Origin of the sequence: Neobacillus thermocopriae (genome assembly GCF_010975035.1) — a bacterium.
GTDB classification, from domain to species: domain Bacteria; phylum Bacillota; class Bacilli; order Bacillales; family Cytobacillaceae; genus Neobacillus; species Neobacillus thermocopriae.
In genome coordinates, this window is sequence record NZ_JAAIUV010000019.1 from 1 (window position 1) to 57,671 (window position 57,671).

Annotated in this window: 55 protein-coding genes, 1 other RNA gene and 1 other annotated feature (1 of these 57 running past the window's edge); of the genes, 49 read left to right on the forward strand and 7 right to left on the reverse strand. The window is 37.4% G+C overall.

Annotated features, from left to right (window positions below; genetic code table 11):
* Positions 1-478, reverse strand: a 478-nt coding sequence (locus G4Z05_RS11870; RefSeq protein ID WP_205597402.1) for a transposase, incomplete at its 3' end; no start/stop codon positions are given.
* A gap of 114 nt (positions 479-592) precedes the next feature.
* Positions 593-2,146 carry a stage V sporulation protein B gene (gene spoVB, locus G4Z05_RS11875; protein ID WP_163252082.1) on the reverse strand — a complete coding sequence of 518 codons (1,554 nt, stop codon included), beginning with the start codon at positions 2,144-2,146 and terminating at the stop codon, positions 593-595.
* 116 nt (positions 2,147-2,262) lie between these two features.
* On the opposite strand from spoVB, the gene G4Z05_RS11880 reads away from it, so the two are divergent.
* The 6 genes from G4Z05_RS11880 to dtd all read left to right on the forward strand — a co-directional run bounded on the left by G4Z05_RS11880 (position 2,263) and on the right by dtd (position 11,032).
* Positions 2,263-2,562: a post-transcriptional regulator gene (locus G4Z05_RS11880; RefSeq protein WP_163252083.1), complete on the forward strand. Its 300-nt coding sequence runs from the start codon at positions 2,263-2,265 to the stop codon at positions 2,560-2,562.
* 155 nt (positions 2,563-2,717) lie between these two features.
* Positions 2,718-4,979: a protein translocase subunit SecDF gene (gene secDF / locus G4Z05_RS11885; RefSeq protein ID WP_163252084.1), complete on the forward strand. Its 2,262-nt coding sequence runs from the start codon at positions 2,718-2,720 to the stop codon at positions 4,977-4,979.
* A gap of 261 nt (positions 4,980-5,240) precedes the next feature.
* Positions 5,241-7,592, forward strand: a complete 2,352-nt coding sequence (recJ, locus tag G4Z05_RS11890; RefSeq protein ID WP_163252085.1) for a single-stranded-DNA-specific exonuclease RecJ — start codon at positions 5,241-5,243, stop codon at positions 7,590-7,592.
* A gap of 2 nt (positions 7,593-7,594) precedes the next feature.
* Positions 7,595-8,107 (forward strand): adenine phosphoribosyltransferase, encoded by a 513-nt coding sequence (locus G4Z05_RS11895; protein ID WP_038536434.1) that lies wholly within the window; start codon positions 7,595-7,597, stop codon positions 8,105-8,107.
* Between the two features lie 270 nt (positions 8,108-8,377).
* Entirely contained in the window at positions 8,378-10,573 is a 2,196-nt protein-coding gene (locus tag G4Z05_RS11900; protein WP_163252086.1) for a RelA/SpoT family protein, read from the forward strand.
* Positions 10,574-10,585: 12 nt separating this feature from the next.
* Positions 10,586-11,032, forward strand: a complete 447-nt coding sequence (dtd, locus tag G4Z05_RS11905; protein WP_163252087.1) for a D-aminoacyl-tRNA deacylase — start codon at positions 10,586-10,588, stop codon at positions 11,030-11,032.
* 67 nt (positions 11,033-11,099) lie between these two features.
* Here the strand turns inward: dtd and G4Z05_RS11910 are convergent, their stop codons facing one another.
* The gene (locus G4Z05_RS11910) at positions 11,100-12,893 is read right to left on the reverse strand and encodes an N-acetylmuramoyl-L-alanine amidase family protein (protein ID WP_163252088.1); all 1,794 of its coding nucleotides are present in this window, start codon (positions 12,891-12,893) and stop codon (positions 11,100-11,102) included.
* Between the two features lie 153 nt (positions 12,894-13,046).
* Between G4Z05_RS11910 and G4Z05_RS11915 the strand changes: the two genes are divergently transcribed.
* The 13 genes from G4Z05_RS11915 (at position 13,047) to G4Z05_RS11975 (ending at position 24,880) form a co-directional block, all read left to right on the forward strand.
* Positions 13,047-13,226, forward strand: coding sequence for a hypothetical protein (locus G4Z05_RS11915; RefSeq protein ID WP_163252089.1), 180 nt, complete (start codon positions 13,047-13,049; stop codon positions 13,224-13,226).
* Between the two features lie 60 nt (positions 13,227-13,286).
* Positions 13,287-13,532, forward strand: a binding site (T-box leader).
* A gap of 72 nt (positions 13,533-13,604) precedes the next feature.
* Complete coding sequence (hisS, locus tag G4Z05_RS11920; RefSeq protein ID WP_163252090.1) at positions 13,605-14,876, forward strand: histidine--tRNA ligase; 1,272 nt, start codon at positions 13,605-13,607, stop codon at positions 14,874-14,876.
* 12 nt (positions 14,877-14,888) lie between these two features.
* Positions 14,889-16,658 (forward strand): aspartate--tRNA ligase, encoded by a 1,770-nt coding sequence (aspS, locus tag G4Z05_RS11925; protein ID WP_163252091.1) that lies wholly within the window; start codon positions 14,889-14,891, stop codon positions 16,656-16,658.
* A gap of 67 nt (positions 16,659-16,725) precedes the next feature.
* A non-coding RNA gene (gene ssrS / locus G4Z05_RS11930) (6S RNA) lies at positions 16,726-16,923 on the forward strand.
* A 278-nt stretch (positions 16,924-17,201) separates the two neighbouring features.
* A complete protein-coding gene (locus G4Z05_RS11935; RefSeq protein ID WP_163252092.1) occupies positions 17,202-17,969 on the forward strand; it encodes a tRNA threonylcarbamoyladenosine dehydratase in 768 nt (255 codons plus the stop codon).
* 145 nt (positions 17,970-18,114) lie between these two features.
* The gene (locus G4Z05_RS11940) at positions 18,115-19,101 is read left to right on the forward strand and encodes a LacI family DNA-binding transcriptional regulator (protein WP_163252093.1); all 987 of its coding nucleotides are present in this window, start codon (positions 18,115-18,117) and stop codon (positions 19,099-19,101) included.
* A complete protein-coding gene (gene rbsK / locus G4Z05_RS11945; RefSeq protein ID WP_163252094.1) occupies positions 19,094-19,972 on the forward strand; it encodes a ribokinase in 879 nt (292 codons plus the stop codon). Before G4Z05_RS11940 ends, rbsK begins: the two co-directional genes overlap by 8 nt.
* Before the next feature lie 3 nt (positions 19,973-19,975).
* Positions 19,976-20,371 carry a D-ribose pyranase gene (gene rbsD / locus G4Z05_RS11950; RefSeq protein WP_163252095.1) on the forward strand — a complete coding sequence of 132 codons (396 nt, stop codon included), beginning with the start codon at positions 19,976-19,978 and terminating at the stop codon, positions 20,369-20,371.
* 18 nt (positions 20,372-20,389) lie between these two features.
* On the forward strand, positions 20,390-21,871 hold the full coding sequence (locus tag G4Z05_RS11955) for a sugar ABC transporter ATP-binding protein (RefSeq protein ID WP_163252096.1): 1,482 nt from the start codon (positions 20,390-20,392) through the stop codon (positions 21,869-21,871).
* Position 21,872: 1 nt separating this feature from the next.
* Positions 21,873-22,844 (forward strand): ribose ABC transporter permease RbsC, encoded by a 972-nt coding sequence (gene rbsC / locus G4Z05_RS11960; RefSeq protein ID WP_163252097.1) that lies wholly within the window; start codon positions 21,873-21,875, stop codon positions 22,842-22,844.
* 12 nt (positions 22,845-22,856) lie between these two features.
* Positions 22,857-23,774, forward strand: coding sequence for a ribose ABC transporter substrate-binding protein RbsB (gene rbsB, locus G4Z05_RS11965; RefSeq protein ID WP_163252098.1), 918 nt, complete (start codon positions 22,857-22,859; stop codon positions 23,772-23,774).
* Positions 23,775-24,064: 290 nt separating this feature from the next.
* Positions 24,065-24,358 carry a HesB/YadR/YfhF family protein gene (locus G4Z05_RS11970; protein ID WP_163252099.1) on the forward strand — a complete coding sequence of 98 codons (294 nt, stop codon included), beginning with the start codon at positions 24,065-24,067 and terminating at the stop codon, positions 24,356-24,358.
* A 36-nt stretch (positions 24,359-24,394) separates the two neighbouring features.
* Complete coding sequence (locus G4Z05_RS11975) at positions 24,395-24,880, forward strand: DUF1189 family protein (RefSeq protein WP_163252100.1); 486 nt, start codon at positions 24,395-24,397, stop codon at positions 24,878-24,880.
* A 153-nt stretch (positions 24,881-25,033) separates the two neighbouring features.
* Here the strand turns inward: G4Z05_RS11975 and G4Z05_RS11980 are convergent, their stop codons facing one another.
* The gene (locus G4Z05_RS11980) at positions 25,034-26,305 is read right to left on the reverse strand and encodes a replication-associated recombination protein A (protein ID WP_327990008.1); all 1,272 of its coding nucleotides are present in this window, start codon (positions 26,303-26,305) and stop codon (positions 25,034-25,036) included.
* Positions 26,306-26,451: 146 nt separating this feature from the next.
* Here G4Z05_RS11980 and cymR point away from each other — a divergent pair, with 146 nt between their 5' ends.
* The 26 genes from cymR (at position 26,452) to G4Z05_RS12110 (ending at position 52,311) form a co-directional block, all read left to right on the forward strand.
* The gene (cymR, locus tag G4Z05_RS11985; protein WP_163252102.1) at positions 26,452-26,871 is read left to right on the forward strand and encodes a cysteine metabolism transcriptional regulator CymR; all 420 of its coding nucleotides are present in this window, start codon (positions 26,452-26,454) and stop codon (positions 26,869-26,871) included.
* A 45-nt stretch (positions 26,872-26,916) separates the two neighbouring features.
* Positions 26,917-28,059 carry a cysteine desulfurase family protein gene (locus tag G4Z05_RS11990; RefSeq protein WP_163252103.1) on the forward strand — a complete coding sequence of 381 codons (1,143 nt, stop codon included), beginning with the start codon at positions 26,917-26,919 and terminating at the stop codon, positions 28,057-28,059.
* A gap of 37 nt (positions 28,060-28,096) precedes the next feature.
* Complete coding sequence (mnmA, locus tag G4Z05_RS11995) at positions 28,097-29,215, forward strand: tRNA 2-thiouridine(34) synthase MnmA (protein WP_163252104.1); 1,119 nt, start codon at positions 28,097-28,099, stop codon at positions 29,213-29,215.
* A 218-nt stretch (positions 29,216-29,433) separates the two neighbouring features.
* The gene (locus tag G4Z05_RS12000; RefSeq protein WP_163252105.1) at positions 29,434-30,087 is read left to right on the forward strand and encodes a tetratricopeptide repeat protein; all 654 of its coding nucleotides are present in this window, start codon (positions 29,434-29,436) and stop codon (positions 30,085-30,087) included.
* A 35-nt stretch (positions 30,088-30,122) separates the two neighbouring features.
* On the forward strand, positions 30,123-32,537 hold the full coding sequence (gene recD2, locus G4Z05_RS12005) for an SF1B family DNA helicase RecD2 (RefSeq protein ID WP_163252106.1): 2,415 nt from the start codon (positions 30,123-30,125) through the stop codon (positions 32,535-32,537).
* A gap of 32 nt (positions 32,538-32,569) precedes the next feature.
* Positions 32,570-33,046: a PRC-barrel domain-containing protein gene (locus tag G4Z05_RS12010; RefSeq protein WP_163252107.1), complete on the forward strand. Its 477-nt coding sequence runs from the start codon at positions 32,570-32,572 to the stop codon at positions 33,044-33,046.
* Positions 33,047-33,055: 9 nt separating this feature from the next.
* On the forward strand, positions 33,056-33,247 hold the full coding sequence (locus G4Z05_RS12015; protein WP_038536372.1) for a hypothetical protein: 192 nt from the start codon (positions 33,056-33,058) through the stop codon (positions 33,245-33,247).
* 24 nt (positions 33,248-33,271) lie between these two features.
* Positions 33,272-33,406, forward strand: a complete 135-nt coding sequence (locus G4Z05_RS12020) for a YrzQ family protein (RefSeq protein ID WP_163252108.1) — start codon at positions 33,272-33,274, stop codon at positions 33,404-33,406.
* Between the two features lie 133 nt (positions 33,407-33,539).
* On the forward strand, positions 33,540-34,619 hold the full coding sequence (locus tag G4Z05_RS12025) for an AI-2E family transporter (RefSeq protein ID WP_163252109.1): 1,080 nt from the start codon (positions 33,540-33,542) through the stop codon (positions 34,617-34,619).
* A 336-nt stretch (positions 34,620-34,955) separates the two neighbouring features.
* Positions 34,956-37,595, forward strand: a complete 2,640-nt coding sequence (gene alaS / locus G4Z05_RS12030; protein ID WP_163252110.1) for an alanine--tRNA ligase — start codon at positions 34,956-34,958, stop codon at positions 37,593-37,595.
* Between the two features lie 55 nt (positions 37,596-37,650).
* Positions 37,651-37,917 (forward strand): IreB family regulatory phosphoprotein, encoded by a 267-nt coding sequence (locus tag G4Z05_RS12035; RefSeq protein WP_163252111.1) that lies wholly within the window; start codon positions 37,651-37,653, stop codon positions 37,915-37,917.
* A 3-nt stretch (positions 37,918-37,920) separates the two neighbouring features.
* Positions 37,921-38,337 carry a Holliday junction resolvase RuvX gene (gene ruvX / locus G4Z05_RS12040; protein ID WP_163252112.1) on the forward strand — a complete coding sequence of 139 codons (417 nt, stop codon included), beginning with the start codon at positions 37,921-37,923 and terminating at the stop codon, positions 38,335-38,337.
* A 12-nt stretch (positions 38,338-38,349) separates the two neighbouring features.
* The gene (locus tag G4Z05_RS12045; protein ID WP_038536359.1) at positions 38,350-38,652 is read left to right on the forward strand and encodes a DUF1292 domain-containing protein; all 303 of its coding nucleotides are present in this window, start codon (positions 38,350-38,352) and stop codon (positions 38,650-38,652) included.
* A 276-nt stretch (positions 38,653-38,928) separates the two neighbouring features.
* A complete protein-coding gene (mltG, locus tag G4Z05_RS12050) occupies positions 38,929-40,053 on the forward strand; it encodes an endolytic transglycosylase MltG (protein WP_163252113.1) in 1,125 nt (374 codons plus the stop codon).
* Positions 40,054-40,277: 224 nt separating this feature from the next.
* The gene (locus G4Z05_RS12055) at positions 40,278-40,928 is read left to right on the forward strand and encodes an O-methyltransferase (RefSeq protein WP_163252114.1); all 651 of its coding nucleotides are present in this window, start codon (positions 40,278-40,280) and stop codon (positions 40,926-40,928) included.
* Complete coding sequence (locus G4Z05_RS12060) at positions 40,925-41,854, forward strand: peptidase U32 family protein (protein WP_163252115.1); 930 nt, start codon at positions 40,925-40,927, stop codon at positions 41,852-41,854. The genes G4Z05_RS12055 and G4Z05_RS12060 overlap by 4 nt, the downstream gene beginning before the upstream one ends.
* A gap of 27 nt (positions 41,855-41,881) precedes the next feature.
* Positions 41,882-43,153, forward strand: a complete 1,272-nt coding sequence (locus G4Z05_RS12065; protein WP_163252116.1) for a peptidase U32 family protein — start codon at positions 41,882-41,884, stop codon at positions 43,151-43,153.
* 4 nt (positions 43,154-43,157) lie between these two features.
* The gene (gene udk / locus G4Z05_RS12070; RefSeq protein ID WP_038536348.1) at positions 43,158-43,790 is read left to right on the forward strand and encodes a uridine kinase; all 633 of its coding nucleotides are present in this window, start codon (positions 43,158-43,160) and stop codon (positions 43,788-43,790) included.
* Positions 43,791-43,932: 142 nt separating this feature from the next.
* On the forward strand, positions 43,933-44,409 hold the full coding sequence (gene greA, locus G4Z05_RS12075; RefSeq protein WP_163252117.1) for a transcription elongation factor GreA: 477 nt from the start codon (positions 43,933-43,935) through the stop codon (positions 44,407-44,409).
* 67 nt (positions 44,410-44,476) lie between these two features.
* On the forward strand, positions 44,477-46,225 hold the full coding sequence (locus G4Z05_RS12080; RefSeq protein ID WP_163252118.1) for a peptidoglycan D,D-transpeptidase FtsI family protein: 1,749 nt from the start codon (positions 44,477-44,479) through the stop codon (positions 46,223-46,225).
* Positions 46,226-46,311: 86 nt separating this feature from the next.
* On the forward strand, positions 46,312-46,992 hold the full coding sequence (locus tag G4Z05_RS12085; RefSeq protein WP_163252119.1) for a YrrS family protein: 681 nt from the start codon (positions 46,312-46,314) through the stop codon (positions 46,990-46,992).
* A gap of 241 nt (positions 46,993-47,233) precedes the next feature.
* Positions 47,234-47,941: a 5'-methylthioadenosine/S-adenosylhomocysteine nucleosidase gene (gene mtnN, locus G4Z05_RS12090; protein ID WP_163252120.1), complete on the forward strand. Its 708-nt coding sequence runs from the start codon at positions 47,234-47,236 to the stop codon at positions 47,939-47,941.
* Between the two features lie 64 nt (positions 47,942-48,005).
* Complete coding sequence (locus tag G4Z05_RS12095; protein WP_163252121.1) at positions 48,006-48,929, forward strand: PLP-dependent cysteine synthase family protein; 924 nt, start codon at positions 48,006-48,008, stop codon at positions 48,927-48,929.
* Positions 48,930-50,063, forward strand: coding sequence for a bifunctional cystathionine gamma-lyase/homocysteine desulfhydrase (locus tag G4Z05_RS12100; protein WP_163252122.1), 1,134 nt, complete (start codon positions 48,930-48,932; stop codon positions 50,061-50,063).
* A gap of 506 nt (positions 50,064-50,569) precedes the next feature.
* Positions 50,570-50,710, forward strand: coding sequence for a YrzI family small protein (locus G4Z05_RS12105; RefSeq protein ID WP_163252123.1), 141 nt, complete (start codon positions 50,570-50,572; stop codon positions 50,708-50,710).
* Positions 50,711-51,342: 632 nt separating this feature from the next.
* A complete protein-coding gene (locus G4Z05_RS12110) occupies positions 51,343-52,311 on the forward strand; it encodes a F510_1955 family glycosylhydrolase (RefSeq protein ID WP_163252124.1) in 969 nt (322 codons plus the stop codon).
* Between the two features lie 550 nt (positions 52,312-52,861).
* Here G4Z05_RS12110 and sigK read toward each other — a convergent pair.
* Together sigK and pssA are read right to left on the reverse strand one after the other, a co-directional pair.
* Positions 52,862-53,578 carry an RNA polymerase sporulation sigma factor SigK gene (gene sigK, locus G4Z05_RS12115; protein ID WP_163252125.1) on the reverse strand — a complete coding sequence of 239 codons (717 nt, stop codon included), beginning with the start codon at positions 53,576-53,578 and terminating at the stop codon, positions 52,862-52,864.
* 186 nt (positions 53,579-53,764) lie between these two features.
* On the reverse strand, positions 53,765-54,304 hold the full coding sequence (gene pssA, locus G4Z05_RS12120) for a CDP-diacylglycerol--serine O-phosphatidyltransferase (RefSeq protein WP_163252126.1): 540 nt from the start codon (positions 54,302-54,304) through the stop codon (positions 53,765-53,767).
* A gap of 133 nt (positions 54,305-54,437) precedes the next feature.
* On the opposite strand from pssA, the gene G4Z05_RS12125 reads away from it, so the two are divergent.
* The gene (locus G4Z05_RS12125; protein ID WP_163252127.1) at positions 54,438-55,220 is read left to right on the forward strand and encodes a phosphatidylserine decarboxylase; all 783 of its coding nucleotides are present in this window, start codon (positions 54,438-54,440) and stop codon (positions 55,218-55,220) included.
* A 75-nt stretch (positions 55,221-55,295) separates the two neighbouring features.
* Here G4Z05_RS12125 and sda read toward each other — a convergent pair whose 3' ends face one another.
* Entirely contained in the window at positions 55,296-55,436 is a 141-nt protein-coding gene (gene sda / locus G4Z05_RS12130) for a sporulation histidine kinase inhibitor Sda (RefSeq protein WP_038536326.1), read from the reverse strand.
* Between the two features lie 460 nt (positions 55,437-55,896).
* On the opposite strand from sda, the gene G4Z05_RS12135 reads away from it, so the two are divergent.
* The 3 genes in view from G4Z05_RS12135 to aroE are tightly spaced (at most 28 nt apart) and all read left to right on the forward strand, a layout consistent with a single transcriptional unit that may run on beyond the window.
* Positions 55,897-56,412, forward strand: coding sequence for a YqeG family HAD IIIA-type phosphatase (locus tag G4Z05_RS12135; RefSeq protein WP_163252128.1), 516 nt, complete (start codon positions 55,897-55,899; stop codon positions 56,410-56,412).
* A gap of 4 nt (positions 56,413-56,416) precedes the next feature.
* The gene (gene yqeH / locus G4Z05_RS12140) at positions 56,417-57,532 is read left to right on the forward strand and encodes a ribosome biogenesis GTPase YqeH (RefSeq protein ID WP_163252129.1); all 1,116 of its coding nucleotides are present in this window, start codon (positions 56,417-56,419) and stop codon (positions 57,530-57,532) included.
* A gap of 28 nt (positions 57,533-57,560) precedes the next feature.
* A protein-coding gene (gene aroE, locus G4Z05_RS12145; RefSeq protein WP_163252130.1) for a shikimate dehydrogenase crosses the window boundary here: on the forward strand, positions 57,561-57,671 show its start. It continues 729 nt past the right edge of the window; only the first 111 of its 840 coding nucleotides appear in the window; it begins with the start codon at positions 57,561-57,563; its stop codon lies off the right edge, out of view.

The following is a 57,671-nucleotide window of genomic DNA, read 5'->3' on the forward strand; positions in this document are numbered from 1 at the left end:
ATTTACGTTTATTTGCACTTGCTTTAACATGCGTAGAATCAATAAATACATGTTCAGCACTAATCAACTTTTTATCAGAAGCTTCTTTTAGAATGCGGTAGAAGATTTTTTGAAATAGATCTGTATCCTTGAAACGTCTTTCATAGTTTTTTCCGAAGGTTGAGAAGTGGGGGACTTTATCATGAAACCCAAAACCTAAGAACCAACGATAAGCAAGGTTTGTTTCAATTTCTTCAATAGTTTTGCGCATAGAGCGAATACCGAAGGTATATTGAATAAAAGCCATCTTAATTAATACAACAGGGTCAATACTTGGACGACCACGTTCAGATGAATACATATTCTCAACTAATTTATATATAAATGAAAAATCAATAGCAGCTTCTATCTTACGAACCAAGTGATTTTCAGGAACCAGCTGGTCTAAAGTAATCATTTCTAATTGATCTCGATTTACTTGTGTATTTTTAGTAAGCATTTCAATATCACCTCGATATTCTATGACATAATTATACAAAAAATGTCGACAAAATCCTTTAAAAAAGGATTTTGTCGACAGTCTGAGACACGCCTTAATTAATAAGCGTGTCTTTCATCTGATTGTAAAAAATTTTCCTAGCCAAGGAATTCGTTGCAGCTCTTCATGCTTGATTAATTTAAGTAAAAGTAGCAGCACTAAATAAGATAACACCATTCCAGCGGTAGCTATTACAACCCTAATGACTAAACGTTCATGCAGGAGGAATTGATCAAATATCCAAAGGCCCAATCCGCCTGAGGCAGCCATAACTAAAAAGCCCTTTGCATAATCACGAATTTGAAATGGGAAGGTAATTTTTTTTAAGACTGTTGCAAAATGAAGAATGGTTACTAAAACAAATCCAACAATAATACCTAAGGCGGCACCAGTAATCCCAAAAGATGGCTGGGAGGCAAGTAGAAAGATTACGGCTGTTTTAACCACTGCTCCAATTAAACTATTAATCATGGCAGCTCTAGCAAGATTTAAAGCTTGGAGGACAGCTTGAAGCGGGCCTTGATAATAATAAAACAAGAAGAATGGAGCCATTAATCGAATAAAATAGGCACCCTTTGTTGACCCATACATTAACTGCATCAGTGGATCAGCCAAAACATACAGTACGATAACAGCTAGCCCTCCTGTTAAAAACGTCCACCTCAGTGCCTGCTGTAGCCGATATTCGATCAGTTTATGATGATTCATGGAATTGGCTTCACTAATAGCAGGAACGAGGGAAGTAGCTAGCGAGAAGGTTACAAAAGATGGGAGCATTAATAGCGGCAATGCATAGCCTGTTAACGCTCCATATTGTTTGGTTGCATCAACTGCAAGCACACCGGCTAGAGCCAAACTATTTACGACCACAATTGGTTCAAAAAACCAGGCAATACTGCCGATTAGTCTACTTCCAGTTGTAGGTAAAGCAATTTCCATTAAATCTTTAAATGTTTGCTTCCCTTTATGGATAAATTGAAAAAAGTTGCTTCTCAATTTAAAGCGTTTTTTTAATTTAAACGTGGTCAATAGATATATAAGTGCCACGAGTTCTCCGACAACGGAAGCTCCCATTGCTGCTGCTGCTGCATATTCTACCCCATATGGAAGAAAAGCGGCTGTGACAGAGGCAATTAAGGTAATACGAACGATCTGCTCTAAAATTTGCGAGATCGCTGAAGGCCTCATATTTTGTTTTCCTTGAAAATAGCCTCTTAACACGGAAGAAATAGCAATGATTGGAATGGCAGGAGCACAAGCTAATAAAGGAAAAAGAGTTCTCCCATCTGTAAACAGTTTGGTTACAAATAAAGGGGCAAGCAGAATCAATGCTGGTGTAATAATAATAGACAATGAAATGGTGGTAGCCAGGGAAACAACAAGAATTTTTTTGATCTCAGCATAATCACCTCTTGCCTCAGCCTCAGCTACATTTTTGGATATGGCTACAGGAAGGCCTAACTGAATGATCGTAACCACGAGAATAAAGGTAGGATAAGCCATCATATATAACCCAACGCCTTCTTCACCAATGCTACGAGCGAGGACAATTCGATAAATAAACCCAAGGACTCTTGTAATTAAACCGGCCAGTAAAAGGATAAAAGTCCCTTTTAAAAACTTCGACATTCCACTTCCCACCTTCTCAAAATAGGCGATATCATATACAATTAACTATATGCTAGATGGTGGACAAAGCATGACAAGCATTTAAATTTTGAGCACTTTTTCAGGGAGGGATTAGAATGGGGATCATCCACACTGCCGAACAATATCGTTCTCAAGTTCAACCTGCTATATTAAGTAAGCTTGAGGAATTTAGGTTATTAGGGACTGATTCAGTAACAGAAGATGATCTTTGGGAATTTTTAATGAAGAAAAAGTGGAGAAAAGAGAAAAAAGATGAACTCAAACTCTTTGAAATGATCCAAGATATTCTCTCTGTTAAGGTTAGTGACTATATTAGCTTTGCAACCATTGAGTCTTTTAAAAAGAATGAATTTTCCCTTGATGATAAAAATGAATGGGAAGATCTGTTAAAATAAGGAAATGTTGATATGATTACTGAAGCTGAGTCCTCCTGATAAAAATTGACAGCTTTTTTTTTATATACCATAATGTAGGAAGTGAGATTGTTTATCATTTCAGATAGAAACGGTTGTAACTGTGTCTGGCTTAGGTTAAGGAGGATATATACATAATGGTAAAACGCAGTAGAATTGTGGCTTTCTTTTTAATTTTAATATTATTAGGAAGCATGATGGGGATAACGATACAAGGAATTTTAAACAATATAAAGCTTGGGCTTGACCTTCAAGGAGGATTTGAAGTTCTCTATGAAGTTCAACCTGCGAAAAAAGGGCAAAAAATTGATAAAGAAGTTTTGGCCAGTACAGCAGAGGCATTGGATAAGCGGATAAATGTCCTTGGGGTTAGTGAGCCGAGTATCCAAATTGAAGGGGAAAATCGGATTCGTGTACAGCTTGCCGGTGTCGAAGACCAAAACGAAGCACGTGAAATTTTATCCACTCAGGCAAATTTAACTTTTCGTGATGCTAATGACCGGCTGATGATGGATGGCACGGATTTAAAGGAAGGCGGAGCAAAGCAAACTTTTGATGAAAACGGGAACCCTAGTGTAACTTTGACATTAAAAAGCGCAGACAAGTTTCGGAAAGTTACAGAAGAGATAGTCAATATGAATCCGAATGTCCTCGTGATTTGGATGGATTTTGAAGAAGGAAAGGATTCATTTAAAAACGAAGTAACGAAAGAGAATCCGAAATATTTATCTGCTCCTACTGTAAGAGAAGTTTTTAATCAAAATACTGTATCCATCGTAGGAAGTTTTACAGCAGAGGAAGCGAAAACATTAGCCTCTCTCTTAAATGCCGGAGCACTTCCTGTTAAATTAAAAGAAGTTTATTCAACCTCCGTCGGAGCCAAATTTGGGGAGCAGGCACTGGATAAAACTATTTTAGCAGGAATTATCGGTATTGCTATCGTTTATTTATTTATGCTTGTATACTATCGTTTTCCTGGATTTATAGCTACAGTCACCTTGTCTATTTATATTTATCTCGTTTTATTAATATTTGATTGGATGAACGGTGTGTTAACCCTACCGGGAATTGCCGCCTTGATTCTCGGTGTAGGTATGGCTGTAGATGCTAATATTATTACCTATGAACGGATTAAAGAAGAATTGAAAGTCGGAAAATCCATCAAATCTGCCTTTAAAGCAGGTAGTAAGAATTCCTTTTCTTCGATCCTTGATGCCAATTTAACAACCATATTAGCTGCTGTTGTTCTTTTCTATTATGGAACGAGTTCTGTTAAAGGATTTGCGACAATGCTATTGGTGAGTATTCTCTTAAGCTTTGTTACAGCAGTTTTCCTATCACGTTTACTATTGGCGTTATGGGTTAACAGTGGCTTTTTGAACAAAAAATTTGGTTGGTTCGGTGTGAAAAAATCCGAAATTAAGGATATTGCTGAGAACTATGATACTTTAGATCTTCCAACTAGATGGGATAAATTAGATTTTGTTAAGACAAGAAAATGGTTCTTTATCATTTCCGGTACAATGATTGCCCTTGGTGTAGTATTGATTACCGTGTTCCGATTAAATCTTTCCATTGATTTTTCAAGTGGTACTCGAATTGAAGTGTTGTCTGATAAACCATTAACTACCGAAAAGGTAGATAGTGCCTTTGATTATCTAAATATAGAAACGGATGATATCGTTATCTCTGGTGAAAACAAAGAAATGGCATCAGCCCGCTTAAAAGGGGTACTATCGAAAGAACAGATTGCTGAATTAAAATCAGCATTTAAATCGGAATTTGGCCATGAACCAAATGTTAGTACTGTTTCTCCGACTGTAGGGAAAGAGTTGGCGAAAAATGCGTTCATAGCTCTTCTTATTGCTTCTATCGGCATCATTCTTTATACAACTATTCGTTTTGAATGGGCCATGGCGATTGCTGCTATTTTATCTTTATTACATGATGCATTTTTCATGGTGGCATTTTTCAGTATGACGAGACTGGAAGTTGACTTAACATTTATCGCTGCAGTTTTAACTATTGTTGGATATTCTATTAATGATACAATCGTCACTTTTGACCGAATGCGCGAAAATCTTCATAAGAAAAGGCGACTTAAAACAAATGAGGATATTGCTGAAGTATTGAATGTAAGTATTCGTCAAACATTGGGGCGTTCCGTAAATACAGTATTAACCGTATTAATAACAGTTGTTGCGCTCATTTTCTTCGGAAGCGAATCCATTCGCAATTTCTCAATTGCCTTGTTTGTCGGATTAGTAGCAGGTGTTTATTCTTCTATTTGTATCGCCGGTCCTCTTTGGTACGTATTCAAGACACGAGAGCTTAAAAAGAAAGGTGTTATCAAAACAGTAAAAGAGAAAAGAAGATACTCTGATCAGCCGCAGGTATAATAAAAAAAACGAAACCACAGGGTAGCCTGTGGTTTCGTTTTTATTAGATAAGAATCTGTCTTTTTGGCTTTGCAACACCTTTGCCACCTTCTCGTCCCTCCATTTGATGAGTCAACATTGAATCACCTTCTGTTTATCTTGTTTCCATAATGGAGATCTCTAGCTAGACACCATTAAATAGAGAGCTTCCGCTTTTCTGATTTATTCATTGAAAGGTCATTCTCGCTCCTGTATAATAAGAAAGTCTGAGGGGTGAAACTAATGTTAAAGTCAAGAACAAGATGGATTGTTCGTAAATCAGAGCCGGATTTAGTAAAACAATTCGAAAAAGAATTGAAAATTACTCCTCTAGTTGCATCACTCCTTGTCAATCGTGGATTTGATACCGTTGATTCTGCACGGTTTTTTTTATTTGGTAAGGATGAATTTCACGATCCATTTTTGTTAAAAGGCATGGATATTGCGGTTAATAGAATCCGTGAAGCGATCGAAAGGCAGGAACCAATCCTTATTTTCGGTGATTACGATGCTGATGGTGTTAGTAGTACATCGGTATTAATGAAGACATTAACAGATTTAGGTGCGGATGTTCAATTTTATGTTCCCAATCGATTTACAGAAGGCTATGGCCCAAATGAGCCTGCTTTTCGTCGGGCTGCTGAAAATGGGATCAAATTGATTATTACCGTTGATACAGGAATTTCTGCCATTCATGAAGCAAGTGTGGCGAAAGAGCTTGGCCTTGACTTAATTATAACTGACCACCATGAGCCAGGACCTGTATTGCCAGAGGCACTCGCGATTATTCATCCAAAACTTCCCGATAGTATTTATCCTTTTCGTGATCTAGCAGGGGTTGGAGTAGCGTTCAAATTGGCTCATGCCTTATATGGAAGACTACCAGAGCATTTGTTGGAATTGGCTCTTATTGGTACGATAGCTGATTTAGTCCCATTAAAAGGGGAAAATCGATTAATTGCCAAAAAAGGTCTTGAAAACATTAAAGTAACTAACAACATTGGATTGAAAACAATATTTAAATTAGCTGGTGTTGAACCATTATCCATTAACGAAGAAACCATTGCCTTTACACTAGGTCCGAGGATTAATGCTGTGGGCAGGTTAGAAGATGCTACCATGGCAGTCCAATTGCTTTTGACCAATGATGAAAACGAGGCAAAAGAATTGGCTGAAGAAATGGAGGCTCTTAATCGAGAAAGACAAGCTATTGTCAACTTGATTACGGAAGAAGCGATCAACGAGGTTGAACGAAATTATCCAATAGAAACGAATAAGGTTCTTGTCCTTGGCAAGGAGGGCTGGAATGCAGGTGTTATTGGAATCGTTGCTTCCAGATTGGTCGAAAAATATTATCGGCCAACGATTGTTTTCAGTTTTGATCGTGAAAAAGGGGTGGCAAAAGGTTCGGCAAGAAGCATTCCTGGATTTGACTTGTTTCAAAATTTATCCACTTGTCGTGATATCTTGCCCCACTTCGGCGGACATCCAATGGCTGCAGGGATGACGTTAAGTATCGATGATGTCGATGAACTTAGAGAAAGATTAAACGGTCTGGCAAATGACCAACTTACGGATGAAGATTTTATTCCGGTTACCTATCTAGATGAAGAAGTCCGGCTTAATGATATTGATTTAGAGTCATTGGATGAATTAAATTTGTTATCACCTTTTGGTGTAGAGAATGCTAAACCAATGGTGTTAATCAATGATGTTGATATAACGAGTATTAGAAAAATCGGCAGTGATCAAAATCACTTGAAGATTGTAGTAAACAAGAATGGAAATAGCCTTGATGGTATTGGCTTTGGCTTAGGCTCTTTAGTCGACGAAATTTCACCGGCTGCCCAAATATCATTAATAGGTGAATTGTCCATTAATGAATGGAATAATATACGAAAGCCACAAATATTTGTTCATGATTTATCAGTAGACACTTGGCAGCTGTTTGATTACCGCGGCCAAAAAAGACTAAATAGTATAGAGACCTTAGTACCTAATGAAAACAGGAAAATTATTGTTTTTAATAAAGACAATCTGGATAAAATAAGCGCAACTCTGCATAATGAGGTCTATCTGATTGAAAACAAAGAAGAGGCAAAATCGTTTAACGCCTATATGGCAAATATCGTTTTCGCAGATTTCCCTCCTTCAAAAGAATTGATTATTCATTTACTTAGTGGAAAACATCCATCGAGAATTTATACTTATTTTTATAAGGAATCTAGTGATTTCTTTAGCACAATGCCAACACGGGATCATTTTAAATGGTTTTATGCGTTTCTAATGCAAAAAGGACCGATTGATTTAAATCGTTATGGTGCAGACATTGCAAAGCATCGAGGCTGGTCTCAAGAAACGATTACATTTATGTCGAAAGTGTTTAGTGAACTGGATTTTGTTACAATGAACAATGGTTTTATTACTTTAAAAAGGCAAACACACAAGCGTGATTTGACCGAGTCAAAAACTTATCAAATAAAACAGGCACAAAATGCCTTAGAGAGAGATTTATTGTTTTCGTCCTTTCAAGAATTAAAGGAATGGTTCGATAAAGTTTTATTTGAGTCGGTCGAACTTGAGGAGGCATTTTAGGAATGGATTTAAAACAATATGTAGCAATTGTAGAGGATTATCCAAAACCAGGAATTAAATTTAAAGATATTACTCCATTAATGAATAATGGTGAAGCATATAAGTATGCTACCGATCAAATTGTTGCTTATGCAAAAGATAAAAAAATTGATTTAATTGTTGGACCTGAGGCTCGTGGCTTCATTATCGGTTGTCCTGTTGCTTACTCATTAGGTGTAGGGTTTGCACCTGTCCGTAAAGAAGGAAAGCTTCCAAGGGAAACAATTAAAGTTAGCTATGGATTGGAATATGGTTCTGATGTTTTAACAATTCATAAAGATGCCATTAAACCAGGACAGCGTGTACTAATTACTGATGATTTATTGGCGACAGGCGGAACGATTGAAGCGACTATTAAGTTAGTAGAGCAACTCGGGGGTGTAGTTGCTGGAATTGCTTTTCTTGTAGAATTAACTTATTTGGAAGGCAGAAGCAAGCTTAAAGGATATGATATTTTAACATTAATGGAGTATTAATGATTAATGAGAGGGCACTCAAAAAGGGGTGCTCTCTTTATATAAAGAAGTTGGAAAAAACACATATTTTGTGGAAATTTGTCTTAATCTCTTTACATCTTCGCTTTTTTTTTTGATAATAGTAACAATCATTATAATTTAGTAAATATTTTTCATAGAATAATTCACAAAATTACTAAAACGTGACAAATAGTTTAATAATTGTTTGATAATTGGCCGACTTTGTTCAATATATATTAATAAAATGAGATGGAAAATAAAGGTGATTTCATGGCAAATGATCAAGTGTTAACCGCCGACCAAGTCATCGACAGGACGAGAAAATATTTAAACAGTGAGCATGTGGAATTAGTTAAAAAAGCGTATGAGTTTGCGAAACATGCTCATCGTGATCAATATCGAAAATCCGGAGAGCCTTATATCATTCATCCGATTCAGGTTGCAGGTATATTGGCGGATTTGGAGATGGATCCCGCTACTGTAGCGGCGGGCTTTCTACATGATGTAGTAGAGGATACGGACGTTTCCTTAAAAGATATTGAGGAAGCTTTTAATAGCGAAGTAGCTATGCTTGTCGACGGAGTAACAAAGTTAGGAAAAATTAAATATAAATCACATGAGGAACAACAGGCAGAGAATCATCGCAAAATGTTTGTGGCGATGGCTCAGGACATTCGAGTTATTCTCATTAAACTAGCTGACCGATTGCATAATATGAGGACACTTAAGCACCTTCCTTTAGAAAAACAGCGTCGGATTTCTAATGAGACACTTGAAATTTTTGCACCTTTAGCCCATCGTCTTGGGATTTCAAAGATAAAGTGGGAACTTGAGGATACCGCATTAAGATATTTAAATCCACAGCAGTATTATCGGATTGTAAACTTAATGAAAAAGAAGCGTGCGGAACGGGAGCAATATCTTGATGAAGTTATTGAAGAAGTAAGGGAAAGACTAACGGAAGTCTCCATTAAAGCAGAGATCTCCGGCCGTCCGAAACATATATACAGCATCTATCGAAAAATGGCTCTGCAAAATAAGCAGTTTAGTGAGATTTATGATTTACTAGCTGTTCGCATTGTTGTAAATAGTATAAAGGACTGTTATGCAGTATTAGGAATTATTCATACATGCTGGAAACCGATGCCTGGTCGGTTCAAAGATTATATTGCGATGCCAAAGCCGAATATGTATCAATCTCTTCATACAACTGTTATTGGGCCGAAAGGAGATCCTCTTGAAGTCCAAATACGTACGTTTGAAATGCATCGTATCGCCGAATTCGGGATTGCAGCTCACTGGGCTTACAAAGAGGGGAAATCGGTAAGTGATAGCTCATCCTTTGAACAAAAATTAACTTGGTTTAGAGAAATTTTGGAATTCCAAAATGATACAGCTAATGCCGAAGAGTTTATGGAATCGTTGAAAATTGATCTCTTTTCCGATATGGTTTTTGTTTTTACACCAAAAGGGGATGTCATTGAATTGCCTTCTGGTTCAGTTCCAATCGATTTTGCCTATCGAATACATTCTGAAATCGGAAATAAAACGATTGGGGCAAAAGTGAATGGCAAGATGGTTACACTTGATTATTGCCTAAAAACGGGGGATATCGTTGAAATATTAACCTCCAAGCATTCATATGGACCAAGTCAGGACTGGTTAAAACTTGCGGCAACCTCTCAAGCCAAAAACAAAATTCGTGCTTTCTTTAAAAAACAACGTCGCGAAGAAAACATTGAGAAGGGCAGAGAGTTAGTTGAAAAAGAAATCCGCAACATGGATTTTGATGTTAAAGAAATTTTAACACCTGATAATTTGAAAAAAGTAGCTGAGAAGTTTAATTTCTCCAATGAAGAAGATATGTATGCAGCTGTCGGTTACAATGGCGTAACAGCATTACAGGTGGCCAACCGTTTAACAGAGAAATGGCGCAAAAAACGTGACCAAGAACAGTCAGCTAGTATTGCGAATGCGATTTCGGAATTAAAAGCATTCCCGACTTCTAAAAAGCGGGAATCTGGAGTTCGTGTTCAAGGGATTGATAACCTGTTAATACGTTTATCTAGGTGCTGTAACCCAATTCCTGGTGATGAAATTGTCGGTTATATTACAAAAGGACGTGGAGTTTCAGTTCATCGGGCGGATTGTAATAATATTGACACTAGCGATGCACAACAAAGGTTAATTCCAGTTGAATGGGAATCTGCATTAAATGATCGCAAGGAATATAATGTAGATATTGAGATTAACGGTTATGATCGCAGAGGATTATTAAATGAGGTTCTGCAGGCGGTTAATGAGACGAAAACAAACATTTCTGCTGTTACAGGTAAAACAGATCGAAATAAAATGGCGACAATTATTATGTCGATTGCCATTCACAATGTTAGCCATTTACAAAAGGTTGTTGACCGAATCAAACAAATCCCTGATATTTATTCGGTCCGCCGTATGTTGAATTAAGGAGTTTTTGGCATGAAAGTAGTTGTACAGCGTAGTAAAGCGGCAAAAGTTACGGTCAATGGAGAAGTAAGTGGTCAAATAACTAGCGGATTTGTTCTGCTTGTTGGCGTAACACATGATGACAAGGAAGAAGATTGTGCCTATTTGGCAGATAAAATTGCCAATCTTCGAGTTTTCGAAGACGAAAACGGTAAGATGAATCGTTCATTGCTGGATGTGGGTGGTCAAATTCTCTCCGTTTCTCAATTTACCCTTTATGGTGACTGTCGAAAAGGTAGAAGACCAAGCTTCATCGAGGCTGCTAGACCAGATCATGCGATTCAATTATATGAACGGTTTAACCAGCTCCTTCGTGAGAAAGGGATCCACGTGGAAACTGGTGTATTCGGCGCCATGATGGATGTTGAACTTATAAACGATGGGCCCGTTACTCTAATTATTGAAAGCAAGGATAAATAACAGAATATATAATTTAATAGAATGGAATGACTAAAAAGGCTTGGCACTTTCAATCGTGCCAAGCCTTTTAATTTTCTTTAAAATATTTTGTAAGTCCATCATATATACCGGAAGCAGCATTTTCTTGGAATCTGCTTGATTTTACGGTCATTTCTTCCTCTGGATTACTAATGAATCCAAGTTCAATTAATACAGCCTTTTGTTTATTTTCACGGATAACATGGTAATTTCCGATGGCTACACCGCGGCTATTTAAATTGGTTTTTCTTATCATAGAAGAATAGAGTTGTTGTGCAAGTGCTTTTTGATAGTTATGATAGTAAAATCCTGTTGAACCGCGTACACTTCGGTCTTCATTACTGTCATAATGCAAGCTGATAAAGGCGTCGGCATTATAGGCATGAGCCTTACTTACCCGGGATTGTAGAGAAATATAGCTGTCATTGTTACGGGTAAGATAAACCTTTGCTCCAGCTGCTTTAAGTTTATCGTAAAGGAGCTTTGCCGTCCGAAGTGTAAGATTCTTTTCTAACGTCCCGCTTGCACCAATTGTTCCTCCATCTCCGCCACCATGGCCAGGATCGATTACAATAATTTTATTTTTTATGTAACCTTCTGCACCCGATTTTTCAATACGCGGTATAGACCCAGATGTAGATACTAACCAGCCAGCTACATAAGCTTTTTTTCCATTATTTAGCTTAATTTCATACCAATCATTCTTCACACCAGTTACGGAGAAACGTTCACCTTTATTTGCACGATGTACGACACCTGATTGGGTACTTGGCAATTCACGGATATTCGTTCCGTCTTGGAGGATGGTTATGCTGTCTTTTGCGGCTATCTGGGCTTGTCCAGAAGTTTCTTTGGCTGTTTGGTGATTGGTGATATTTTCCTTGGTATTTGCTGCTGATTTTTCCAAATACCATCCTGCAACCCAACCAAAACTTCCAGTCTTATATTCTATTTTTGCCCAATTGTTTTTTTCCTCGATAATGGTAAAGCTCTGGTTTTTTGATACAGTCCCGATGATTTCTGATTTTGTTGAGGATCTTGCGCGGACACTTAAACTTTCAGCTGTTACGGTTCCTATTATTCCGGTAGTCATTTTATTATTTGTTTCGGAGGTTGTTCTTTGTTGAGTATCAAGATAACTTGCACTGACCCAGCCTATTATATTTAAGTATTTTACTTTGACCCATATATTTTCTTTAGATAAGATGGTAACCTTTGTTCCTTTTGCCAATTTACCAACTAATTTACTAGAGGCTGTCGGCTCTTTTCGAACATTTAATATACTACTCTTGACTGTACCAATTTCTCCAATTTTTGAAATAGAATCTGTTGAATTCTCCAAATTGGATGTTTTTATTTCAAGAAATTCTTTTGAAACCCATCCTTCTCCAAATGGGGAGGATATTTTATACCAATTTTCATTTTGGTCCAGAATAGATACTTCTTGGCCCTTGTTAAGGAACCCAATAATTTGAAAGTTTGATCCAGGACCAGAACGAACTCTTAATTGGCTCGTTTTTGCTTTGGCAGCAGTGTTCCTATTTGTTGATGTAATTTTGGCTGTTTTTGAATCATTTTTTGTTACAAGCCAATTGACGACCCAACCTGTTTTAGCAAAGGATAATTCGATCTCGATCCAATCACCTTTTTCCTTCACGATCGGATAGGTTTCCCCTCGTTTGGCTTGTTTAATTAATGGATAACTTAGGCCAGGACCGCTTCGGACATTAACAGCATCTGTCGAAATGGTAATGGTTTTGTTCGCTGCCATACTATTACTTTGTGGCAGGAAGATTCCTAAAAGAAAAATAAATAGTATGATGAAACTAAATTTTTTATGCATAACTCCCTCCTCTTTGTCCCTATTTTATCGTAAATCTTATTGAAAATCATTGATAAATTGTTAATTATGTCCAAATTCTTATAACTATGAAAAATTTCCTCTTCAATTGGAAACAATATACTTTAGAAATTTGCCTTAAGAGGAGGGGTAATAATGAGAGCTAGTGATAAAGATATGAATGTGCAATCAATAGATGGCCGGATTTTTGGAGTTAATTTTCATGATTTTATTCAAAGAGAACAGCACGCTGAAAATATGTTTGAATTAGCTTCAGAATTTGGATTGACGATAAGGGATGTCAGAAAGTTAAAAAAACATCTAGAAAGGTCATAAACCTTCTTGACAATACTGCTGATGCTCCGTATTATTATTAAATAATCAATTGAAATATGAATAAAACCAATGATGGAGCATAGTAGTTAAGGCCAAATTTATGGACAGAGAGGAAATGCCCTAGGCTGAAAGCATTTCTGCATAAATCTTAACGAATGAACACTCCGAAGGTTTCTCTCCGAAAAAGGAATTCTCTAGTAGGAATAGAACGTAAACAGGCGTTAACTGTAGAAGAGGAAGCAATGAAAGTTTAATGATCGCTTCAACTAGGGTGGCACCGCGGGAATTAAAACTCTCGTCCCTTGTTTTTACACAAGGGATGGGAGTTTTTTTATTTTGAATACATATTTCATACATAAAAAAGAGGAGGACGCTGTTATGACTATCAGTATCCCAAGAGGTACGCAGGACATACTGCCTGGTGAAGTTGAACTGTGGCAGTTAATAGAGCAAAAAGCAAGAGAGCTATGTGAAAAATACCAATACCAAGAAATACGCACTCCTATTTTTGAACATACAGAGCTTTTTTCAAGAGGTGTTGGTGACACAACTGATATCGTTCAAAAGGAAATGTATACATTTGAAGACAGAGGAGGCCGGAGCCTTACACTAAGACCAGAGGGTACGGCTTCTACAGTTCGAGCATTTGTTGAGAAAAAATTATTTGGTTCTGCCAATCAGCCAGTCAAGCTTTATTATATGGGCCCGATGTTTCGATATGAACGACCGCAATCGGGAAGATTTCGTCAATTTGTTCAATTTGGAATTGAAGCATTGGGTAGCAATGATCCGGCAATTGATGCGGAAGTGATTTCGCTTGCCATGAACTTATATAAAGAAATGGGTCTTAAGAAGCTAAAACTGGTTATTAACAGTCTTGGTGACAAAGAAAGTAGAATTGCGCATCGTGAAGCCTTGGTTCAACATTTTAAACCAAGAATTCATGAGTTCTGTTCTGATTGTCAAAACCGACTTGAGAAAAATCCATTACGAATTTTAGATTGTAAGCAGGATCGTGAACATGAATTAATGAGTACTGCTCCTTCCATTCTTGATTATTTAAATGATGATTCAAAAGCCTATTTTGAGAAGGTGCAAAAGTATTTAACCCAATTAGATATTCCTTTCGAAGTGGATGCCAACTTGGTCCGTGGATTGGATTATTATAACCATACTGCCTTTGAAATCATGAGTGATGCAGAAGGATTCGGGGCAATTACTACCCTTGCAGGCGGAGGTCGTTACAACGGATTAGTAGAAGAGATTGGCGGACCAGAAACACCAGGAATAGGCTTTGCCCTAAGTATCGAGCGTTTTATCGCCGCATTGAAGGCTGAAGGGGTAAACATCGAAATGAATCAAGGTATAGACTGTTATCTAGTCACCCTCGGTGAGGAAGCAAAGGATTACTCAGTTGGTTTATTACAGCAGCTTCGTTTGGCTGGAATTTCCGCAGAACGTGATTATTTAAATCGAAAAATAAAAGCTCAGTTTAAAGCAGCCGATCGCCTTAAAGCTAAGTTTGTAGCAATTCTTGGTGATGAGGAATTAAAAAATAACAAAATCAACTTAAAAAATATGGAGACTGGAGATCAAGTTGAGTTAGATCTCGATTCATTCGTATCTACTTTTCTAGAGATGCAACAATAAAGGGGGATTCACATGTTTGGCAGAACGTATTTTTGCGGAGAGGTTCCTGAGTCCGCTGTAGGGGAGAAGGTAATATTAAAAGGATGGGTTCAAAAACGACGTGACCTAGGTGGATTAATTTTTATTGATTTACGTGACCGCTCTGGTATTGTTCAGGTTGTTTTTAACCCGGATGTTTCCAGGGAAGCACTAGAAACTGCAGAAAAAATCCGCAGCGAATATGTATTGGATGTAGAAGGTACAGTCATCGCACGTGAACCAGGTACTGTAAATGAAAATTTAAAAACAGGGAGAATTGAAATTCAAGCGGAAAAAGTAACGATCATTAATGAGGCGAAGACACCGCCATTTACGATTTCTGATAAAACAGATGCATCCGAAGATGTCCGATTAAAATATCGTTATTTAGATTTTCGCCGCCCGGTCATTTTCGAAACACTAAAAATGCGTCATCAGGTAACGAAACATATTAGAAATTTCTTGGATGAAGAAGGATTCTTAGATATAGAGACTCCAATTTTAACGAAGAGTACGCCGGAGGGAGCTCGAGACTATTTAGTTCCAAGCCGTGTTCATCCAGGTGAATTTTATGCCCTGCCTCAATCACCACAGTTGTTTAAGCAACTCTTGATGGTAGGTGGGATTGAACGTTACTACCAAATTGCACGTTGCTTCCGAGATGAGGATTTGCGTGCTGATCGTCAGCCTGAATTTACGCAAATAGATATTGAAACAAGTTTCATGAGTCAGGATGATATCATTCAATTAATGGAGAGAATGATGTCTAAGTTAATGAAGGAAGTAAAGGGGATAGATATACCTACTCCTTTCCCACGTATGAGCTATGATGAGGCAATGAGCCGCTTCGGTTCGGATAAACCTGATACCCGATTTGGCCTAGAATTAGTAGATGTATCAGAAATCGTGAAGGAGTCTGGCTTTAAAGTATTTGCTTCTGCCGTTAGCAATGGTGGACAAGTGAAAGCCATTAATGTAAAGGGATCAGCTGAAAAGTATTCTCGAAAGGATATTGATTCTTTAACAGAGTATGTTTCCCGATATGGTGCAAAAGGACTTGCATGGTTAAAGATGGAAGCAGAAGGCTTAAAGGGTCCAATTGCAAAGTTCTTCTCCGAAGAGGAAGCTAAAGCAATTCAGGAGACCCTTGAAGCAAAAGAGGGCGATTTACTCCTTTTTGTAGCTGATAAAAAGTCAGTTGTGGCAGATGCTTTAGGTGCATTAAGATTAAAACTAGGCAAGGAATTAAATCTGATTGATCAAAACTTATTCCATTTCTTATGGATTACAGACTGGCCACTTTTAGAATATGATGAGGAAGAGGGCCGTTATTATGCAGCTCACCACCCATTCACCATGCCAGTGCGTGAGGATTTGGCCTATTTGGATACAGATCCATCCAAGGTAAGGGCACAAGCCTATGACTTGGTCCTTAATGGATATGAGCTTGGTGGTGGGTCATTGCGGATTTTTGAGCGGGACATTCAAGAAAAAATGTTCAAAGTTCTTGGCTTTACACTTGAAGAGGCACATGAACAATTTGGATTCTTACTCAATGCGTTTGAATATGGAACACCTCCTCATGGGGGAATTGCTCTTGGGCTGGACCGTCTTGTCATGCTGCTTACTGGAAGCACAAATCTTCGTGATACAATTGCTTTTCCAAAGACAGCAAGTGCAAGTGATTTAATGATAGCTGCACCAAGCCCAGTTTCTGAAGCTCAGCTCCAGGAGTTAAATTTGTTAACAAATGTTAATAAATAACATGAATTCGATTTCAAGAAATCTTGAAGACAGCTTTTAGTTATGCTATGATAAATACAAGCAAGGAAGAGTCCTGAGATGTGCGTTGTATTACCTGAAGTTTTGACCGAACACTTTTTTATTCGGGAGTCTGGAGTTTTCTGACGGCGTAAAAGCCTCACTTCTTGGCGAGCAAGAGGACTTACAAACTCAGAAACAGGACACCCACCTGCTACGTGCGGGATCAAAACAAAGGATCAAAAGCGACGGCATTATTGGGACTCTTTTCACTTATGCCAACGACTTCCTGTTGAACAGGAGGTTTTTTTATTGGTTTTGGAAACTTTACGGATATAGATTCTTGTAGATCATAAAAAGTAATAGTATCCCTTTTTGTGAAGACAGTTAGAAAAAGGATTATACCTGTTTCACAAAAGGGATTTTTTTATAGGCTATTAATTACATAATTCCTATAACAATACTTGTTTTTATTGTAAAGTATGATATATTTTTTAGGGTGAAAAAATAAAAGAATGAATCGAATAAATTTTTGGAGTGAAAAATATGCTGCATCAATTTTCTCGAAATGAGCTTGCTATAGGTAAAGAAGGTCTTGAAATCATGAAAAATAGCACTGTTGCAGTGTTAGGTATTGGCGGTGTCGGCTCTTTTGCTGCAGAAGCACTAGCCCGTTCTGGAGTAGGCCGTTTAGTGTTAATCGATAAGGATGATGTTGATATTACAAATGTCAACCGTCAACTCGTCGCCCTTCTGTCAACGGTTGGTCGGCCAAAAGTAGACATTATGAAAGAACGTATTAAAGACATTAATCCAGACTGTGAAGTTATTCCTTTAAAAATGTTTTACACAGAAGAAACGTATGAAGAAATTTTTAGCTATAATTTAGATTTTGTTGTTGATGCTTCCGATACTATCATGTACAAAATTCATTTAATGAAAGAGTGTTTAAAGAGAAACATTCGGATTATTTCAAGCATGGGCGCTGCCAATAAAATGGATCCTACCCGCTTTCAAATCGCAGATATTTCAAAAACACATACAGATCCAATCGCAAAGGTTATTCGAACAAAATTGCGTAAAGAACGTATTTACAAAGGCATTCCTGTTGTCTTTTCCGATGAAAGTCCGATTGTTATTCGTGAGGATGTTAGAAAAGTGGTTGGGAATGATGAAGCGAAAATTCGTAAAGCAAAAATGCCACCATCCTCAAATGCATTTGTTCCTTCTGTCTGTGGTTTAATTATGGCAAGCTATGTGGTAAGAGAATTGTTAAAAGATATTAAAATCAAACGTGTACAGGACGAAAAGTAAAATAATTATCCCTAGACTTAGATAAGTTTAGGGATTTATTATTACCAATCTAACCGATGAAAATATATTTGATTCTGTTGCGTGGATAAATTTTTTGTGATAACCTGAATATGTAATCGGTTACATATGAGGGGTTGAAATGTGAATGGCTACAATACGTGATGTTGCAAGAAAAGCAGGTGTTTCTGTTGCAACAGTATCTAGAGCGTTAAATGACAAGGGGTATGTACATGAAGATACCCGAAAAGCAATCAATGAAGCCATTAAAGAATTGAATTATAAACCAAATGAAGTAGCTAGATCACTCTATAAAAAAAAATCGAGATTAATTGGCCTGCTACTTCCAGATATACGAAATCCCTTTTTTCCTGAGCTTGCCCGGGGTGTAGAGGATATCATGCAGGAGAGTGGTTACAGACTTATTATTGGCAATGCCGATGAGAAACCTGAAAAGGAGAATGATTATATTCAGACTTTCATTCAAAATAATGTAATCGGTATCATATCTGCTAGTCATACTGAAAAAAAACATTATAAACATCTTACTTGTCCTGTAGTTTTTCTTGATCGGACCTCTGAACCCTTTCCTTCTGTTTTTGCTGATGGATATTCAGGGGGAAAAATGGCTGTGAGAGAGATCATTAGACGAGGCAGCAAGAGAATCACATTACTTAGAGGACCAATTGAAGTAAAGACTGCTCAGGACCGATTTAAAGGTGCATTAGATGAATTATGTCGAGCAAATGTAGATTTTAATGTAATGACAATGGCATCTTTTGCCTATCATGATGCAAGTAAATGTGCAAAAGAGATCTTTGAGAAATTTCCTGATACTGATGGAGTTATTGCTAGCAATGATATTGCAGCAGCTGCTATTTTACATGAAGCAATTAGAAAAGGAAAATTGATTCCAAATGATCTTCAAATAATAGGGTTTGATGATATTCCTCTTAGTGGATTATTGTTTCCTCCCCTATCAACAATTAAACAGCCTGCTTATGAGATGGGCAGGGAAGCAGCAAAATTATTGATAAAATTAATTAATAATGAACCGATTCAAAATCAAATGATTCAAATGCCTGTTACATTTATCGAGAGACAAACAACTAGAAAGGTTGAGGAAAATGGCTAAAATTACGGTTATCGGAAGTTCATCCATGGATTTAGTAGTAACAGCACAAAAAAGACCTAATAAAGGTGAAACGATCCTAGGAGAATCCTTTAAAACTGTCCCTGGCGGTAAGGGAGCCAATCAAGCAGTGGCAGCAGCTCGCTTTGGAGCTAAAGTCCACATGATTGGATGTGTTGGGGACGATAGCTTTGGAAAAACCATTCTTGATAATTTCAATAAGAATGGTGTCATAACGACTTATGTGGAACCGGTTACACATTGTGAAACGGGTACTGCCCATATTACTCTTGCCGAGGGGGATAACAGCATCATTGTTGTTAAAGGAGCAAATGATCATGTTACACCAAAACTTGTAGAAAAGGCACTCGGTGTCATTCGTGATTCTGATATCGTTTTAATTCAACAGGAAATACCGGAAGAAACGGTTGAATATGTTAGTAAAATATGCAAAGAGTACAAGGTACCGCTTTTATTAAACCCAGCACCAGCTAGACGCTTAAAAGAAGAAGTTATTGAAAATGCCACTTATATTACACCTAACGAACATGAAGCAACTCTCCTTTTTCAAAATGAAGATCTGCATACCGTATTAAGAAGGTATCCAAATAAATTATTCATTACAGAAGGCAAAAATGGTGTCAGATATTATGATGGCAAGGAAGAAGTGCTCGTACCAACATTTCAGGTAGATGTAGTTGATACTACAGGTGCAGGAGATACATTTAATGCCGCTTTTGCTGTGGCATTAGCTGAAGGCCAGAACATTAAGGATAGCATTCGTTTTGCTAACCGTGCTGCATCCTTATCAGTGACAAAATTTGGCGCACAAGGCGGAATGCCGACTAGAGAAGAAGTGGAAAGGAGCCTTTAAGCAATGAAACGTTATGGAATTTTAAACAGCGAAATTACAAAAGTTCTTACAGATCTTGGACATACGGATATGATTGTCATTGCTGATGCAGGGCTACCTATACCTATAGGAGTTAAAAAAATTGATTTAGCCATAAAACCAGGAAGTCCAGCTTTTAAAGAAGTTCTGGAAGCGGTTGCGGATGACATGGTCATTGAAAAAGTAATCATGGCTTGTGAAATAGAGGAGAGTAATCCGCAAACAGCTCAATTTTTAAAAGAAACATTTATCGATACTCCTCAAATGAAGGTTACCCATGAAGAATTTAAAAAGTTGACCCAACAGGCTAAAGCAATTATTCGTACAGGAGAAATTACACCGTATGCTAACTGTATTTTACAATCGGGAGTATTCTTCTAAAAGAAAGGGGTGAAAAAAATGCATATCTCCATGCAAAACATCCATAAAGCATTTGGAATGAACCAAGTATTAACTGGAGTCAATTTTGAATTAAAGGATGGAGAAGTACATGCATTGATGGGAGAGAATGGTGCAGGTAAATCCACCATGATGAATATTTTGACCGGACTGCATACTTGTGACCATGGAACCATTTTAATTGATGGGAAAGAAACTTATTTTAAAAATCCTAAGGAAGCAGAGAAGAATGGTATTACTTTTATTCATCAAGAATTAAATATTTGGCCGGATATGACGGTGTTAGAAAATCTATTTATTGGTAAAGAATTAAAGAATTCCTTAGGTTTATTAAAATTAAAAGAAATGAGAGCGCTAGCAAAAAAGCAGTTTGATAGACTAGCAGTTTCCATTCCGCTAGATAAAGAAGCAGGAAGTTGTTCTGTTGGAGAGCAGCAAATGATTGAAATTGCCAAAGCTTTAATGACGAATGCTAAAGTGATTATTATGGATGAACCGACAGCGGCTTTAACTGAACGGGAAATCTCTAAGTTGTTTGAAGTAATTGCCGCACTAAAGCAGGATGGCGTATCTATTGTCTATATTTCACATCGGATGGAAGAAATTTTCGCCATTTGTGATCGAATTACTGTCATGCGCGATGGGAAAACCGTTGATACGAAAAGAATTCCTGATACTAATTTTGATGAGGTCGTAAGGAAAATGGTAGGAAGAGAACTTACAGACCGATTTCCAAAGCGTCAATCAAAACCAGGGGAGTTACTTCTTCAAGTAAAGGGGCTCACCAAAAAAGGAGTCTTTCAGGATGTTGGCTTTTCAGTCAGATCAGGAGAAATTGTTGGTGTTTCAGGTCTAATGGGAGCTGGAAGGACTGAAATTATGCGTGCGATCTTTGGGCTTGAAACGGTTGACAGTGGGGAGATTTGGTTAAATGGGAAGAAAGTGAATATTCAATCACCTGATCAAGCTGTAAAATTAGGGATCGGATTTATAACGGAAGATCGTAAGGATGAAGGGTTGATTCTAGATTTTTCAATAAAAGAAAATATGGTCCTGCCAACCCTTCGTAGTTTTGCACCAAAAGGGATTATTAAGGAAAAAAGTGAGAAAGATTTCGTAGAGATGTTGATTAAACGTCTCACAGTCAAAACAGAATCTGCAGATATTGCTGTTGGGAAGTTATCTGGAGGGAATCAGCAAAAAGTTGTCATCGCCAAATGGGTAGGTATTGGGCCAAAGGTGCTTATTTTGGATGAACCAACCAGAGGAGTTGACGTTGGGGCGAAACGAGAAATCTATCAATTAATGAATGAGTTAACAGAGCGTGGAGTCGCTATCATTATGGTATCTTCGGAATTACCTGAAATCCTGGGAATGAGTGATCGAATTTTAGTCGTTCATGAAGGAAAGATTACCGGTGAATTAGCAAAAGAGGAAGCAACACAGGAAAAAATAATGAAGTTGGCAACAGGAGGTCAGTAGGATGAAAGGAATCAGTGAGGGCGCACCAGTAGGCAAAGTAAATTTAGTTCATACAATCTCTCAAAAGCTTGGGCCGTTGCTTGGACTATTAATCTTATTTGTGATTGTATCTGTTTTAAATCCAAGCTTTCTTGAGCCATTAAATATATTAAACTTATTGCGCCAAGTAGCCATTAATGCACTTATTGCTTTTGGAATGACATTTGTTATTTTAACTGGTGGGATTGATTTGTCTGTCGGAGCCATCCTTGCCTTATCCAGTTCGTTAATGGCAGGAATGATCGTTTCCGGAGTTGATCCGATCCTGGCTATTTTAATTGGATGTGTACTTGGGGCTTTAATGGGTGTAGTGAATGGATTGTTAATTACGAAAGGAAAAATGGCACCATTCATTGCTACATTGGCTACGATGACAATATTAAGGGGACTTACTCTTGTATATACAGAGGGGAATCCTATTACTGGCTTAGGCGATCATTACTTATTTCAGCTTTTTGGTAGAGGTTATTTTCTTGGTATTCCAGTACCTGCTGTAACGATGATTTTAACTTTTGTTGTTTTATATATTCTTCTTCATAAAACACCATTTGGCCGTAAAACGTATGCGATTGGCGGGAATGAAAAGGCTGCTTTGATTTCAGGAATTAAAGTTCCTAATGTAAAAGTGATGATTTATGCTCTATCGGGTCTGTTGTCTGCTTTAGCAGGAGCTATTTTAACATCTCGCTTAAATTCAGCTCAGCCAACAGCAGGAACTTCTTATGAGTTGGATGCCATTGCAGCGGTTGTTCTAGGCGGGACAAGCCTGTCAGGAGGGAAAGGAAGAATTTTTGGAACATTAATTGGTGCTTTAATTATTGGTACGTTAAATAATGGTTTAAATCTTCTCGGAGTTTCCTCCTTCTATCAAATGGTAGTAAAAGGGATCGTTATTATTATCGCTGTATTACTTGATCGTAAGAAAGCTGCATAGGGAGTGATTTTTATGAAAAAATTATTATTGCTATTCATGTCTGTTATACTTTTGCTTTTAAGTGCATGTTCGATGCAGCCTCCCACTTGGGCGAAGCCTTCTAATAAAGAAAACATAAAAGATATTAAACTAGGATTATCCATATCAACATTAAATAACCCGTTTTTTGTTTCTTTAAAAGATGGGGTTTTAAAGGAAGCAAAAAGCTTAGGTATGGAAGTAAAAGTAGTAGATGCTCAAAATGACTCAGCCAAACAAATTAATGATGTGGAAGATTTAATTCAGCAGGGGGTTGATATTTTACTTATTAATCCTACAGATTCCGCCGCTATCTCCACAGCGGTACAATCAGCAAATAATGTGAATATCCCTGTTATTACATTAGATCGTTCAGCAGATAAGGGGAAAGTTGAGGCATTAGTCGCTTCCGATAATATGAAAGGTGGAGAAATGGCAGCTGAATATCTTGTATCGAAACTTGGAGAAAACTCAGTGACAGCTGAATTAGAAGGTGTGCCGGGTGCCTCTGCAACACGTGAAAGAGGGAAGGGCTTCCATAATATAGCGGATCAAAAATTGAATGTAGTAGCAAAGCAGTCTGCTGATTTTGACCGGACAAAAGGGCTGACTGTAATGGAAAACTTAATCCAAGCCAATCCAGATATTAAGGCTGTGTTCGCTCATAATGATGAAATGGCATTAGGGGCTATAGAAGCTATAAACAGTTCAGGAAAGGATATTATGGTTATTGGCTTTGATGGTAACGAAGATGCGATAAATGCAATCGAAAGTGGAAAAATGGAAGCAACTGTAGCTCAGCAGCCTGAATTAATCGGAAAGCTGGCAGTGGATGCTGCTAAAGATGTTGCCCAAGGGAAGAAAATAAAAAAAGTGATTCCTGCTCCTCTCAAACTTGTAACGAAGGACTAATGAAGGAAAACTCATTTGCAGAAGCAAATGAGTTTTTTGTATAAATAAATCGATTCAATATTAGATTTAGGGAAAAATGAGATTTTTCTTCTCCGCAACTTTATGTGATATTTGGTGATTTAAGTAATTATGTGGGTTTTGATATTTAAACCATCCCATCTTACTTAGAAATAAAGTATGTAGCTTTTCGAGTAAATATAATGTTGCAGTTTTATTTAATGGATACGATTTGTGAGTTAAGATATACTAGATTTGATTAATTTTTATTTTATCTATAGGAGGACTATCTTTTGAATATCAAAATTAGCAGTCAAGCATTGAATTGGTTTAAGGAAGAAATGGGTTTGAAAAAAGGAGACTATTTAAAATTCCATGCCCGTTATGGTGGATGTAGTACTGTCCAACAAGGGTTTTCGCTAGGGATGTCGATTCAAGAACCGCAAACCGAAATGGCTGCCAGTATTGAAAAGGATGGGATATGTTTTTTCATAGATGAGGAAGATTTGTGGTTTTTCAATGGCCACGATCTGGCTGTCGATTATAATGAAAAACTGGAAGAAATAGAATTTACCTTTTTAAATTAAGGAATGGAAAAATGAATTTTTGAGGGGAATTAGATAATGGGGATTATTTCTTCCTTGTTCAACAGTTTCATGCTGCCTAGGAAAAAGGCTGTTTTAAATATTAATAAATTGAATATCGGAAGTTCCGTTATTTATTTTATATTATTACTTTTTATTGTTACTTTTCCTGACTTCATTAAGTTGCTTATCAATTATAATGACCAATTTGGAGATATACCCCGCAGTGTGTTTTTCATTCAAATTGTTGTTTTTTATCCATTACAAATCATTTTTCTTGGTTTGATTAGTATCACATCTATTGCTGTAATAGGCTTGGGGTTGAATAAACTATTGGAGAGAAAATTAAGGTTTGCTCTTTTATGGAAGATGGCAATACATGCTTCAACAATCCCTTTATTTTTGTATGCTTTAATAAATAATCTTTATTCCGTCAATACCTACATCTCGGTTTTTCTTATTTTAATCCTATTCTTTATCCTATATAAAATCATCTTGGTGTTTCCAAAACCGAAAAAAAAATAAAAAAGAGGGTGTCCCAAAAATCATTCTTTAAGGGGCAGCCTCTTTTTGTTTACTCTATGATTTACTTATTGGTATTTCTAGATATTTACTAATAAATCCACTAGTCAAAAAAATGAAATTGATTATAAGGTGACCAATTAGCTCGGCTTTTTCCTATTTTTTTGCCTTTAATTTTTCATAAACAGTTGCAAGTGCCTGCTCAAATTTACCGGTTGTTTTTGGATGATAATATTGTTTATGTTTGATCTTGTCAGGTAAATATTGCTGCATGACCCATCCGTTCTCATAATCATGTGGATATAAGTAACCAATACCTCTGCCAAGCTCCTTCGCCCCTTTATAATGGGCGTCCTTCAAATGATCCGGAACATCGCCTGTAATTCCCTTTCGAATATCTGCAAGGGCTTGATCTATCGCTAAAATGGCTGAATTTGATTTAGGAGATAGGCATAATTCAATCACTGCATTGGCCAGTGGAATTCTTGCTTCGGGAAAGCCAAGTCTTTCTGCTGTTTCAATGGCTGCCAACGTCCGTGATCCCGCTTGTGGATTGGCAAGACCAATATCTTCATAGGCAATAACAATTAATCGACGGCTGATACTTGGCAAGTCACCTGCTTCAATTAATCTTCCTAAATAATGCAATGCAGCATTCACATCACTACCACGAATCGATTTTTGGAAGGCGGATAGGACGTCGTAATGGGCATCACCATCTTTATCCATTACGATACTTTTTTTCTGAAGGCATTCTTCAGCTGTTGCTTCATCTATATAAATAATCCCATCCTCATTTTGATCTGTTGAAAGGACGGCTAGTTCCAGGGCATTTAAAGCACTTCTCACATCTCCACCAGAGGCATGGGCAAAATACAATAATGCCTCATCGGTCATCTCAATATTTAAATGACCATAACCACGCTCGTCATCTTCTAAGGCTCTTTTAATGGCCAGCTTCACTTCATCAGGGGTGAGCGGCTTAAGCTCAAAAATTTGACATCGGCTACGAATAGCAGGATTAATGGCATGATAAGGGTTACTTGTAGTTGCTCCGATTAAAACAATCATTCCATTTTCCAAGTAAGGTAAGAGAAAATCCTGTTTTGCTTTATCTAACCGATGAACCTCATCTAAGAGCAAAATCACTTTGCCTGACATTTTTGCCTCAGCAGCGACTATCTCCATATCTTTTTTATTATTTGTAACAGCATTGAGGGTTCGAAAGGCGTATTTTGTGCTTCCAGCGATGGCGCTGGCTATCGAGGTTTTCCCAATGCCAGGTGGACCATATAAAATCATCGAAGTTAATTGTTTCGCTTTCACCATTCTGGCAATTATTTTTCCTTTGCCGACCAAATGCTCTTGACCGATCACTTCTTCTATCGTTCGCGGCCGCATTCGAAATGCTAAAGGTTTTTGCATAATTATCTCTCCATCATTGATTTGATTCATCATTAACGATACCATTTTCTTGCTCAAAAGCATAATAAAGAAGAATATGTTATAATTCAAATGCCTATCAAAATACTATGAAATGAAAACATAGATTAATAAAAATAGAGGTGCGGTAAATGAAAATATCTACTAAAGGCCGATATGGCCTTACCATTATGATTGAATTAGCGAAAAATTATGGTGAAGGACCAACTTCGTTAAAATCCATTGCTCAAGCAAATGATTTGTCCGAGCATTATTTGGAACAATTGATTGCTCCGCTTCGGAATGCGGGTTTGGTTAAAAGTATCCGTGGTGCTTATGGAGGGTATATTTTATCTGATGTTCCTTCCAAAATCACAGCTGGTGATGTAATCCGTGTACTTGAAGGTCCCATTACCCCAGTTGAAGGTATTGAAGATGAGGAGCCAGCCAAACGTGAACTTTGGATTCGTATTCGAGATGCCATTAAGGGCGTTCTTGATAATACGACTCTTGAGGACTTGGCAAATCATAGAGATGATGAAGAAGTCGAAGGTTATATGTTTTATATTTAATGACAAAAGTAATAATTGAGATTTTATTTGATTGAAGGTGTAATAATGGAACGGATCTATCTTGATCATGCAGCAACTTCTCCCATGCATCCAAAAGTTATAGATAAAATGTTTGAAGTGATGAACACAACCTTCGGGAACCCTTCAAGCATCCATTCATTTGGCAGAGAAGCCCGCCATTTAATTGATTTGGCCCGTGCGGAGATGGCACAAAGTATTGGTGCAAAGGAAAATGAAATCATTTTTACCGGGAGCGGTACAGAAGCGGATAATATGGCCTTATTTGGTGTAGCCGAAAGTTATCGGTATATCGGGAAACATATTATTACTACTCAGGTAGAACATCATGCTGTTCTCAACACATGTAAAAAATTAGAAAAAATGGGTTATGAGGTTACGTACCTGCCTGTAGATGAAACAGGTAGAATCTCCGTTTCTGACCTAGAGGCAGCTTTAAGGGAAGATACCATTTTGGTTTCTATTATGTATGGAAATAACGAGGTGGGAACACTCCAGCCTATTAAGGAAATTGGAACGTTATTGAAAGATCATCCTGCCAAATTCCATACGGATGCCGTTCAAGCTTATGGGATTGAATCTATTAATGTGAATGAAAATTATATCGATTTATTATCTGTCTCCTCCCATAAAATTAATGGGCCTAAAGGGATTGGTTTCCTATATGTCAGGTCTAATGTCAAAATCTCTCCTCTTGTGTTCGGTGGCGAACAAGAAAGGAAACGAAGAGCTGGTACTGAAAATGTACCTTCGATTGTCGGTTTTCATCAAGCGGTGGAAGTAGCCATGAATGACCGGGATGATAAGCGGAAAAAGTTTATGGAATTCAAAGAATTATTAGTGCAAAAACTTCGTGAGCACGGGGTCGATTTTCATATAAACGGATTACTTGAAAAATCTTTGCCTCATATTATAAACTTAAGCTTTCCGGGGACAAATGTGGAAGCAATGCTGGTCAATTTAGACTTGGCTGGGATCGCGGTTTCCAGCGGTTCTGCCTGTACGGCAGGATCGATTGAACCTTCTCATGTCCTCGTAGCCATGTTTGGCAAACAATCAGAACGCTTAACCAATTCGATTCGTTTTAGCTTTGGTTTTACAACAACGGCCGAAGAAGTAATGAAAGCAGCGGAAGAAACAGCAAAGGTGGTTTCGCGTCTGAAAAAATAAATGTAATTTCGTCTACGAAAAGAGAGGTGAATGGAAAATGGAAAGAAAAAATCCAAAAGATATTCGTGTGGTAGTGGGTATGTCAGGTGGTGTTGATTCTTCGGTAGCAGCACTATTGTTAAAGCAACAAGGGTATGATGTAATTGGCGTATTCATGAAAAACTGGGACGACACTGATGAAAATGGTGTATGTACCGCAACAGAAGATTATAACGATGTTATCCGTGTTTGCAATCAAATTGGCATTCCTTATTACGCGGTAAATTTTGAAAAACAATATTGGGACAAAGTATTTACTTATTTCCTTGATGAATACCGTGCAGGTAGAACACCAAATCCAGATGTTATGTGCAATAAGGAAATTAAATTTAAGGCCTTTCTGGAACATGCGATGAATCTTGGTGCGGACTATTTAGCAACTGGCCACTATGCACGGGTGGAATATCGAGATGGTGAATATAAGTTGCTGCGTGGTCTTGATGCGAATAAAGACCAAACGTACTTCTTAAATCAGTTGACACAAAAACAATTAAGCAAAGTAATGTTTCCTATTGGTAACCTTGAGAAATCACGAGTTCGTGAAATTGCTAAGGAAGCCGGATTGGCAACAGCCACAAAAAAAGATAGTACTGGCATTTGTTTTATTGGTGAACGCAATTTTAAAGAGTTTTTAAGCCAATATTTGCCGGCTCAACCTGGAAATATGGAGACACTTGAGGGAGAAGTGAAAGGTCGCCATGAAGGGTTGATGTACCATACAATCGGTCAGCGCCATGGACTTGGCATCGGTGGTGCAGGAGAACCTTGGTTTGCTGTTGGTAAGGATTTAAAGAGAAATGTCCTATATGTTGAACAAGGATTCCATAATGAAAAGCTTTATTCGGATGCCTTGATTGCTGTGAATGTTAGCTGGGTTTCAGATCGTGAGAAACCGGCAGAATTTGAATGTACGGCTAAATTCCGTTACCGCCAAGAAGACCATAAAGTAACGGTTCAACTATTAGAAGATAATAAGGTGAAAGTGAAGTTCCATGAGCCTATTCGGGCAATAACTCCTGGACAAGCAGCCGTGTTCTATAATGGTGATGAATGTCTTGGTGGAGGAACAATTGATGAAGTGTATAAAAATGGTGAACGTTTAACTTATGTCGGTTAAAGTTTGAACCCTGATTTCTATAAATGAAGTCAGGGTTTCTTTATGTATAGGTCGACACATTAACGAGGAATCATTGTTATGTTTATAGATATCCAGGTTGAAACTTCAGAGTTATTTTTATAATGGAATGAATGGATAAAACAAATGGTAAGAAACTGTTGAACTCTAACTTTCAATTGAAATATGATATACTGCCATTGAGAATGGAGCTGATGAACATGGACAAAAATCAATTAGGTGTACGATATATGCAAGAAGGAAATTGGGAAGAGGCGGCTAAGGTATTTAATGAAGCTATTTCTGAAAATCCAAAAGACCCAGTTGCCTATATTAATTTTGGAAATGTCCTAAGTGCCGTTGGGGAAAACGATAAAGCGTTAAAATTTTATCAAAAAGCGATTGAACTTGATCCAAATGCTGCTGCTGCTTATTATAGCGCTGGTAATCTATATTTTAGTCAAGATCAATTTGAAGATGCGAAAAATATGTTTGACATGGCTATGAAAAAAGGATTGGAAACAAGTGATAATTACTTTATGCTTGGGCTTTCACTCATACATTTGAAACAAGGAAAACTGGCGCTCCCATATTTGCAAAGAAGCGTTGAACTCAATGAAAATGATGCTGAAGCTCGTTTTCAGTATGGATTGTGTTTGGCCCAGTTAAATCTGGTTGATGAGGCCATGCCTCAATTTGAAAAATGCCTTGAGCTCGATCCAAATCATTCAGACGCTTATTATAATCTGGGAGTTTCTTATGCATTTAAAGACAACTCAGAAAAAGCATTAGAAATGTTTAACAAGGCTCTTGAAATCCAGCCCGACCATTTACTCGCAGGTCATGCGAAAAAATTAATTGAACATAAGGAATAAGTGGAATAATTTTTTTGAGAAAGGAGGGAGCCTGCATGGAACATCAAAATACACTTGATTTGTTTGAGGAACAAAAGAAGTTTATTAAAGGTAGACCGATTGTGACGATTTTTCATAATGAACAAAACCTTTATACGGTGGTAAAAGTCCGGGTAGATGAAACAAACCACCAATATGATGACAAAGAAGCGGTTATTACGGGTTATTTTCCAAAAATTCATGAACAGGAAACCTATATTTTTTATGGTCAATTTAAAGAACATCCTCGTTTTGGCACTCAATTTCATGCTGAATCTTATCGCAAAGACATGCCGCAATCAAAGCAGGGTGTGATTGCCTATTTATCCGGTGAAATGTTTAAAGGAATTGGGAAGAAAACTGCGGAAAAAATTGTGGAAACACTAGGCGAAGATGCCATTTCTAAGATCCTCAATCAGCCTTCTTTACTGGATTCGGTTCCAAAGCTCCCTCCTGACAAGGCTAAACTACTTTATGATACCTTATTGGAGCATCAGGGACTGGAGCAAGTAATGATTGCTTTAAACCAATATGGCTTTGGCCCGCAGCTATCTCTGAAAATTTTCCAAGTATATAAAGAACAGACATTGGAAATCATCGAAAAAAACCCTTATCAGCTTGTTGAAGATGTGGAAGGAATCGGTTTCGTCCGCGCTGATGAGATTGGTTTCCAGCTAGGCATCACCGGTAACCATCCGGACCGAATTAAAGCTGGATGCCTTTATATATTGGAAACGGAGTGTATGCAAAGTGGACATGTTTACATGTATGTAGAAGACTTGCTTGAACGGGTCAAAACGCTACTTGAAGAGAATAAGAGAGATCAAATCGATTATCTCGATATTTCAAATGAAATCATCAAGCTTGAAGAAGAAGGCAAAATAATTGGAGAAGAGAAACGAGTTTATTTGCCTTCTTTATATTTTGCTGAAAAAGGTCTTGTGACTAATATAAAAAGAATTCTACAGCAAACGGAGTATAAAGATCAATTTCCAGAATCAGAATTTTTGCTTGCATTAGGCGAATTGGAAGAACGACTTGGAGTACAATATGCTCCTACCCAAAAGGAAGCCATTCAAACGGCATTAATGTCTCCTATGCTCATTTTAACTGGGGGACCAGGAACAGGAAAAACTACGGTTATTAAAGGAATTGTTGAGCTATATGCACAACTGCATGGTTGTTCATTAGACATAAAAGACTATCATAAAAAGGAAGAACCTTTTCCATTTTTGCTGGCTGCACCGACTGGACGAGCAGCAAAGCGGATGAGTGAATCTACAGGTCTACCTGCGGTGACCATTCATCGTTTGCTTGGTTTTAATGGAAATGAGGGTTTTGAACGAGATGAAACAAGTCCGCTGGATGGAAAAATATTAATTGTTGATGAAACTTCGATGCTTGATATTTGGCTTGCTAATCAGCTTTTTAAGGCTCTTCCTGAAAACATTCAAGTCGTCCTTGTAGGAGATGAGGACCAGCTGCCATCTGTAGGACCCGGCCAGGTTTTAAAAGATTTGTTAAGGTCGGAGCGGATTCCAACGGTAAGGTTAACAGATATTTATCGACAGGCAGAGGGATCTTCAATTATTGAACTTGCTCATGAAATAAAAAAGGGGAATGTACCGTCTAATGTTATACAAAAGCAGCCAGACCGTTCGTTTATACAATGTACAAATGCCCAGATTGCTCAAGTGATTGAAAAGGTCGCATTAAATGCTAAGAATAAAGGATACACCGCTAAGGAAATTCAAGTACTGGCTCCGATGTATCGGGGGCCTGCAGGCATTGATCGACTTAATGTTTTGCTTCAAGAAATATTTAACCCGAATCCTGATGGGAAGAGAAAAGAAATCCAATTTGGCAATGTGAAATATCGGATTGGGGACAAAGTGCTTCAACTTGTTAATCAACCGGAAAACAATGTGTTTAATGGAGATATTGGTGAAATTATCTCGATTATTTACGCAAAGGAAAATACGGAAAAGCAAGATTTGATTTATATCTCCTTTGACGGAAATGAAGTCGAATATACAAGGCAGGATTTGATTCAAATTACTCATGCTTATTGTTGTTCCGTCCATAAATCACAGGGAAGTGAATTTCCAATTGTAATACTTCCAGTCACAAAAAGCTATTATCGAATGTTACAGCGGAATTTAATTTATACAGCCATAACAAGGGCGAAACAATCTTTGTTGTTATGTGGTGAATTAGATGCATTGCAGATGGGTGTTAAACGGGCGGACGAAATGGCAAGACTCACGTCATTATGTGAAAAACTACAAGATGCCATTCCTGTCGAAACAACTACATTGCTTGAAAACAGTTTTGAACAACGTCCAATTTCTCTTGAGGAAGAATTAATGAAGGTGGACCCGATGATAGGAATGGAAAACGTTTCACCTTATGATTTTATGGTCAATGACTAAAACTATTAGTGTTCGAAGGAGGTGGGCACTCTTTGCGAACACTTTCCTTACTTAAAGGACAGCCTGTCTTTGAAACGAAAAACGGGACGAAAATCGGTGAGATTTGTGACCTTTGTATTTCCAAGGACGGAACCGTAAAAGGGTTATTAGTGAAAAAAGGTGTTTTTTTCAAACAGACCTGCTTTTTGGATATCCAAAAAGTTTCTTCCTTTGGCTGGGATGGCGTAATGATAGAAGATGCTAGTTATTTGAAAAAGTTAAAAGACAAGTCGGAATATACATTAACTCATCAGCACCCTCTTGAAGGAATGATGATGCTGTCAAAAAGCGGGGAAACCCTTGGAATGTTAAAAGATGTATATTTTTTGGAAGAAATGGGCACGATTGTAGGGTACGAAATCACGGATGGCTTCTTTTCAGAAATAACGGAAGGAAATCAAATGATTCAATCTGAAAAACCTTTAACAGTTGGAAAGGATGCCATTATCGTAGATGTAAATCAATCGTGAGGTGTATCCATGTTAAAGTGTCCTAATTGCCAGAGCAAAGATATTGGAAAAATCGGTATTAACCAATATTATTGCTGGAACTGTTTTATCGAATTATCAATATCCAAAGGCATCATCAATACCCATCAGGTCGAGGAAGACGGAACACTTAGTTCCTTGGATGATTTGTTTGAAGAAGAATTACGTCGTTACACCCTTTAATAAATGATGAAGAGGTGGAAACGTATGAACAAAATGATTACACCATTAGTAGCCTTTGGTGCAGGTATGGTGGCATATAATTTGGTACAAAAAAATAATTTCATGTCTGAACGGCAAATGAAAAGAATGATGCGAAAAGTAAAACGTGCGATATTGTAAACGCCCATCCCCCTCTAAGAAGAGGGGGATTTTATTATGTTTAAAATTTGATTGCAAATGAATGAACCCCTACTACAAATTCTGAATATTTCCAGCTTGGGGCTTCAAAATAATGGTAAGGGGGGACTTAAAATTGGATATTCGTATGAAATGGTTTTACCGCATTGGATTTTTGCTCCTTTTATTCATTGCCATTTATTTATTTTTAAAAATAAATTCTGTCTGGATGCCAATTATAAGAGTGGCAATGATGATTGCATTCCCTTTCGTCATTGCCAGCTTTATTACCTATTTGCTTCACCCAATTGTGGAAAAACTACATGAAAAAGGACTTCCACGAGGAATAGCCATTTTGTTCATCTATTTACTTTTTTTTGGGGGGCTTGGCCTCGCCCTTTATAATGGAATCCCCACTATTATTGATCAATTAAAGGATTTGTCGGAAAGTGCACCGGTTTTTGCAGAACAATACCGGGAATGGATTCAATTGCTCCAATCTCAAACAAGAGAATGGCCAGAAGGACTTCAAGCGAGAGTAAATGAAGGAATAAATGGATTTGAAGAAAAGTTAGACTCTCTATTAACAATCATTGTAAACTTTTTAGTTAATGTATTAAATTCAGCTCTTATTATTATGATTGTTCCTTTCATTTCATTCTATATGTTAAAGGATTACACTTTAATAAAACGTACGGTGTGGTATTTGACTCCAAAAAAGTGGCGGAAAAAAGGGACTCTTTTTTTAAAAGATGTTGATCAATCACTTGGAAACTATATTCGGGGGCAGCTGCTCGTTTGCATGATTATTGGGAGTGCATCAACCATTCTATTTTGGATCATTGATTTAAAGTATCCGCTATTGTTAGGACTCATTGTCGGTGCTACTAACGTTATCCCCTATTTTGGGCCAATAATAGGGGCTGTACCTGCTGTCATTATTGCGGCTACTAGTTCGTTAAAAATGGTTATTTTGACAATCGTAATTGTATTTGGACTGCAGTTTTTAGAAGGGAATATATTGTCTCCATATATTGTTGGAAAAAGTCTTCATATGCATCCGTTGTTAATTATGGCTGCCTTGACTGCAGGCGGTGAAATTGGCGGTATTATTGGATTGATCTTGGCCGTTCCCGTGCTCGTTGTGATCAAGGTGGGGATTATACATGCTAAAAATCATTTTATAAGAACCAAAACAAATGAACCATCTCCTTAAGTATTTGACAAACATAATTGTGCTGGCTATAATTCCACATATACAATATATTGTCTTAAAATGAAGAAGGATCGAGTATGTTATAGTCCATCTGTAGCGCTAAAAGCGCCCAAGAGAGGAGTCTCCATGGCTGAAAGGGACTCTAGATGAAGGATAACAGAACGCTAATCCGGAGTGCAGCTAATCACTGCCGTCAGTCCGCGTTAAGGCTTAATTGAGAGATGAATACAGATATTCTTGTATTCATAATCAGGGTGGTACCGCGAGGCAAGCTCTCGTCCCTGTCAGGGGATGAGGGCTTTTTTGTGTTCAAAATGAAAAAGAGGAGGTCAAAAAATGAAGTATTTAACAGGATCACAAATTCGTTCAATGTTTTTACAATTTTTCAAAGAGAAAAAAGGTCATCATATTGAACCAAGTGCATCTTTAATACCTCATGATGATCCAACATTATTATGGATCAATAGTGGTGTTGCTACATTAAAAAAATATTTTGACGGCCGAGTGGTGCCGGAAAATCCAAGGATTACTAATGCGCAGAAATCCATTCGTACCAATGATATTGAAAATGTCGGCAAAACAGCACGCCATCATACGTTTTTTGAAATGCTCGGAAATTTCTCTATAGGTGACTACTTTAAAGAAGAAGCGATTGAATGGGCATGGGAATTTCTGACTGATGAAAAGTGGATTGGCTTTGACAAAGAGCGCTTATCTGTTACCATTCATCCGGAAGACGAAGAAGCATTTGAAATTTGGAATAAAAAGATTGGCATACCTGAAGAGCGAATTATCCGACTAGAAGGAAACTTCTGGGACATCGGTGAAGGCCCAAGCGGTCCGAATACGGAAATATTCTATGATCGTGGCCCGGAATATGGAGATGATCCAAATGATCCTGAATTATATCCAGGTGGCGAAAATGAGAGATATTTGGAAGTTTGGAACCTTGTATTTTCTCAATTTAATCATAATCCTGATGGAACATATACCCCTCTACCAAAGAAAAATATAGATACTGGTATGGGTCTAGAAAGGATGGCATCTGTTGTTCAGAATGTTCCAACCAATTTTGACACGGATTTATTTATCCCAATTATTCGAGCTACAGAGGGAATCTCTGGTATGAAATATGGCGAAAATCAAGATCACGACGTTGCTTTTAAGGTAATTGCCGACCATATTCGTACTGTTGCTTTTGCGATTGGTGACGGTGCCCTTCCTTCTAATGAAGGACGCGGTTACGTACTCCGTCGATTACTGCGTCGGGCTGTTCGATATGCAAAGCAAATTAACATTAATCGCCCATTTATGTATGAACTTGTTCCAGTTGTAGGGGAAATCATGCAGGATTTTTATCCGGAAGTAAAAGACAAGGAAGAATTTATTCAAAGGGTTATCAAAAATGAAGAAGAACGCTTCCATGAAACCCTACATGAGGGACTTACCATATTAGCAGGTGTCATTAAGAAGGCTAAAGAAAAAGGAACAGACATGATTGCTGGCGCGGATGTCTTTCGGTTATATGACACTTATGGCTTCCCAGTTGAATTGACGGAAGAGTATGCTGAAGAGGAAGGTCTAAAGATTGACCATGCTGGTTTTGAAGCAGAAATGGAAGAACAGCGCGAACGTGCTCGAGCTGCCCGTCATGATGAAAATTCTATGCAAGTCCAAGGTGGCATATTAAGAGACTTAATGGTGGAAAGTAAATTTGTCGGTTATGATGAATTGCAAACACAATCCCAAGTATTGGCGATTGTTAAAAACGGTGAATTGACTGATATGGCAACATCAGGAGAGGAAGTTCAAATTATTCTTGATGTGACACCGTTTTATGCAGAAAGTGGTGGACAAATTGCTGACCGTGGTGTAATGGAAGGAGACGGGGCGACTGTATTTGTAAAAGATGTTCAAAAAGCCCCTAATGGTCAAAATCTCCACCAAGTTATCGTACAGAGTGGAACACTCAAAATTAACCAACAAGTGATCGCGAAAGTCGATCCAAAAAATAGGGCAAAAATTATTAAAAACCATACAGCTACGCACCTGTTGCATCGTGCCTTAAAGGATGTACTTGGTGAACATGTTAATCAGGCAGGCTCTCTTGTGGAACCAGACCGCCTACGTTTTGACTTCTCACATTTTGGTCAAGTAAAGCCAGAAGAATTGGAACAAATTGAAAGAATCGTGAATGAAAAAATTTGGAGCAACATAGAAGTCGATATTAGTTTAATGCCAATTAACGAAGCAAAAGCGATGGGAGCTATGGCCCTTTTCGGTGAAAAATATGGTGACATTGTCCGTGTTGTTAAGGTTGGCGATTATAGCCTTGAGCTGTGCGGCGGATGTCATGTTCCGAATACATCGGTTATTGGTTTGTTTAAAATCGTATCTGAAAGCGGAATTGGTGCCGGAACCCGCCGAATCGAAGCTGTTACTGGTGAAGCAGCTTATAAAGCATTAATTGAACAGGTTGGAATGCTAAAAGCAGCTGCAGAAAAGCTAAAAACAAACCCTAAAGATGTAGTAAATCGAATTGATAGCTTGACTAGTGAAATTAAACAGCTTCAAAGAGAAAATGAATCCCTTGCAGCAAAGCTAGGAAATATTGAAGCTGGAAACCTCGTATCTAAGGCAAAGCAAATAGAAGGGGTTACTGTATTAGCTGCAAAAGTTCAAGCTGCTGACATGAACAATTTAAGAAATATGGCTGATGATTTGAAGCAAAAACTAGGATCCGCAGTTATTGTGTTAGGAAGTCAGCAGGATGGAAAAGTTAACTTCATTGCAGCAGTCACAAAAGATTTAATTGAAAAAGGCTATCATGCCGGAAAATTAATTAAAGAAGTCGCTACAAGATGTGGTGGTGGAGGAGGAGGCCGTCCAGATATGGCTCAGGCTGGCGGAAAAGATCCTGAAAAATTAGATTCCGCGCTTGCATTTGTCGAGAATTGGGTAAAATCTATTTTGTAATAAGGACAAAGTAGTGTAAAATGTAGGTAACTAATCCAATTCGAGGTGCACGTGAATGAGCTCTTTTGATAAAACAATGAGATTTAATTTCCCTGAAGAGCCTTTTGAACATGACGTGAATGAAGTTCTCTTTCAGGTATATGAGGCTTTGAAGGAAAAAGGGTACAATCCTATTAATCAAATCGTCGGTTACCTATTGTCAGGCGACCCTGCCTACATTCCACGACATCGTGATGCCCGTAATATTATCCGAAAGTTGGAACGGGATGAGATTATTGAAGAGTTAGTAAAATCGTATCTGAAACAGCAGCGAGAGGTTTAAGGAATGCGCATATTGGGTTTAGATGTTGGCTCTAAAACAGTAGGTGTTGCTCTAAGTGATGAGTTAGGGTGGACAGCACAGGGCCTAAAAACACTCAAAATCAATGAAGAAAGACAGGAGTATGGTTTTGAGGAAATTGGTCAATTAATAAAAGAGTATCAAGTTCATACTGTCGTGATTGGCCTTCCAAAGAATATGAATGGAACTATTGGTCCGCGTGGTGAAATCAGCAAGCAATACGCAGAAGAGATTGAAAAAAGATTTAATGTATCAACCGTGTTATGGGACGAACGAATGACAACCATGGCAGCGGAGCGGGTATTGCTCGAAGCTGATATGAGTCGTAAAAAGCGGAAGAAAGTCATCGACAAAATGGCAGCTGTCATGATCCTTCAGGGATATCTTGATAGTAAAAAATAATGAGGTGAAAAAATGGCACACGAACACGTGCATGAAGAAGAACAATATATTACATTAATTAATGAAAATGGTGATGAAGAATTATTTGAAATTCTTTTCACCTTTGACTCGGAAGAATTTGATAAGTCTTATGTGTTGTGTTATCCGGTTGGGGATGTTGACGATGAGGAGGAAGTTATGGTTCATGCCTATGCTTATACTCCTACTGAAGATGGTAGTATCGGTGAATTAGAGCCGGTCATGACCGACGAAGAATGGGATATTATTGAAGAAGTTTATAATACTTTTACAATGGACGAAGAAGAGGAAGAATAATTGCGGTGAACCGGCAGATATGAGCCGGTTCTTTTTTTGGTTATGTCTTACATAATTGTTCTTGCGAGAAAATCCTTTCAATGAATTGTCTCCGGCTTTATGTCTTCCACTATCTCCATTGGAACGCCGAGTCTACATGCAGTAGTCGGTGAATTGAATTTTTACAATACCTGTCACCTTTTGACAAAATGAAGGGAAAATTGACATTTTATTAGCTATGTGTTGAAATGATTACATATGTATATCCAGCCAAATCCAAGGCATAGGGGGATTGGAATGACAGGAGACAAAAATGACACTTTTCGTCAAAAAATGCTTGAACACCAAAATGAAGCAAGAATTGTACGAAAGATTGTACTTATAATTTCTATAATATTGATATTCGTTTTTGCCCTAATCGGTGGCGGTGGCTATCTTTATATACAATCAGCATTAAAACCAGTAGATCCTGACAGCAAGGTTAAAAAGAAAGTGGAAATTCCTATTGGATCTTCAGTATCAAGCATTAGTGAAAAGTTGGAGAAAAACGGTATTATTAAAGATGCGAAGGTCTTTAAGTATTATGTTAAATTTAAAAATGAAAGTGGATTTATGGCAGGGATTTATGAATTAAGCCCTTCGATGGATATCCAGGAAATCGTTGATCGATTGAAAACGGGCAAAGTACTTGCGGAGGCTAGTTTCAAAATTACTATTCCAGAAGGAAAACAATTAAAAGAAATTGCAGCTATCATGGCTAAAGCAACAAATCAGGATGAAACTCAAGTCTTCAATCAATTGAATGATAAGGAATTTATTAAGAAACTTATGAACAAATATCCTGATCTTCTAACAAGTGATATTTTAAATCCTCAAATAAAATATCCGCTTGAAGGTTATTTATTTCCTGCCACTTATCCATTCTATAAACCAAACCCAACAGTGGAGGAAATGGTAATCGCCATGCTTAATAAATCGCAACATGTCTTATCAGACTATATTGAGCGGGGAAAAGAAAAAAACTTAACTGTTCATCAATTATTAACGATGGCCTCTTTAATCGAAGAGGAAGCTACAGAACAAGCAGATCGAAAGAGGATTGCGAGTGTATTTTATAATCGTATTGAAAAGGGGATGATGTTGCAAACAGATCCTACCGTTCTTTATGCTCAAGGGAAGCATAAAGAGAGAGTAGTCTATAAAGATTTAGAAGTGGATTCCCCTTATAATACTTATAAACATACTGGATTACCCCCTGGACCAATCGCGAATGCCGGAAGAGTATCACTAGAAGCGGCAGTGGATCCGGAAGAATCTGATTTTTATTATTTCCTTGCAACATCGGATGGTAAGGTAATTTTCACTAAAACATTGGAAGAACATAACAAGGAAAAAGCAAAGCATATTACCAATAAAAAATAACAATATTAGCGAGGGAATTGTTAGCATTCCCTCTTTTTTTATGATAGAATAGTTCAAGTATGAATAAGTAAACGAAATGGATTCAAAGAAAAGGTTACTTACTAAAATTCTTTTCTTGTGAAAACCAATGCTTATTTTGGCGTCATTTACTGTGAACGCTATTTTTTATGTCTAAAGACTAGTACTTTGGAAACAATGCTTTTTAAGGATTGAGGTGAGGCAGCTTGTTAGATGAAAAGCTGCATTTTTATATAGAGGGGCTCATTCCTGAGCGAAATACATTGTTTATGGAAATGGAAGCATATGCTAAGGAACACCATGTCCCTATAATGGAACTTGCTGGAATGGAGACCATGCTTCAATTACTTAGAATCCATCGGTCCCAAAAAATTCTAGAGGTTGGAACGGCGATTGGATACTCTGCCTTAAGAATGGCAAATACTCTAAAAGATGCGCACATTATTACGATTGAACGTGATGAAAAACGGATTCAATTGGCAAAGGAATTTATTCAACGATCTGGACATCATTCTCAAATTACTCTGATCGAAGGAGATGCGCTGGAAGTTGAGAATCTTGTTCAAAGATATGCCCCATTTGATGCGATTTTTATTGATGCAGCAAAAGGTCAATATCAAAAATTCTTTACGATCTATTCACAATATTTAAACCCTGATGGAATGATTATTACAGATAATGTTCTATTTAAAGGACTTGTTGCAGAGACGAATATAGAATCCAAAAGAACTCGAAATCTTGTTAAAAAGATCGATGAATTTAACCGTTGGTTAATGAGTCATCCTGATTATGATTCCATTATTCTTCCTGTTGGAGATGGGGTTGCCATTAGTAGAAGAAGAGGTGAGAGCAAATGAAAAAAACGGAATTACTAGTTACTCCGATTTCGGTTGATGATATTGTACCATTAGCAGATGCAGGAGCGGATGCCTTTGTAGTTGGTGAACAACGATATGGTTTAAGGCTCGCCGGTGAGTTTAATAGGGAGCAAGTTAAAAAGGCGATCGAACTGGCACACTCTAAAGGTAAAAAAGTATATGTAGCCATGAATGCGATTTTTCATAATGATAAAGTGGATGAATTGAACGATTATATACAATTTGTCTCTGATGCCAAAGCAGATGCGATTATTTTTGGTGATCCGGCTGTTCTTATGGCCGTAAGAGAGACAGAACCAAAAATGAAGCTTCATTGGAGTACGGAAACAACGGGAACAAACTGGTATACTTGCAACTATTGGGGTAGAAAAGGCGCGAAAAGAGCAGTATTAGCTCGTGAAATCAACATGGACGCAATATTAGAAATTAAGGAAAAGGCGGAAGTGGAGATTGAAGTACAGGTACATGGCATGAGCTGTATGTTCCAATCAAAGCGTTCTCTTCTTGGTAACTACTTTGAGTATCAAGGAAAAGTGATGGAGATTGAAAAGGGCAAAGAGCAAAAGAATATGTTCCTTCACGATAAAGAGCGCGATAATAAATATCCGATATTTGAAGATGAAAATGGGACTCATATTATGAGCCCAAATGATATTTGTATTATTGATGAGCTTCAAGATATGCTTGAAGCTGGAGTTGATTCTTTTAAAATTGACGGGATTTTAAAAAGTCCTGAATATATTTTGGAAGTAACAAAATTATACCGTAAAGCCATCGATTTATATTATGAAAACCCAGATCTTTATGAAGATCAAAAGGACGAGCTATTGGCTGCGATTGAGAAAATTCAGCCGCCAAACCGTCCGCTCGATACAGGATTCTTCTTCAAAGAAACTGTATATTAATTTTCCATAGAAGGAGGAGTTCAAATCTTGAATACAGTTAAAGATAAGATTTCTGAGATTATAGATGGAAAACGTGTCATTGTGAAAAAGCCGGAACTCCTTGCACCTGCAGGCAATCTTGAAAAACTGAAAATTGCTGTTCATTATGGAGCAGATGCCGTGTTTATTGGTGGACAGGAATATGGACTTCGCTCCAATGCAGATAATTTTACCTTGGAGGAAATGAAGGAAGGGGTAGAATTTGCAAAAAAATACGGAGCTAAAATATATGTAACAACCAATATTTATGCTCATAATGAAAATATTGACGGTCTTGAAGAATACTTGATTGGGTTAAAAGAAGCTGGAGTTCATGGAGTAATTGTAGCGGATCCGCTTATTATTGAAACTTGTCGTCGCGTTGCTCCGGAAATTGAGGTTCACTTGAGTACGCAGCAGTCTCTGTCAAACTGGAAGGCAGTCCAATTCTGGAAAGAAGAAGGACTTGAGCGAGTTGTTTTAGCGCGTGAGACAAGTGCTGAAGAAATTAAAGAAATAAAGGAAAAGGTAGATATTGAAATTGAAACCTTTATTCATGGGGCAATGTGTATTGCTTATTCTGGACGTTGTACATTAAGTAATCATATGACAGCGCGTGATTCTAACCGTGGTGGTTGCTGCCAGTCTTGTCGCTGGGATTATGACCTCTATCAGCTGGAAGGAAATAATCAAGAGACACCACTATTTTCAGAAGGTGACGCACCTTTTGCAATGAGCCCTAAGGATTTAAATCTGATTCAGTCTATTCCTAAAATGATTGAATTGGGTATCGACAGCTTGAAAATTGAAGGTCGTATGAAATCCATTCACTATATTGCCACAGTTGTTAGTGTTTATCGCAAAGTAATCGATGCTTATTGTGCTGACCCTGATAATTTTGTCATTAAGAGTGAATGGTTAAAAGAGCTTGATAAATGTGCCAACCGTGAAACCGCACCTGCATTTTTTGAAGGTGTTCCGGGGTATAAAGAGCAAATGTTTGGTAATCATAGCAAAAAAACTAGCTTTGAATTTGTTGGGCTAGTATTGGATTATGATAAAGAAACACAAATGGTTACTTTACAGCAGCGCAACCATTTTAAACCGGGAGATGAAGTCGAGTTCTTTGGACCAGAAATTCAGAATTTTACCCATGTGATTGATAAAATTTGGGATGAAAAAGGAAATGAACTGGATGCAGCTAGACATCCGCTTCAAATTGTACGTTTTAAACTGGACAAACCGGTTTATCCAAACAACATGATGCGAAAGGAGAACTAACTTAATGCGCAAACCGGTTGTAATTGGTGTAACCGGCGGTTCCGGGTCGGGGAAAACCAGTGTAACAAAAGCGATTTATGAAAGATTTAAAGATCATTCGATTTTAGTCATTGAACAGGATTTTTATTATAAGGACCAAAGTCATTTGCCGTTTGAAGAACGTTTAAAAACGAATTATGACCATCCGTTGGCCTTTGATAATGATTTGTTGATTGAACATATTGAGAAACTTTTAAGATATGAACCGATTGAAAAACCTGTTTATGATTATGCTCTCCATACGCGTTCGGATCAAATTATTCACGTGGAACCGAAGGATGTTATAATTGTAGAGGGGATTTTGGTTCTTGAGGATAAGCGTCTTCGTGAGTTGATGGATATCAAGGTATTTGTGGATACGGATGCTGACATTAGAATTATCCGTCGCCTACAAAGGGATATTCAAGAACGTGGACGCACTTTGGATTCTGTCATTGATCAATATGTTAATGTTGTACGTCCAATGCATAATCAATTTATTGAACCAACCAAGCGCTACGCGGACATCATTATTCCGGAAGGCGGACAAAATTTTGTTGCTATTGATTTAATGGTCACTAAAATTCAAACAATTCTTGAACAAAAAGTAATTTTATGAAACAATAGCAAAAGATAATGAAAAAGTTTGCGCGCGCCCTATTTATAGGACGCGCTCCTACTTATTTGCATTTAGGCATACTTATTACATATTATTCATACACAATCTATGGGGGTTGTGAACACTAGAAGGAGTGAGGGTTTTGTCTACAGAGAAAGTTTTCCCAATGACACAAGCTGGAAAAGAAAAATTGGAACAGGAGCTTGAATACTTAAAAACCGTTAAACGGAAAGAGGTAGTAGAGAGAATTAAGATTGCCAGAAGTTTTGGGGATTTATCAGAAAACTCTGAGTATGATTCCGCAAAAGAAGAGCAAGCCTTTGTAGAAGGTAGAATTACAACCTTAGAAAATATGATTCGTAATGCGAAGATTATTGATGAAGGAGAAATGCTTGGTGATACGGTCACACTAGGTTCCTCAGTTACATTTGTGGAACTTCCGGATGGAGAGGAAGAAACGTATACCATTGTTGGAAGTGCGGAAGCCGATCCGTTTGAAGGAAAAATTTCCAATGATTCTCCGATAGCCAAAAGCCTGTTAGGTAAAAAAGTAGGCGATCAAGTTACTGTTCAAACTCCAGGCGGAGAAATGAATGTTCGAATTGTGAGCATTAAATAAACTAAAATTTATGTATTATCGTTTGAAATACATCCACCTCGTCAACACTTTTGACGAGGTGTTTTTTATGTGGAGAAAAAGAACCGTAGGCTGGCTTATATTATGTATGGTTTGTTTATTGCTCCTAATCGCTCGATTAGTTCAAATTCAATTGTTGGACACTGAATCGTTTTCAAAACATAATGTAAATTTACTTGAAGAAAGTGTGAAGCAAAGGACTCAAGAATTAGTTATAGATAGCGGCAGAGGGGATTTTCTTGATCGTAACGGTGAGCTACTTACGCATAAAAAGCTACGAGTGCTTGTATTGTTCCCATTTTTAAAGAAAATAGATTGGGACGCAGAAAAGGTGGCCGAAATAGCAGGGATTTCGAACCAAGCTCTTCGAAATGCTGTAGAAAATGCGAAAAAGCCATTTGCCTTCGGTGAACCCTACCCTATTGAACTAACCACTTCACAAATGGAGAGAATCAATGCTTTAAAAATACCTGGTGTTTTTGCAGTGGAAAAAAAATTTGAACGGGCTAGTGTTCCTGCTGAACAGTTAATTGGTTTAACTGGAGAAAATGCCTCATTGCTTAAAAAACGCTACCCGGAAAAAGAATTACCAGAAAAAACACAGGTTGGGGTATCTGGGCTTGAGGAAAGTTTTGATGAATTTCTCTTACCAGAAGGGCCAACAAAGCTAGTTTATCATGTTGATGGAGGTGGGGCTCCATTGTTTGGGATTAATGTAAAATATGTCGATCCAGCTAACCCATTTTATCCAGTAAATGTTCGAACTACCATTGATCAAACAATTCAACAGAAGGCGGAGGAGTTAGTGGATCAATACAAGATTAAAAAAGGCGGACTTGTCCTTCTTAATATTGAAGATAATAGTGTCTTGGCCATGGTTTCTCGCCCGAAAATCAATAAAAAGAATCCCTATGAAGGATCAGGTATTACTAATAGAATGTTAAAACAGGAGATTATGGGATCTGTTTTTAAAACTGTTGTCGCAGCTGCAGCCATTGAGCATAATTTGGATGATCCAACTCGAATTTTTGATTGTACGAAAAAAATTAATGGAAAACCTGAACGAAAGTATAACCATGGGAAATTAAATTTTACCGAAAGTTTTGCTAGAAGTTGTAACCGAACTTTTGGGGAGCTAGCAAAAGAATTGCAAAAAAAAGATCCATCTATATTGGAAGAATATGCAGAAAAACTATCATTGATCGGATCTGTCGGCTGGAAGGGAGAAATTTATCATACCGATGACTTCAGACAGTTTCCAAATGAGGATAAGGGACGAGTATTTTTATCTGATGAAGCTAGAAAGGATGCTAATTTCGTAGCTATGTCAGGGATTGGGCAGCATGAGGTGAGAGCGACACCATTAGCTGTAGCAAATATGATGGCAACCATCGCCAGAGGCGGTCAAAAGGAAATGGTAAGAGCTGTTTCTAAAATTCAATATAAAAATGGTACGACAATGGTTGAATTTCCTGAAAAAAATTTATCAGGGGAATCCATTTCTCCCTATACAGCTATGAAATTGCAAAAATTATTGCGTGAAGTTGTTTTGAATCCAAATGGTACTGGGAGAGCTTTAAGTTCTCTTCCTTATTCAGTTGCAGGAAAGTCTGGTACCGCTGAAACGGGAAAATATGAGGACGGAAAGCAGCTTCATAATAAGTGGTTTGCTGGCTATTTTCCTTTTGAAAAACCGAAATACGCGTTAGTCGTAGTGAATTTGGATGTAAAAGAAACAGGAAACACGGTTAATCTAATATTTGCGGACATGGTTAAAATGTTGTATGAACTCGATTAAACCGGGCTAATAAGGAAAATTCCTTCAAGTTCTTTTGAAATCATGTTAAAATATTCACAGCCTGATGGAAGGAAGGAGTGTTTATTTTGAATAATGATTTTCAGAAGAACTCACGTTCATTGTATCGTGCTAAAAGAAGGAAAACGAATTTAATCTTAAATAGTTTGATTGTAATTGTTCTTACATTAATCATAATCGTAGCCTATAATATTTTTGCTACTGGCAATGATGAAAAAGCTACAACCCAGGAGGCATCTCCAAAAACCGAGCATAAGACAGCGACAAATAATAAAGAAAAGAAAGAGGAAACAGAGGAAAAGAAAGATGAAAAGGTAGAAGAGTCCTCTAAGGAGGAAGATGCTAACCTAGAAGAGGAACAGGAAGAAGAAGCCTCTGCATCTGAACAAGCGGATGAATCTCAAGCAGTTATTACTGAAGGAGGCAGTAACTCCAATGTTATAAGGACAATTGTTAACCCTTCATGGAAACCAGTTGGGACAACCCAAACGGGAGAACATACAGTCGTATATGATAAATCTTCTGTTGACTGGCAGGAAATGTTAAATGCCATTTCATATGCAACTGGTTTAGATCAAAGCAATATGACTGTTTATTGGCTTGGGAGGGATCGAACAACGGCTAATTCTTCAATAGGAACAGTGGCTTCTAAAGACAAATCGTTAAAATATAAAGTGTATATTACGTGGGTAGACAATGAAGGTTGGATGCCGACGAAAGTGGAAGAAATAGCTGAAATTCAAAGATAGCGAATGAAAATAGGACAGTGCTCTTATCGAGCGCCGTCCTATTTATTTTGAAACAGTCCTCATTCGTAATTCATAGTATACTTATAGAAATTTTGTTACATTCACGTAACTCGATGTTGGAAAGTATGAATGAAATGATGGTACAATGAGAGTTGCGGATACGATGGAAGAAACTGAGGAAAATAAAAGGAAGAAATCGTTTAGCAACTAAGACTTTGTAAATGGTAGGAGAGAGGGAAAAATGAAAATTGCTATAATTGGAGCAATGGAAGAAGAAGTTACGTTATTACGTGAACATATTGAAAATAAAACGCAAGAAACAGTGGCGGGATGTGAATTCACGTTTGGTAAGATGCATGGTACGGATGTCATTTTATTACGTTCAGGAATTGGAAAAGTTAATGCAGCCATGTCTACCACTATTTTGCTTGAAAAATATAAACCTGATTGCATCATAAATACAGGATCAGCTGGTGGATTAAATCCAGATTTAAATGTTGGAGATGCCGTTATATCGACAGAAGTCCGCCACCACGATGTTGATGTAACCGCATTTGGTTATGAATATGGTCAGGTACCACAGCTTCCAGCAGCCTTCCTCGCAGACGAGAAATTATTAACTGTAGCTGAAAAGGCTGCAAAAGAATTGGATAATTTTAAAGTCGTAAGAGGATTAATTGCTACAGGCGATTCTTTCATGGAAAATGCTGAACGGGTAGAATATATCCGGACAAAATTTAACGATTTGCAAGCAGTGGAAATGGAAGCAGCAGCTATTGCTCAGGTAGCCCATCGTTTTGAAGTACCTTTTGTGATTATCCGTTCGCTTTCAGACATCGCTGGTAAGGAATCAAACATTTCATTTGACCAGTTTATTGATAAAGCAGCTACTAATTCCGCCACTTTGGTCATGAAAATGGTTGCAGAATTGAGTACTGACAATCAATAATGGATTGACTCTAAATATGTTTGTTAATTAGAGCGCAAATCAATGGCCTAATAGGAGTGAAAAAATGAAGGTATATAAAAACGTCCATGAATTAATTGGGCATACCCCATTAGTTGAAATTACTCAGTTTTCTTTACCTGAAGGCGTTCGCTTATTCGCAAAACTGGAATTTATGAATCCGGGTGGAAGTGTCAAAGACCGGCTTGGTATGCAATTGCTACATGAAGCATTTGCAAGTGGTAAATTAAAAAAAGGTGGAACCATTATTGAACCAACTGCAGGAAATACAGGCATAGGTTTGGCACTTGCTGCTATAAATAAAGGAATACAAGTTATTTTCTGTATTCCAGAAAAGTTTAGTATGGAAAAGCAGGAAATTATGAAAGCTCTTGGCGCTAAAATTGTCCATACACCAACAGAAAAAGGAATCAAAGGTGCCATTGAGAAAGCAAAGGAGCTTCTTCAAGAAATTCCTGGTTCCTATTGTCCACAACAATTTGCTAATCCAGCTAATCCAGAAACTTATTATAAAACACTTGGTCCAGAACTATGGGAACAGTTGGATGGGCAACTTCATATATTTGTGGCCGGTGCTGGATCAGGTGGTACATTTATGGGGACAGCCCGCTATTTAAAAGAGCAAAACAAGGAGATCAAAACGGTCATCGTGGAGCCTGAAGGTTCCATTTTAAATGGTGGAGAGCCAGGCCCGCATAAAACAGAAGGTATTGGAATGGAATTTTTGCCACCATTTATGGATCCTTCCTATTTTGATGCTATCCATACTGTTTTGGATAAAGATGCTTTCTTTTATGTAAAAGAACTTGCTGCTAAAGAAGGATTGCTGGTGGGTAGTTCTTCAGGGGCCGCATTTTATGCAGCATTAATAGAAGCTAAGACAGCCAAACCAGGTACTAATATTGTAGTGGTATTTCCTGATGGTAGTGAGCGTTACTTAAGCAAAAAGATTTTTGAAGGTGGGATATAAATGAGAAGAAAAACGAAATTGATTCATGGTGGTATTAGTGAAGATCCGGCAACTGGTGCAGTGTCTTTTCCTATTTATCAGGTCAGCACATATAAGCAGGAGGGTGTTGGAGGCCATAAAGGATTTGAGTATTCAAGAACAGGGAATCCGACAAGGCATGCGTTGGAGGAGCTGATTAAAGATATTGAGGGTGGTACTGCCGGTTTCGCCTTTGGTTCTGGAATGGCGGCTATTACTGCCGTAATCATGTTGTTTAACAGCGGTGACCATGTGATTTTGACGGATGATGTATACGGTGGTACATACCGTGTAATGACTAAGGTGCTTAATCGTTTTGGAATTGAATCAACATTTGTTGATACAAGTAATATTGAAAATATTAAGAGTCAAATTAGGCCAAATACAAAAGCTATTTACTTGGAAACTCCAACAAACCCATTGTTAAAAGTGACGGATATTGAAGCGGCATCCAGACTGGCAAAAGAACATAATCTGTTAACAATTGTTGATAACACTTTTTCAACTCCATATTGGCAAAATCCAATTGAATTGGGCGCAGATATTGTCCTTCATAGTGCTACAAAATATATTGGGGGCCACAGTGATGTGGTAGCGGGGCTGGTTGTAGTTAATAGCGACCAACTTGCTCAAGATCTTCATTTTATCCAAAATTCCACAGGAGGGGTTTTAGGACCGCAAGATTCCTGGTTACTGATTAGAGGAATAAAGACACTCGGAATTCGAATGGAAGAAACAGAAGCAAATACGAAGGCGATTGTAGAATTCCTCCAAGGGCATCCGAAGGTGAAAAAGGTATACTATCCAGGATTGGAAACACACCCGAACCATGATATTGCCAAAAAACAGGCAAGAGGCTTTGGCGGTATGGTCTCTTTTGATGTTGGAAGTGCAGAAATTGCCGACCAAGTTTTAAGTAAAATAAAATATTTTACTTTGGCTGAAAGTTTAGGAGCGGTTGAAAGCCTAATTTCCGTACCGGCAAGAATGACTCATGCTTCTATTCCTGCTGATAGAAGAGCAGAACTTGGAATCAGCGACGGACTTATTCGTATTTCAGTAGGACTTGAAGATGTTCAAGACCTAATTGAAGATTTAACTCAAGCACTTGAATAATGACCAAAAGGTAACAGAGACATATGGAAGTTTCATATGGTCCCTGTTACCTCTATTAATATTTAATGTGTATTTTCTTTGATTTTGTGAGGAAAAAAACATTCGAAGAAGTAGATAAAAAGAGGTCATAAGAGGTACAGGATTTTTATTTCTTTAAAAAATTCTGAAAAAAGGTTTACAAATTTTATCATTGTGGATATACTTACCTTTGTAAGTAAAAAATTCTAAGGAGGTTGAAGGTAATGTTATTAATTTATACAAGTGCAATGAAAACTTTATATTTTAATAACACACATTCGACCAGATTGGAATGGATTGCTTAATTTTTATTATATGCTTACATATCCATGCCGCAGGGAGAATGGTGCCCTGCGGCTTTTTGTGTCAGTTTTTCTGATATGGCCGCAAGGGGATGACTTCTTGCGGCTTTTTTATTCCTTTTTTACTCTCTAATTGGATATGTTTTGCATAAATTGAAGATGTTTGTAAAAAGGAGGTGTTTATAAATGACCTTAAATATTTTATTTTTCACCATCACTGTGAAAAAGCGTGAAGTTAGTCTCGAAGAGGCAGTTAGACAGGAAATGGTCGAGCAAATCTACGAGAAAAACAAAGATCGCCAAATATCGATGTACCGAATGATGTAATGTTTTATATGAAATGATCAAATTTTTGCAAAGAAAGGGGATAGAAAAATGATTTTTCTATTACAAAAACGGGGAGCAGTTATTTGGGATTTGAAGGATACTACTTAGTGGTGTGAATGTCGGATTTAGCTGATGAAATATTACTATTATCGATAACTTTATTATCTAAGAAAAAAGAATCAAAATGTTAACATAATGTTCAAAATTCCTAAAGATAATAACAGTTTTTATATGATAAATTGTAGTTAGAAACAGGATAATCTAAGGGGTGGAGAACATGTTTATGATTGCGATGGCTTTCATTATTACAGGTGCAATTGGATGTGTTATTTCAGCTGAGATTAGTGCTGAAGTGTAAATAGAAAAGCGTAAGCACTTTGCAGCGCCTATGCAATGTTGACATAATATTTTTAGCCTAATAAAAAAGCATTGATCCAGTCTATTGTGGATTGATGCTTTTTTTAATGCCTATTTCTTCTGTTTTTTTAGATAATCATTTATGACATTAAGGCAGGAGTGGACATTTTGATCAAAATGACATTTCTTAGTATGTATTATGCCAAATATTTGACAATTTCTCTATAAAAGAGTATATGTTGGAGGGATAAGGCATTTATAGGAGGAAGTATTCATTGAAGGATCTAAAATATTTTTGGTTAATGTTTTTCATATTAATCATTTCCGCGACTACCGGTTGTTCTTATAAGAGTGAGGATCTCCAAAAAGAACAAGAAAAAAATGTGGCTCTACCGAAGTTTGACATTAAAGAAGCAAACTCTTTAAACATAAGCCGTATCTTTGGGCTTGGCTATCCTGGTAATGACGATGCCCTATACTTAGCCACAAATGACGGTTTGAAAATGTATAAGCAAGGAAAATGGACAGAAACAACGGTCAATACTCATAAATTTATGGGATTTCAGGCATTGGAAAATGGTTTTATTTCAAGCGGACATCCACAAAAAGGGACAGGCCTTAAAGATCCTCTTGGTTTAGTTCGAAGTGAAAATAAAGGGGAGACCCTTGAAAAATTGGCCTTCTATGGAGAAACGAATTTTGCCTTCATGGCTGCAGATTATTCTGGTGAGGCAATATATGTCATAAGTGAAAAGCCAAAAGAAGGCTTAAGTGCAGGTGTGAACTATTCTAAAGATAGAGGGAAGACATGGAAAAAAAGTGAGTTCAAAGATTTTCGTGCCGATTCAATGGGGATGATTGCTGTACAGCCAAACAACGGGGATATTATGGCAATGGCTACCCGCACAGGGATTTATTATTCGAATGATAACGGGAATACTATGCAACTTATTACAGATCCCTTAATGGTTACAGCATTAACATTTTCGGGGGACTCGCTTCTTTATTCAAGTGTTGAAAATGAAAAAATTTTATTAAAAAAAATGAATCCTATAACAAAAGAACAAATCTCTCTATCCATTCCATACCTTGATTACGATAATCCAATAACTTACTTATCCGTTAATCCTAAAAATCAAAATCAAATGGCATTTACAACTTATAAAAATGATTTATATGAATCATCTGATGGTGGGAAAACATGGAATCAACTGTTGGATAACGGTAAAAAAGAGAAGAAGTAATGAATTGAACTCTGAATGTAAGACACGGAAAATTAGGCTGTAGCCAAGGCATGAGTTCAGAATTGTACTGGATTCATGCTTTTTTGCTTTAAAAAGTGTTTAACTCCAGCCCCCTAGCGGCGAAATGTCTTCACTCTACACCCTACGATAATCCAATATCGATTTGCTTTCGCTCTTCATGTTTCTAATATCTCTTTTCGAGGACACCAAAAGGAAGGCTCCGGCAGCATCAACATCGCACGACCGAAATCGATAGCTTTTGGGAGGAGGTTATACACCTCTAAGCCGGGGGGCTTCCATTTTCCAGTAAGTTAAGAAAATAGATATTTGACTTTGAGATTGTCTAGTCCCAGCGCCCTAGCGGCGAGACGCCTACGATTTCCGCCCTACGATAAGTCAACATCGAATCGCTATCGCTCTTCGTGTTTCCTATATCTCAGTTGGAGAGCTCCACAACGAAGGCTCCGGCAGCATTAACATCGCACGACCGAAATCAATAGCTTTTGGGAGGAGGTCATACGCCGCTAAGCAGGACGCTTTTGCTTTTCTTTTAACTTTTCTTCTTTTTTTCTTTTTCCGCTCGGTAAAATTCATGAAACATTTTCATTAATGCACGTTTTTCAATTCTTGAAACATAGCTACGTGAAATCCCTAGTTCTTTTGCGATTTCCCGCTGAGTTTTTTCTTTCTGTAAATCGAGACCAAAGCGACTAATAATAACTTCTTTTTCCCTGCTGTCTAGGACTTCAATATATTTTTTTATTTTCTCAAGTTCCATGTTTAGCTGTATGGTATCGATAACATCCTCTGATTCAGATTTTAAAACATCAATTAAGGAAATTTCATTACCTTCTTTATCCTGGCCTATCGGATCGTGTAATGAAACATCTTTTTTTGTTTTCTTTAGTGCTCGGAGGTGCATAAGTATTTCGTTTTCAATACATCTTGCCGCATAGGTGGCTAACTTTGTTCCTTTCCCCTCAGAATAGCTTTCTATTGCTTTAATTAATCCAATTGTCCCGATGGAAATTAAATCTTCTGAATCTTCTCCTGTATTTTCAAATTTTTTCACGATATGTGCAACAAGTCGTAAATTGTGCTCAATGAGCATATTTCGTGCATGGGGATCCCCTTCTGCCATTAATTTTAAATACTTACGTTCATCAGCAGCGGATAGGGGTTGGGGGAAAGCATTATTCTTTACGAATGAAACAAGAAATAAAAACTCTTTAATGAAATATCCAAGAGCCGTTAAGATTCCAGACATCCTTATCCACCCCGTTCTAATTGGACTTTAGCCTATAATTAATTCGTATGAATAAAACGGGAAATTGTGTCTGTCCAGAACAAATAAAATTATATGAAGTAATAGGATAATAAAATGACTTACTTTTCTGTTACAAAAAGTAAGTCACTTTGAAATGAATCATATTGGAAGAGTAAATTTTGAAGTTTATACTTTTCTAATTTTAAAAGTACTGACCATAAGGAATGAAAGTATGATGATAATAAATAAGAAAGTATGAGATGGGATATAAGGAATGGCCAAGTAGCTTAATGTGGCTAAACATCCTGCGGCAGTGATGGGTAAACCAGTAAAGTAGCCGTTACTTTCTGTAATGTTAAATCGAGCCAGTCTAAAGGCACCGCAGCCAATATAAAAAACAGTGAAAAATAAACCCGGTCCACCAAATTCATGCAGAATACCTTGATAAAGTAATAGTGCGGGAGCTACACCAAATGATATAATATCACTCATGGAATCCAATTGTTTCCCAAGTTCTGATTCAATATTAAATTTACGTGCAATCATACCGTCAAATCGGTCGGCAAGTGCTGCAATAAAAATAAGCAACAAGCTTAGACGAAGATTTCCATGGATACCAAAAACGATGGCAAATCCACCTAATGATAAGTTCGTTAATGTAATGACATTGGCTGTTTGAGATTTTAATTTTTTAATAGTCTGATCTAAGACATCTAATAAAAACATTATTGCTATATCACTCCTTTTCTTTAGCCAAAGGAATATATTTTTCTAGCATTTTACACTATAATATTTAATTTTAGTGTTTTTATGTCTGTTCGTAAAGAGTATTTTTACACTATTTGGGAGGACTGTTCCAATGATACAAATACTATACCGACTATTGATTGAGTTAACGAATGGAAGATATTCATCCGCCTTGTTAAAAAGATTTACCAAATCCAGGGCCAGCCGATTCATTATTCCATCCTTCGTAAGAGTTTACCGTATAAACAAAGCAGAGATGGAAAAAGAGCTTCATGAGTTTCAGACCCTTCATGATCTATTTATTAGAAAGCTTAAAAAGGAAGTTAGAACCATTGATAAATCCTATAACACGGTTGTCAGTCCTGTTGATGCTGTTCTTGAAGACATGGGGACAATAAGAGAAAATAGCGATATTATTGTCAAAGGTAAAACCTATTCGGTCGAAGAGATGCTTGGTGATCGGCAAGTTATGGAAAAATATTTACATGGATCTTATTTAATTCTTTATTTAAGTCCAAGCCACTATCATCGCATCCATAGTCCGGTTTCCGGCACGGTTAAAAAACAGTGGACACTTGGCAGGAAATCATACCCTGTGAATAAATGGGGCTTAAAATATGGTGTTAGAACGTTGGCAAAAAATTATCGGGTTATTACCGAGGTTGAGACAGAGTTTGGACATGTGGCAATTGTAAAGGTGGGCGCAATGTTTGTCAATTCCATCGAAACTATCCATAAGGGTTCGATATTAGAAAAAGGTGAAGAAGTGGCCTATTTTACATTTGGTTCTACGGTAGTTCTGTTGTTTGAGAGAAATATTTTTAATCCAGAAAGTCTGAATGTGCCAAGAGAAGTCAAGGTAGGAGAAAAAATAGGGGTTCTTCATCGAAAATAAAGGAAACGAGGCGTGCATTCACGCCGTTTTTTAAACTAAGAAAAAGAAAAGCCCTTATTATAGGGCGAGAGATGGTTAAGATGATTTTTTTATTTTGGTGATTAAAGAACGACGGCGAATTTCAGATTCAATCAGGCTGATAAATTCAGGACTTAAGTTAAGTTCCCTTGCTTTAAAATAAGATTCAATTAATAATTCGTCTGACAGTCTGCGCACGTCAATTTCCACCTCCGATAATAATAAAGTGTTCTAAGGTGTATAAAGGACTCATATAATGTTACGTTCAATTGGTGTAACCTAAATCTACCAAATTTATTCCTGTAGAACAACTGTTCTAAATATCCACATCTTCCAGTGGATAACCTGTGGTTATGTTGTTCACAAAGTATGGAAAAGCACAGGATTCAATGGGTATAATGTTAATAATTTTATCCACAAGTGTCAATAGAGTAGATGTTTGTCGAAAAATATTTTTTGAAAACGGAGATTTTTCTAAGTAAGTCATAAAAATATTGCAGAGACTTATGTATTTGAATTTCATGGATTGTCGAAAATTGAAAACAATAATAATAGTATTTTTCATAAAAAAATGCATCCACATTTCTTTTGAAACATAGATGGAAATTGGTTATGATTGTACAAGTAAAGAGAAGTCCATTAATGAGGTGTCAAATAAGTGTTAAAACAATTTTTACCGGATGAGCATGTAAAAAGTATTCTTGATATAAAACCGGAACAATTAAAATCTAGAGGAATAAAAGGAATTATTACAGATTTGGACAATACTTTAGTTGAATGGGATCGTCCTAGTGCTACACCTACACTGATTCAATGGTTTGAAGAGATGAAAAAACATCAAATTCTGGTCACTATTGTTTCTAATAATAATGAAGACAGGGTGAAAGCATTTGCTGATCCACTTGGTATACCTTATATTTTTCAAGCCAGAAAACCCCTAGGCAGAGCTTTTAACAAAGCTCTATCCCAAATGGGCATTAAAAAAGAGGAAGCTGTAGTTATTGGGGATCAGCTATTGACAGATGTACTAGGAGGAAATCGCTCTGGATTTCATACCATATTAGTAGTCCCAGTTGCTCAAACGGATGGGTTTTTTACTAAATTTAACCGCTTTGTAGAACGAAGAATTATGAATTGGTTCAAGAAAAAAGGATTATTACAATGGGAGGAGTAATGTAGTGACTGACCAACAACATATTTGTATCGGCTGCGGAGTAAAGGTCCAAACGGAAAACCCAGAGGGACTAGGATATGCCCCATCCTCCGCATTAGAAAAAGAAACAATCATTTGTCAAAGGTGCTTTCGACTAAAGCATTATAATGAAGTTCAAGATGTTAGTTTAACTGACGATGATTTCTTAAAAATATTAAATGGACTTGGAAAAACAGATGCTTTAATTGTTATGATCGTCGATATTTTTGATTTTAACGGTAGCTGGCTACCAGGACTACATCGATTTGTTGGGCATAACAAAGTAATTCTCGTTGGTAATAAAGTCGATCTATTGCCTAAATCAGTAAAACATAACAAATTAATCAACTGGATGAAACAGCAGTCAAGAGAACTTGGATTAAGGCCGGAGGAAGTTTTTCTTGTTAGTGCAGCAAAAGGATGGAATATTAAAGAAACGGCTGCAGCTATTGATGAAATTAGAGACGGAAAAGATGTGTATGTTGTAGGTTGTACAAATGTAGGTAAGTCGTCCTTTATTAATAGAATTATTAAAGAAGTGACTGGAGAAGGAGATATTATTACTACTTCTCATTTTCCGGGGACTACACTAGACATTATTAAAATACCTCTTGATGACGAAAAATCTCTAATAGATACTCCAGGTATTATTAACCATCATCAAATGGCCCATTTTGTGGATAAAAAGGATTTAAAGATAATTACGCCAAAAAAAGAAATTAAGCCAAAGGTTTTTCAATTAAATGAAGGACAAACTTTGTTTTTCGGTGGTTTGGCTCGGTTTGATTATGTGAATGGAGGCTCGTCCCCTAGAAGATCCTTTGTATGTTATTTTTCGAATGAGTTACATATTCATCGTACAAAAACAGAAAATGCAGATGAGCTTTACAAAAAACATGTCGGTGAAATGTTGATGCCGCCGAGGAAGGAATATGTCGATTCTTTTCCGGGATTTGTTAAGCAAGAGTTCATTGTAAAAGAAGCAAAAACGGATATTGTATTCTCAGGACTTGGATGGATTACAGTAAATGAACCAGGTGCAAAATTAATTGCCTATGTTCCAAAAGGAGTCCAAGCAATGATTCGAAAATCATTAATATAAATCAAAGAATCTTGGGTGGGGAGAAAAAGTGAAAAAGCTATTTGCCGTTTTAGGGAACCCAATTGGACATTCCATGTCCCCATTAATGCATAATGATTTATTTTCATATTATGAAATTGATGCACATTATCTTCCGTTT

Coding starts and splice junctions, on each gene's coding strand:
- rbsK (WP_163252094.1), top strand. CDS start 19,094: ATGGCTAAAATTACGGTTATCGGAAGTTCATCCATGGATTTAGTAGTA.
- G4Z05_RS12020 (WP_163252108.1), top strand. CDS start 33,272: ATGAACAAAATGATTACACCATTAGTAGCCTTTGGTGCAGGTATGGTG.
- rbsB (WP_163252098.1), top strand. CDS start 22,857: ATGAAAAAATTATTATTGCTATTCATGTCTGTTATACTTTTGCTTTTA.
- rbsD (WP_163252095.1), top strand. CDS start 19,976: ATGAAACGTTATGGAATTTTAAACAGCGAAATTACAAAAGTTCTTACA.
- secDF (WP_163252084.1), top strand. CDS start 2,718: ATGGTAAAACGCAGTAGAATTGTGGCTTTCTTTTTAATTTTAATATTA.
- G4Z05_RS12080 (WP_163252118.1), top strand. CDS start 44,477: ATGTGGAGAAAAAGAACCGTAGGCTGGCTTATATTATGTATGGTTTGT.
- ruvX (WP_163252112.1), top strand. CDS start 37,921: ATGCGCATATTGGGTTTAGATGTTGGCTCTAAAACAGTAGGTGTTGCT.
- G4Z05_RS12100 (WP_163252122.1), top strand. CDS start 48,930: ATGAGAAGAAAAACGAAATTGATTCATGGTGGTATTAGTGAAGATCCG.
- udk (WP_038536348.1), top strand. CDS start 43,158: ATGCGCAAACCGGTTGTAATTGGTGTAACCGGCGGTTCCGGGTCGGGG.
- G4Z05_RS11975 (WP_163252100.1), top strand. CDS start 24,395: ATGGGGATTATTTCTTCCTTGTTCAACAGTTTCATGCTGCCTAGGAAA.
- sigK (WP_163252125.1), bottom strand. CDS start 53,578: ATGTCTGGAATCTTAACGGCTCTTGGATATTTCATTAAAGAGTTTTTA.
- G4Z05_RS11940 (WP_163252093.1), top strand. CDS start 18,115: ATGGCTACAATACGTGATGTTGCAAGAAAAGCAGGTGTTTCTGTTGCA.
- G4Z05_RS11910 (WP_163252088.1), bottom strand. CDS start 12,893: ATGCATAAAAAATTTAGTTTCATCATACTATTTATTTTTCTTTTAGGA.
- pssA (WP_163252126.1), bottom strand. CDS start 54,304: ATGTTTTTATTAGATGTCTTAGATCAGACTATTAAAAAATTAAAATCT.
- alaS (WP_163252110.1), top strand. CDS start 34,956: ATGAAGTATTTAACAGGATCACAAATTCGTTCAATGTTTTTACAATTT.
- dtd (WP_163252087.1), top strand. CDS start 10,586: ATGAAAGTAGTTGTACAGCGTAGTAAAGCGGCAAAAGTTACGGTCAAT.
- G4Z05_RS11955 (WP_163252096.1), top strand. CDS start 20,390: ATGCATATCTCCATGCAAAACATCCATAAAGCATTTGGAATGAACCAA.
- G4Z05_RS11895 (WP_038536434.1), top strand. CDS start 7,595: ATGGATTTAAAACAATATGTAGCAATTGTAGAGGATTATCCAAAACCA.
- mnmA (WP_163252104.1), top strand. CDS start 28,097: ATGGAAAGAAAAAATCCAAAAGATATTCGTGTGGTAGTGGGTATGTCA.
- cymR (WP_163252102.1), top strand. CDS start 26,452: ATGAAAATATCTACTAAAGGCCGATATGGCCTTACCATTATGATTGAA.
- hisS (WP_163252090.1), top strand. CDS start 13,605: ATGACTATCAGTATCCCAAGAGGTACGCAGGACATACTGCCTGGTGAA.
- G4Z05_RS12095 (WP_163252121.1), top strand. CDS start 48,006: ATGAAGGTATATAAAAACGTCCATGAATTAATTGGGCATACCCCATTA.
- G4Z05_RS12045 (WP_038536359.1), top strand. CDS start 38,350: ATGGCACACGAACACGTGCATGAAGAAGAACAATATATTACATTAATT.
- G4Z05_RS12060 (WP_163252115.1), top strand. CDS start 40,925: ATGAAAAAAACGGAATTACTAGTTACTCCGATTTCGGTTGATGATATT.
- mtnN (WP_163252120.1), top strand. CDS start 47,234: ATGAAAATTGCTATAATTGGAGCAATGGAAGAAGAAGTTACGTTATTA.
- G4Z05_RS11900 (WP_163252086.1), top strand. CDS start 8,378: ATGGCAAATGATCAAGTGTTAACCGCCGACCAAGTCATCGACAGGACG.
- spoVB (WP_163252082.1), bottom strand. CDS start 2,146: ATGTCGAAGTTTTTAAAAGGGACTTTTATCCTTTTACTGGCCGGTTTA.
- G4Z05_RS12125 (WP_163252127.1), top strand. CDS start 54,438: ATGATACAAATACTATACCGACTATTGATTGAGTTAACGAATGGAAGA.
- aspS (WP_163252091.1), top strand. CDS start 14,889: ATGTTTGGCAGAACGTATTTTTGCGGAGAGGTTCCTGAGTCCGCTGTA.
- rbsC (WP_163252097.1), top strand. CDS start 21,873: ATGAAAGGAATCAGTGAGGGCGCACCAGTAGGCAAAGTAAATTTAGTT.
- recD2 (WP_163252106.1), top strand. CDS start 30,123: ATGGAACATCAAAATACACTTGATTTGTTTGAGGAACAAAAGAAGTTT.
- G4Z05_RS11935 (WP_163252092.1), top strand. CDS start 17,202: ATGCTGCATCAATTTTCTCGAAATGAGCTTGCTATAGGTAAAGAAGGT.
- mltG (WP_163252113.1), top strand. CDS start 38,929: ATGACAGGAGACAAAAATGACACTTTTCGTCAAAAAATGCTTGAACAC.
- G4Z05_RS12015 (WP_038536372.1), top strand. CDS start 33,056: ATGTTAAAGTGTCCTAATTGCCAGAGCAAAGATATTGGAAAAATCGGT.
- G4Z05_RS11915 (WP_163252089.1), top strand. CDS start 13,047: ATGAGAGCTAGTGATAAAGATATGAATGTGCAATCAATAGATGGCCGG.
- G4Z05_RS12000 (WP_163252105.1), top strand. CDS start 29,434: ATGGACAAAAATCAATTAGGTGTACGATATATGCAAGAAGGAAATTGG.
- G4Z05_RS11880 (WP_163252083.1), top strand. CDS start 2,263: ATGGGGATCATCCACACTGCCGAACAATATCGTTCTCAAGTTCAACCT.
- G4Z05_RS11990 (WP_163252103.1), top strand. CDS start 26,917: ATGGAACGGATCTATCTTGATCATGCAGCAACTTCTCCCATGCATCCA.
- recJ (WP_163252085.1), top strand. CDS start 5,241: ATGTTAAAGTCAAGAACAAGATGGATTGTTCGTAAATCAGAGCCGGAT.
- G4Z05_RS12035 (WP_163252111.1), top strand. CDS start 37,651: ATGAGCTCTTTTGATAAAACAATGAGATTTAATTTCCCTGAAGAGCCT.
- G4Z05_RS12105 (WP_163252123.1), top strand. CDS start 50,570: ATGACCTTAAATATTTTATTTTTCACCATCACTGTGAAAAAGCGTGAA.